The organism is Mycobacterium sp. E787, from assembly GCF_001668725.1.
Taxonomy (GTDB): Bacteria; Actinomycetota; Actinomycetes; order Mycobacteriales; family Mycobacteriaceae; genus Mycobacterium.
The window spans coordinates 1-57,671 of sequence record NZ_LZKL01000016.1; the positions used below are offsets into that span (position 1 = coordinate 1).

Genomic DNA, 57,671 nt, shown 5'->3' on the forward strand with positions numbered 1-57,671 from the left:
CATCCTCCGGCAGGTGCGCCGCGCCGATCTCGATCACGCAGTCCTCGGGGGTTTCGAACAACCCGCGACCAGCAGCGTCAGCGCGGCGACGGCGGCGACGGCGAGTCGCTTCATCGAGCCTCCTCGTGCCCGGTGACGAACGCGTGCGCCGCGGACGTGGGCGCGTTATGGACCGGCATCGTTGTTCACCCCGGAGCAGCCAGTGCCACGAGGATCGTGTCGGCTCTGGACAGGTGCCGTTCCGCCGTTTTCAGGGCGGACACGAAATCGTCCAGTTTGGTCATGCTGTGGGTCGCAACGGCCTCGATGCAGGACTGCGCAGCCGTGTCGAAGTTGTCGATGGCCTGCTGAACCTCGACGGTCAATCTCGGGTCCGGAGTGGGCATTCCGTTCCGCAACCCTTCATTGGCATCGTGGAGTCCGGTGCAATCCGCTTGCAACTGATCGGCATCGATCGGCCCCTCCGCCTGCAGGACGCCGAAGGCGTCGTTCTCCGCCCGGTGGATGCCTTCGACCGGCACCGCCGAGCGGGAAAGCCAGTCGGCGAGCGGAACCTGTGCGTTGGCGGTCGGTGGCGGGGCGGTTGTCAGCAGCGCGAGGCACAGCAGGCCGGCCGCACCGACCGGCAGGCGGCGCACCCGCGGATGTGGTTGGGGCGCAGCGTCGTTCGCGTGATGCACCGCCGCACGGCCCGGGTTGGTCTTGCAACCGGAGGGCCGACGCGGCGCCGAGGAACTGCTCTTCGGGAAAGTCACCATCATCGGGCTTTCGCATATCCGGTGTGGGCGGCCGCCCGCACGGGGCGTCGTCCAGGACGAACGTAGGGTAGCCCGCCGCGTTGCAACGCGCACTGGTTTTTCCGATCCGACTCGCTACCGACACGGGGCGCGGGCCCGGCGCCCTCGCTGTGCCCGGCTGTAGACGCGAACGCGTTGCTCGCTTCCGCCCGGTGACGCGCCGATCAACGGTTCGGCTGACCTCGTCGATGACCCGCCCGCGGGCGGGATCTCGCCGTTCGGGCGCACCGCCTAGTCCAGGCGGGCCATCCAGCCGTGCGTGTCAGCGAAGGTGCCCCGCTGGATCCCGGTCAGCGTGTCACGCAGCGCCATCGTCACCTCGCCCGGTTGCCCGTCGGCGATCGTGAACTCGTGGTCGCCGTACTTCACCCGGGAAACCGGCGTGATCACGGCGGCGGTGCCGCAGGCGAACACCTCGGTGATCTCGCCGGCGGCGGCCTTCTTCTGCCACTCGTCGATGTCGATCCTGCGCTCCTCGACCGAGAATCCGGCATCAATGGCCAACTGCAGCAACGAGTCCCGGGTGATGCCGGGCAGCAGCGAGCCGGACAGCTCCGGGGTGACCAGCCGCGCCGATCCGCCGCTGCCGAAGACGAAGAACAGGTTCATCCCGCCCATCTCTTCGATGAAGCGGCGCTCGACCGCATCCAGCCATACCACTTGGTCGCAACCGTTTTCGGCGGCCTGGGCCTGGGCCAGCAGCGAGGCGGCGTAGTTCCCGCCGAACTTGGCCGCGCCGGTGCCGCCGGGGCTGGCCCGCACGTATTCCGTCGACACCCACACGGTGACGGGGCTGATGCCGCCCTTGAAGTAGGCGCCGGCCGGCGAGGCGATCAGCAGGTAGCGGTACTGCTTGGCCGGCCGCACACCCAGTCCCGGCTCGGTCGCGAAGATGAACGGCCGCAGGTACAGCGCCTCCTCGCCGCCGCTGCGGGGCACCCACGCCTTGTCGACAGCGACGAGCTGGCAGAGGGATTCGACGAAGAGGCCCTCCGGCAGCTCGGGAATCGCCAGCCGCCGCGCCGACGAACGCATCCTCACCGCGTTGGCCTCCGCGCGGAACGACACGATCGAGCCGTCCGCCCAGCGGTATGCCTTGAGCCCCTCGAAGACTTCCTGCGCGTAGTGCAGCACGATCGCCGACGGGTCCAATTCGATCGGGCCGTAGGGGATGACGCGCGCGTTGTGCCAACCCTGGCCCTCGTCGTAGTCGATCGACACCATGTGGTCGGTGAAGTACTTGCCGAAACCCGGCTCCGCCAGAATGGATTCACGTTCTGCGTCGGTCGCCGGATTAGACGCGCGTAGAACCGTGAACTCGAGTGAGCCGCTGGTCATGGGGCCGATTCTATATCCGTGCGGCAACGGGTTTTCCTCACGTGAACCCCTGGCGGCTAACGCGTTTTGAGGTCGACGAACGGCGGGCGCACCACCTCGCACTCGACGGCGCGGCCGCGGACGTCGACGGTGACGTGCGCGCCGTCGTCGATTCCGGCGTCGGTGTCGATCAGCGCCAGCCCGATGCCGGCCTGCAGCGTCGGCGAGAACGTCCCCGACGTGGTGAACCCGACCGGAGCGTCCCCGGCCAGCACCGTCAGCCCGGGGCGCAACACCCCGCGGCCGACCATCCGCAGCCCCCGCAACAGCCGTCGCGGTCCCGCCGCCTTCTCGGCCAGCAGCGCGTCGCGGCCGAAGAAGGCGTCCTTCTTCCAGCCCACCGCCCACCCGCAGCGCGCCTGCAGCGGCGAGATGTCGAGCGAAAGCTCGTGCCCGTGCAGCGGATAGCCCATCTCGGTGCGCAGCGTGTCGCGGGCGCCCAGGCCGGCCGGGGCTCCCCCGGCGGCCGTCACCGCCGCGATCAGCGCGTCGAACACCGCTCCCGCGGAGTCCCAGGGCGGCAGCAGCTCGTAGCCGTGCTCGCCGGTGTAGCCGGTCCGGCAGACCCGCACCGGCACTCCCGAAAACGAGGCATCGGCGTAGCCCATGTAATCCATGTCGGCCGGCAGGCCCAGCTCGGCGAGCACGCCCGCCGATCGCGGGCCCTGCACCGCCAGCACCGCATACGAGCGGTGCTCGTTGGTGATGGTCAGCCCGGGTCCCGAACCGGACTCGGCCGCCGCCCGCAGCGCCTCGACCACCGCGGCGGTGTTGGCGGCGTTGGGCACCAGGAAGATCTCGTCGTCGGCGACGTAGTAGGCGATGAGATCGTCGATGACACCGCCGGATTCGGTGCAGCACAACGTGTATTGCGCCCTGCCCGGGCCGATGCGGCCCAGGTCGTTGGTGAGCGCGGAGTTGACGAACTGCGCGGCGCCCGGGCCGCGCACCAGGGCCTTGCCGAGGTGGCTGACGTCGAACAGACCGACCGCGTCGCGGGTGGCGTTGTGTTCGCTGACCGTGCCCGCGTAGGACACCGGCATCGACCAGCCGCTGAACTCCGCGAAACTGGCGCCCAGGGCGCGGTGGCGGTCTTCCAGCGGTCCGTGCTGCAGCTCGGTCACGACGACCCACCCTAATGGCCTCCGCAGCTGGCACACTTGGGCAGGTGTCCGGTCCGCTCGACTCCTTGGACTTCGAAGAGTTGGAGGCCGCGGGTATCGCCGACGCCCGCGAGCGGGCCGACCTGATCAGGTACCTGCACGGGCTCGGCTTCACCCTCGACGACATGGTCGAGGCCGAACGGCGCGGGCGGCTGTTCGGGCTGGCCGGCGACGTCGTGGCCTGGTCGGGCCGCCCGATCTACACGGTGCAGTCCGCGGCCGAGCGGCTCGGCCTGTCCGCCGACGAGGTGGCGCACGCGTGGGCCTTGCTCGGCCTGACCGTCGCCGGCCCCGATGTGCCCGCGCTGAGCCAGGCCGACGTCGACGCGCTGGCGACGTGGGTCGCGCTCAAGTCGGTGGTCGGCGAGGAAGGCGCGCTCGGGATGCTGCGGGTGCTCGGCGCCACCATGGCCCGGCTGGCGGAGGCCGAGTCGACGGTGATCCGCGCCGGGACGCCGGACATCCAGATGAACCACACCCACGACGAGCTGGCCACGGCGCAGGCGTACCGGTCGGTCGCCGAGTTCGTGCCCCGCATCGGAGCCCTGATCGACGTGGTGCACCGCCATCACCTGACCAGCGCCCGAACCCACTTCGAGGGCGTCCTGCGCGACACGTCGCCGAGCGTGGTGTGCGGCATCGGTTTTGCCGATCTGTCCAGCTTCACCGCGTTGACCCAGTCCTTGACGCCCGCGCAGCTGTCGGAACTGCTCACCGAGTTCGGCGGCACCGTCGCGGACGTGGTGCACGCCGACGGCGGCCGGGTGGTGAAGTTCATCGGCGACGCCGTGATGTGGGTGTGCTCGGCGCCCGAGCGGCTCGCGCAGGCGGCGGTGGATCTGGTCGACCATCCGCGGGCGCTCGAGGCGGGCCTGGACGTGCGCGCCGGTCTCGCGTACGGCGAGGTGCTCGCCATCAACGGCGACTACTTCGGCCTCCCGGTGAACCTGGCCGCCCGGCTGGTGGCCGTCGCCGCGCCGAGACAGATCCTGGCCGCGGCCGAGCTGCACCGGCAGTTGCCGGGCTGGCCCGCGGTGCCCCACGGCCCGCTGACGCTCAAGGGTTTCGAGGCCCCCGTGACCGCGTTCGACCTGCATAGGCGGGAAAGCAGCGGCGCGGGTGACTAGGGTGGTTTGCCGTGACCACCACCGAACCGGGCTATCACGCCCCCACCGTCAACGTCGCCACCGCGCTGCCCAAACGCGGCGCGACTTCCGCGGTATTGCTGGTGCCGGTCGTCTCGACCGGCGACGACGACAGGCCGGGCGCGGTCGTCTCGGCGGCCGGGCCGTTCCTGTCCGCGGACGCCGTCGCCGAGATCGAGTCCGGCCTGCGGGCGCTGGAGGCCACCGGCGCCGCCGAGCAGGTGCACCGGCTGGTGGTGCCGGCGCTGCCGGTGGCCAGTGTCCTGACGATCGGGTTGGGCAAACCGCGCTCCGAATGGCCGGCCGAGGTGATCCGTCGTGCCGCCGGCGTGGCGGCCCGCTCCCTGGGCGGGGCCGAGGCGGTGCTCACCACGCTGGGGCAGCTGCCCGGCGACGACGTCTGCGCGGCCGCCGTCGAGGGGCTGATCCTGGGCAGCTACCGGTTCACCGAGTTCCGCAGCGACAAGACCGCCCCCAAGGACAACGGGCTGCGCAGGATCACGGTGCTGTCCACCGCCAAGGACGCCAAGAAGGACAGCGCGCACGGCGCGGCCGTCGCGACCGCGGTCGCCACCGCCCGCGACCTGGTCAACACCCCGCCGAACCTACTCTACCCGGCCGAATTCGCCAAGCGCGCAAAGGCTTTGGGCGAAGCCGTCGGCCTCGAGGTGGAGGTGCTCGACGACAAGGCGCTGCAGAAGGCCGGGTACGGCGGGGTGATCGGCGTCGGGCAGGGCTCGTCGCGCCCGCCACGGCTGGTGCGGCTCATTCATCGGGGCTCCAAGCTGGCCAAGGGCAAGAAGGGCAAGGCTGGAAAGCGAGTCGCTTTGGTCGGCAAGGGCATCACGTTCGACACCGGCGGCATCTCGATCAAGCCGGCCGCGTCGATGCACTACATGACATCCGACATGGGCGGCGCGGCGGCGGTCATCGCGACCGTCGCGCTGGCCGCGCAGCAGCAGCTGCCCATCGACGTCATCGCCACGGTGCCGATGGCCGAGAACATGCCGTCGGCGACGGCGCAGCGCCCGGGCGACGTGCTGACCCAGTACGGCGGAATCACGGTCGAGGTGCAGAACACCGACGCCGAAGGCCGGCTGATCCTGGCCGACGCCATCGTCCGGGCCTGCGAGGACAACCCCGACTACCTGATCGAGACGTCCACGCTGACCGGCGCGCAGACGGTGGCGCTGGGCGCCCGGATCCCCGGGGTGATGGGCAGCGACGAGTTCCGGGACCGTGTTGCGGCGATCTCGCAGCGGGTGGGCGAGAACGGCTGGCCGATGCCGCTGCCCGACGAGCTCAAGGACGACCTGAAGTCCACGGTCGCCGACCTGTCCAACATCAGCGGGCAACGCTTCGCCGGCATGCTGGTGGCCGGGGTGTTCCTGCGGGAGTTCGTCGCCGACGGAGTGGCGTGGGCGCACCTCGACGTGGCCGGCCCGGCCTACAACACCGGCAGCCCGTGGGGCTATTCGCCCAAGGGCGCCACCGGGGTGCCGACCCGCACCATGTTCGCGGTGCTGGAGGACATCTGCGAAAACGGCTGACCGCCCGGCTCGGCGCCGATGTCTAGTTCGTGAGCAGCGCGGTCACGGCTCGCCGGATCCGGCGGCGCGGCCAGCCCGTCACGCCCGCCGCGGCCAGCGCGGCGTTAGCCGCGTTGCGCCCGCACGCGCCGTGCACCGATCCGCCGGGGGTGGCCGACGCGCTGCCCAGATACAGGCCCTCGACCGGGGTTTCGGCGCGGCCCATCCCCGGCGCGGGACGAAAAATCAGCATCTGCTGCAACTGCGCGGTGCCGCCGTTCAGCGCGCCCAGGTGCAGGTTGGCGTCGCTGGCCTCCAGGTCCGACGGGCGCTGCACGAACCGGTCGATCACGGCCGCGCCGAAGCCGGGAGCGTGCTCCTCGATGACGTGGTCCATCGACTTGGCGAGGCGCTCGGCCGCGACGTCGTCTGCCACGTTGCGCGGCAAATGCGTGTAAGCCCAAACACTTTCGGTGCCCTGCGGCGATCGGCTGGGGTCCGCCGTGGTGGTCTGCCCCAGCAGCATGAACGGATGCTCGGGCACCACCCGGGTGTTCAGGTCGGCCATCCAGCGCACCAGCCCGTCGGCGTCGGCCCCCAGGTGGACGGTGCCGACGCCCCGCAGGCTCTTCGCCCGCCACGGAATGGGGCCGTCGAGCGCGTAGTTGACCTTCACCACCGGCGGGTCCCAGACGTAGTGCTCGAGTTCGCGGCGCAGCGCGGCCGGGACGGCGTCCTCGGGCAGCATGTCGCAGAACAGCCGCGGCGCGGTCACGTCGGCCACGATGGCCCGGCGCGCGCGGACCGTGAGACCGGCCGCGGTGGTCACCCCGACCGCCCGGCCGCCGCGCACCTGGATGCGGGACACGTTCTGATTGCATTCGATTCGCGCGCCGGCCGATTCGGCGCGGCGCACCAGCGCCGCCGTCAGCTGGCCCGAACCGCCGACTGGCACCGGCCAGCCGCCGTCCTGGGCCAGCATCGTCATCAGGAAGCCCATCGCACCGCTGACGGGCGCGTCCGGCGGGACGTCGGCGTGCATCGCGTTGCCCAGCAACAGCATTCGCGGCGCCTCGCCGTCGAACAACTGCTGCGCCATGGTGTTGGCGGGCTGGATCAACAGGCTGGCGAGCCGCACCGCGTCGCCGGTGCCCAGCTTCAGCAGCAGCCGCAGCATCGGGCGCACGGGCGGAAACGGCGCCAGCATGGCGTCCAGCAGTGGCGCCTTGATTTTCTGCCACAGTTCCACGGCGCGCCACCAGTTGTCGCCGTCGGTGGGCTCCCGGCGGGCGAATTCCGTTGCGGTGCGGGCCGGGTCGGGGTAGACGATGGGCGGGTCGTCGTCGGTGGCGCCTCCCGGGTGGCCCACCACCGCCGGCGCTCGCGACCATCGCAGCCCGTGCTCTTCGAGCCGCAGCGCCGACATCGCCGGCGAGGCGACCGTCATGGGGTAGAACGAGCTGAACAGGTCTGTGATGTACCCCGGTGTCAGTTCGGCGCTGCGCACCGCGCCGCCCGGCTCCGGCTGGGCCTCCAGCACCAGCACGTCCCACCCGGCGTCGGCCAGCACCGACGCCGCCACCAGCCCGTGGTGCCCGGCGCCGATGACGACGGCGTCGGCGGTCTCGTCCGTCATGCCCTACTTGACCTGGCTGGGCTCGAGGCGTTCGGCGAGCGCCGCCAACCGCCACAGGCACTCCCGGTTGCGCGGATAGACGGCGGCCAGCACCAGGCGGTCGGGAAGGATCCGCAGCGGCCCGGAAGCCGGCGTCTCGATCATCTCGATGCGGCAGCCGTCCGGGATGTCCTTGAGGCGCAGCGTTATCCGTGCCGAGCCCAGCGCCCCGAGCCCGGCGCGCAGCACGAGTTCCTCGCCGGGCGTGCAACTTTCGACCACCGTCGCGTCGCTGATCACCAGCGGCCACACCCCTACCGAGTGCTTGATGGCGGAGCCGGGTCGCGGCCAGTTCGGGTCGACCGCGCGGGTCCGGCTGTTGCCCACCACCCACTGCGCATACGTCCATCCATCGCTCATCGCATCCCAGATCTGCTGGCGGGGAGCCCGCACTTCGCGGGTGGTCGCCATCTGTCGAGTCGCAGTCATTGCCCCCGAGTACCCCACCCGGCGGGAACCATGCGCCGCATCGGCCGCCGGCGACCGGTTTAGGGGCGGCGGCCAGTGGTTACTACGCCGTTACGACACTCGCGTTTGACGGGAGGCTAATAGTGACTGTGCGACGGATCATCATCGCAGTGGGCGCCGTGCTTTTGCTGGCCGGGATCATCGGTCTGTTGGTGCCGGTGTCCGTATCGGACGGCAACGGCAATTCCGTCTCGTGCGGGAACGGAATCGCCATGGACCTGAACAGCGCCAGGAACGCCAACGACAAGAACGGCGCCAACATCCCCATCCTCAACCAGGTCCTGCCCCACACCGACTACGTGGCGCAGTGCCAGTCGTCGGTGAACGGCCGGCGGAGCTGGACCATCCCGTTGGCCGTCATCGGGGTCGTCGCGATCGGCGGCGCGCTGTTGGTGCGACGACCAGCGGGGTCCCGAACGGTCTAGATCACGCGCACTCGCGCGGCGTTGCGCAACGCCTGCGGGGCCACGCGCGAAAGACCGTAGACCGCATAGGCTTCCGGCGCGACGGGACGGATCGGTTTCTGCTTCCTGACCGACGACAGGATCGCGTTGGCGACCTTGTCCGGCCCGTAGCGGCGCAGCGCGAACAGCCTGCCGATCTGGCCCCGACGGTCATCGACGCGTTGATCCTTGCCGGCCGGCGCGCTGAACCGGGTGGTGCTGATGATGTTGGTGTTGATCACGCCGGGGCAGATCGTGGTCAACCCGACCCCGGCGGCGTCGAGCTCGGCGCGCAGGCAGTCGGAGAACATGTAGGTGGCCGCCTTGGAGGTGCAGTAGGCGCTCAATGACCCCAGCGGCGAAAAGGCGGCCATCGACGCCACATTGACGATGTAGCCGCCGGTGCCGCGCTCGACCAGGCGCCGGCCGAAGGCCCGGCAGCAGTTGACGACGCCGCCCAGGTTGATGTCGAGCACCCGGTCGAAGTCCTCGGCCGGGGTGTCCAGGAAGCCGCCCGCCGCACCGATGCCGGCGTTGTTGACCACGATGTCCGGGACGCCGTGCTCGGCGCTGACGCGCTCGGCGAACGCCTCGACGGCGCCGGCGTCGGACACGTCGAGCACGTACGGATGCGCGACGCCGCCGCGCGCGGCGATCTCGGCGGCGGTCTCCTTGACGGTGGCCTCGTCGATGTCGCTGACCACCAGCTCGGCGCCCGCGCGGGCGAAGGCGAACGCCGTCTCCCGGCCGATGCCGCTGCCCGCGCCGGTGACCGACACCAGGGTGTCGCCGAAGTCGCCGCGCGGGCGCCCGACTTGGGCGCGCAGCATCGCGCGGCTCGGCTGTTTGCCGTCGGCCAGGTCGGCGAAGTCGTGCACCGCCGCCGCCATCACCTGCGGATGCGACATCGGCGAGAAGTGGCCCGCCCTGATGTCGCGGCGCCACAACCGCGGCACCCAGCGCGCCGCGTCGTCGAACCCGTAGGGCCGCACGTACTTGTCCCGGGTGTTGACGATCAGTTGCACCGGCACGTCCACGACGTGCAGCTCGCGCTTCCGGGAGAACGACCGAAAGTAGTTGGCGGGATACGTTTTCACCGAGTGGGCGGCGTCGCTGGGCAACTTGGCGGAGTGGTGGATCTTGTCGTCGGGGATGTTGTCGACCGCGTTTCGCCGCAGGGCAGGGATCGACAGCGCCAGGCGCAGGAACAGCGGCGCCAGCACCGGGATCGAGAAGAACACCATGTATGTCAGCCGCAGCGCCTGGCTGACCGCCCGCACGAACCTGCGCGGGCGCCAGGGCCGTCGCAGCCCGCCGAAGATGTATTCGACCAGCTGGTCCCGGCTCGGGCCGGACACCGACGTGAACGAGGCGACCCGGTCGCCGGCGCCGGGGCGCTTCAGGTACTCCCAGATGCCGACCGAGCCCCAGTCGTGGGCCAGCACGTGCACCGGGCCGCCGGGGCTCAGCTCGCCGATCACCGCGGCGAAGTCGTCGGCGAACCGGGCCATGGTGTAGCCGGACACCGGCTTGGGCGCCGACGACATGCCGACGCCGCGGTTGTCGTAGCGGACGACGCGGAACCGCTCGGCCAGCAGCGGGACGACGCCGTCCCACAGCACGTGGGAGTCGGGGAAGCCGTGCACCAGCACGACGGTCGGGCCCGCGCGGTTGCCCTCCTCGTAGACGGCGATACGCGCGCCGTCCGCGCTGTCGACGAACCGCTGGGGCACCTGTTGAATTGCCGGCATCGGACCTCCCGCTCTGGCTACGTCGCCACACCGTAGCAAGGGTGTTCGGGGTGCCCGGGCAACCGCGCGCCGTCCGCCCTGGATGTGTGCCGGCGCGGGCGCAATGACAGGATAGTTTTGGTTAGCGACATCGACCCGCCCCCGACCCACGAGCGATCGAGGAGTCAACACAAATGGTCTTCTCCGTCCAGATGCCGGCACTCGGTGAAAGCGTCACCGAGGGGACGGTCACGCGCTGGCTCAAGCAGGAAGGCGACACGGTCGAACTCGACGAGCCCCTCGTCGAGGTGTCGACCGACAAGGTCGACACCGAAATCCCGTCGCCGGCCGCGGGCGTGCTGACCAAGATCGTCGCCCAGGAGGACGACACCGTCGAGGTGGGCGGCGAACTCGCCGTCATCGGCGACGCGGGCGAGCAGCCGCAGGCCCAGCCCGCGGCGCCCAGCGAGCCGGAACCGGAGCCCGAGCCGGAACCCGAGCCTCAGCCGCAACCCCAGGCCGCGGCCGAGCCCGAGCCCGAGCCCGCGGCGCCGCCCGCGACCGGGGGCGATGCTTCCGGCGACTCCAAGCCGGTGCTGATGCCCGAGCTCGGCGAGTCGGTCGCCGAGGGCACCGTGACGCGCTGGTTGAAGAAGGTCGGCGACTCGGTTCAGGTCGACGAGCCGCTGGTGGAGGTGTCCACCGACAAGGTGGACACCGAAATCCCCTCCCCGGTGGCCGGCGTCCTGGTCAGCATCACCGCCGAGGAGGACGCCACCGTGCCGGTGGGCGGCGAGCTGGCCCGCATCGGCTCGGGCGCGGAGGCATCCGGCGCGAGCGCCCCGTCCGCCCCGGCAGCCCCGCCCGCGCCCAAGCCGGAGCCGAAACCCGAACCCAGGCCGGAGCCGAAACCCGCGCCGCAGCCGGTTTCCGAGGCCAAACCGCCCGCACCGGCCCCCGCGCCGAAACCGCAACCGGCCCAGGCCCCGCCCGCCACGGAGGCCGGCGGCCCGGCCGCCGACGGCGCGCCGTACGTGACCCCGCTGGTGCGAAAGCTGGCCAACGAAAACAACATCGACCTTTCGGAGGTCACGGGCACCGGCGTGGGCGGTCGCATCCGCAAACAGGACGTGCTCGCCGCGGCGCAGAAGAAGCAGGAAGCCAAGGCCGCGCCCGCGCAGGCCCCCGCCGCCGCGCCGGCCGCGGCCACCCCCGCGCCCGCCCTGGCACACCTGCGCGGCACCACGCAGAAGGCCAGCAGGATCCGTCAGATCACCGCGGCCAAGACCCGCGAATCCCTGCAGGCCACGGCCCAGCTCACCCAGACCCACGAGGTCGACATGACCAAGATCGTGGGCCTGCGGGCCAGGGCCAAGTCCGCGTTCGCCGAGCGCGAGGGCGTCAACCTCACCTACCTGCCGTTCATCGCGCGGGCCGTGATCGATGCCCTCAAGATCCACCCCAACATCAACGCCAGCTACAACGAGGACACCAAGGAGATCACCTACTACGACGCCGAGCACCTCGGCTTCGCGGTCGACACCGACCAGGGTCTGCTCTCCCCCGTCGTGCACAACGCCGGCGACCTGTCGCTGGCGGGTCTGGCCAGGGCCATCGCCGACATCGCCGAGCGCGCCCGGTCGGGCAATCTGAAGCCCGACGAGTTGGCCGGCGGCACCTTCACGATCACCAACATCGGCAGCCAGGGCGCGTTGTTCGACACCCCGATCCTGGTCCCGCCGCAGGCCGCGATGCTGGGCACCGGCGCGATCGTCAAGCGGCCGCGGGTGATCGTCGACGAGTTCGGCAACGAGTCGATCGGCGTGCGCTCGGTGTGCTACCTCCCGCTGACCTACGACCACCGGCTGATCGACGGCGCCGATGCCGGACGTTTCCTCACCACCATCAAGCACCGGCTCGAAGAGGCAGCGTTCGAGGCTGACCTGGGTCTTTAGGAGGCTTGGACAACTGTGGCCAAGCCGGTCATCGCGATTGCGGGTTCGTCCGGTCTGATCGGCTCGGCCTTGGCCGCGGCGTTGCGCGCCGCCGACCACCCGGTGGTGCGCATCGTGCGCCGGACGCCGGCGAATTCCGAGGAACTGCACTGGAATCCCGCGAGCGGCGATTTCGACGCCGACGCGCTGGTCGACGTCGACGCCGTCGTCAACCTGTGTGGCGTCAACATCGGCCAGCGCCGCTGGTCGGGCGCCTTCAAGCAGAGCCTGCGCGACAGCCGCATCGCCCCCACCGAGGTGCTGGCCAACGCCGTCGCCGACGCCGGCGTCGAAACCCTGATCAACGCCAGCGCGGTGGGCTACTACGGGAACACCAAAGACCGGGTGGTCGACGAAAATGCCAGGGCGGGAAGCGGTTTCCTGGCCCAGCTGTGCGAGGACTGGGAGGCCGCCACGCTGCCGGCCCAATACGCCGGCACCCGGGTGGTGCTCGCCCGCACCGGCGTGGTGCTGGCCCGGTCGGGCGGCGCGCTGCGGCGGTTGCGGCCGCTGTTCGCGGCGGGCCTGGGTGCCCGGCTGGGCAGCGGCCGCCAGTACATGTCGTGGATCAGCCTCGAGGACGTGGTGCGCGCGCTGCTGTTCGCCATCTCACACCCGTCGCTGTCGGGTCCGGTGAACGTGACCGGGCCGGCGCCGGTGACCAACGCCGAGTTCACCACCGCCTTCGGGCGGGCGGTCAACCGCCCCACGCCGCTGATCCTGCCGGGTTTCGCGGTGCGGGCCGCGCTCGGCGAGTTCGCCGACGAGGGGCTGCTCATCGGGCAGCGCGCGATCCCGTCGGCGCTCGAGCGCGCCGGTTTCCAGTTCCACCACAACACCATTGGCGAGGCGCTCGACTACGCCACCGCCCGGCGCGACCACGATTGACTTTTGCCGCGAGGGTGCGCAGTTGTACGCCCGCCGCGGCGTGTCGCCGTACAAACACGCCCCCTCGCGGGGGGAGTACCGTCACCAACGTGAGTCCCTCCATCCGGTCGAGCGCGGCCGCGGTCGACGTCCGCCAGCTGGGGACGGTCGACTACGGCACGGCCTGGCGGCTGCAGCGCGACCTGGTCGACGCCCGGGTCGCCGGCGGTCCGGACACGCTGCTGCTCCTCGAGCACCCGCCGGTCTACACGGCCGGACGGCGCACCGAGCCGCACGAACGGCCGGTGGACGGCACCCCCGTGATCGATACGGATCGGGGCGGCAAAATCACCTGGCACGGTCCCGGACAGCTGGTCGGCTACCCGGTCATCGGATTGGCCGAACCGCTCGACGTGGTCAAATACGTTCGGTGCCTTGAGGAAGCGCTGATGAGGGTGTGCGCCGACCTGGGCCTGGACACCGTTCGGGTCGACGGCCGGTCCGGGGTTTGGGTGCCGGCCGGCGGCGGCCGCCCGGCGCGCAAGGTGGCCGCCATCGGCGTTCGGGTGTCACGCGCGACGACGATGCACGGCTTCGCGCTCAACTGCGACTGCGATCTGGGCGCCTACAGCGCGATCGTTCCGTGCGGCATCACCGACGCCGGCGTGACGTCCCTGTCGGCCGAATTGGGGCGGACGGTCGCGGTCGACGAGGTGCGGGCGGCCGTCGCGGCCGCCGTGTGCGACGCCCTGGACGGCGCGCTGCCGGTCCGTGAAAGGCCCGCCGCCCGCGTAGCATCAACCACGTGACTGTCGCTCCGGAAGGCCGCAAACTGCTGCGCCTGGAGGTGCGCAACGCGCAGACCCCGATCGAGCGCAAGCCGCCGTGGATCAAGGTGCGGGCGCGGATGGGCCCGGAGTACACCCAGCTGAAGGGCCTCGTCCAGCGGGAGGGCCTGCACACGGTCTGTGAAGAAGCCGGCTGCCCCAACATCTTCGAATGCTGGGAGGACCGGGAAGCCACCTTCCTGATCGGCGGCGACCAGTGCACCCGCCGCTGCGACTTCTGCCAGATCGACACCGGCAAGCCCGCCGAACTCGACCGCGACGAGCCCCGGCGGGTCGCCGACAGCGTGCGGGCGATGGGCCTGCGCTATGCGACGGTCACCGGCGTCGCCCGCGACGACCTGCCCGACGGCGGGGCCTGGCTGTACGCGGAGACCGTGCGCGCCATCAAGGAGCTCAACCCGTCGACCGGCGTCGAGTTGTTGATCCCCGACTTCAACGCGGAGCCGCGGCGGCTTGCGGAGGTCTTCGGGTCGCGCCCGGAAGTGTTGGCGCACAACGTCGAAACGGTGCCGCGCATCTTCAAGCGGATCCGGCCGGCGTTCACCTATCGGCGCAGCCTGGCCGTGCTCACCGCGGCCCGCGACTCCGGCCTGGTCACCAAGAGCAACCTGATTCTGGGCCTGGGCGAGACCGCCGACGAGGTGCGCGGCGCGCTGGCCGACCTGCGCGCCGCCGGCTGCGACATCGTGACGATCACCCAATACCTGCGCCCGACGGCGCGCCACCACCCGGTCGAGCGCTGGGTGACGCCCGAGGAGTTCGACGAATTCGCCCGCGACGCCCAGGCGCTGGGCTTTTCGGGGGTGCTGGCCGGCCCGCTGGTGCGGTCGTCCTACCGGGCCGGGCGGCTGTACGCGCAGGCCGTCGGCGGCCGCGCCTCGTAATTCCGCGCGAACGTATCCTTGGTGACTATGGCTAAACCCCGCACCGCCGCCGAGAACAAGGCCGCCAGCGCTCAGGCGGCCGCCGCCCGCAAGGCCGCCGCCAAGGAGCGCCGCGGTCAGTTCTGGCAGGCGTTCAACATGCAGCGCAAGGAGGACAAGCGCCTGCTGCCGTACATGATCGGCGCCTTCGTGCTGATCGTCGGTGTCTCGGTGGCCGCCGGTGTGTGGGCCGGCGGGCTCACCATGCTCACGCTCATCCCGCTCGGGGTGCTGGTGGGCGCGCTGGTCGCGTTCATCATCTTCAGCCGCCGGGCGCAGCGCTCGATGTTCGGCAAGGCCGAAGGCCAGGCCGGCGCCGCGGGGTGGGTGCTGGACAACCTGCGCGGCAAGTGGCGGGTGACCCCGGGCGTCGCCGCGACCGGCCACTTCGACGCGGTGCACCGGGTGCTCGGCCGGCCGGGCGTGATCCTGGTCGGCGAGGGATCGGCGGCCCGGGTCAAGCCGCTGCTGGCCCAGGAGAAGAAGCGGACCGCCCGGGTCGTCGGGGAGGTGCCGATCTACGACATAGTCGTGGGCAGGGGCGAGGGCGAGGTTCCGCTGCGCAAGCTGGAGCGGCACCTCACCCGGCTGCCGCACAACATCACCGCCAAGCAGATGGACACGTTGGAGTCGCGGTTGGCCGCGCTGGGATCGCGCGCCGGCGCCGGCGTCATGCCCAAGGGGCCGCTGCCGAACGCCGGCAAGATGCGCGGCGTGCAGCGCACCGTGCGCCGGAGGTAGTCGCTCCCGAACTCAGCGGCGCAGCACCGCGGTGCCGCTCAGCCGATCGTGCATACCCCGGCCGTCGGCGTCGGTGAACAGCGCCGGGATGACCAGCGCGACGAGCAGCCCGCGCACGGCCAACCGGCCCACCCCGACCGGCACCCGCCCGTCCACCGACGCCACCTGCAGACCGAGCACCAACTGCCCCGGGGTGAAGGTGAACAGGCGCACCGACACGAGGCCGAGGACGAGCCAGACGATCAACACGGCGGTCGACAGCATGCGTCCGGAGAAGAGGCCGAACGCCATCGCCAGCGCCGCCAGGCCGTAGGCGATCAGCCAGTCGATCATCAGCGCCGCGAGCCGGCGGCCCATCGGCGCCAGCGATCCCGCCCCGCGCTCCGGCAGGCCCAGCCGCTCCCCGGGGTAGGTCGATCGGGCGCCCGGCGAACCCTCGGTCACAGCACGCCGCCCGAGGCTCGGCCCGGCCGCCGAGAACTAGTGCGCCCGTGCGGTCGACCAGATACGATCTTGCGGGTCATGGCCCCACAATAGAACCCGCCGGGCGACCCGGATTCTGCTGCGGGGAGCATGGTCACGTAACCTCTGCGCAACATCGAGTTGACTGACGGGCAACATGCGCTCCATAGCGTCAGGCCGCGGATCACCAAGTAAAGGAGCATTCTGTGACGGAAATGACGCCCGACGACGTCTTCAAACTCGCCAAGGACGAGAACGTCGAGTTTGTCGATGTCCGGTTCTGTGACTTGCCGGGCATCATGCAGCACTTCACGATTCCGGTTTCGTTCTTCGACGAGAGCGTGTTCGAGGACGGCCTGGCCTTCGACGGTTCGTCGATTCGCGGGTTCCAGTCGATCCACGAGTCCGACATGCTGCTGCTGCCCGACCCGCAAACCGCGCGCATCGACCTGTTCACCGAAGCCAAGACGCTGAACCTGAACTTCTTCGTGCACGACCCGTTCACCCTCGAGCCCTACTCGCGCGACCCGCGCAACATCGCCCGCAAGGCGGAGAACTATCTGATCAGCACCGGCGTCGCCGACACCGCGTACTTCGGCGCCGAGGCCGAGTTCTACATCTTCGACTCCGTCAGCTTCGACTCGCGCACCAACGGCTCGTTCTACGAGGTCGACGCGATCTCGGGGTGGTGGAACACCGGTGAGCCCAACGAGAACGACGGCAGCCCCAACCGCGGTTACAAGGTCCGCCCCAAGGGCGGCTACTTCCCGGTGGCCCCCGTCGACCACTACGTCGACCTGCGCAGCAGGATGCTGCACAACCTGATCCTGTCGGGCTTCAGCCTGGAGAAGGGCCACCACGAGGTGGGCAGCGGCGGCCAGGCCGAGATCAACTACAAGTTCAACACCTTGCTGCACGCCGCCGACGACATGCAGCTCTACAAGTACATCGTCAAGAACACCGCGTGGCAGGCCGGCAAGACCGTGACGTTCATGCCCAAGCCGCTGTTCGGCGACAACGGATCCGGGATGCACACCCACCAGTCGCTGTGGAAGGACGGCGCCCCGCTGATGTACGACGAGACCGGCTACGCCGGCCTGTCGGACACCGCGCGGCACTACATCGGCGGCCTGCTGCACCACGCCCCGTCGCTGCTGGCCTTCACCAACCCGACGGTGAACTCCTACAAGCGGCTGGTTCCCGGCTTCGAGGCCCCGATCAACCTGGTGTACAGCCAGCGCAACCGCTCGGCGTGCGTGCGCATCCCGATCACCGGCAGCAACCCCAAGGCCAAGCGGCTGGAGTTCCGTTGCCCCGACTCGTCGGGCAACCCGTATCTGGCGTTCTCGGCCATGCTGATGGCCGGCCTGGACGGCATCAAGAACAAGATCGAGCCGCAGGCGCCGGTCGACAAGGACCTCTACGAGCTGCCGCCCGAGGAGGCCGCCAACATCCCGCAGGCGCCCACCCAGCTGTCCGCGGTAATCGACCGGCTGGAGGCCGACCACGAATACCTCACCGAGGGAGGCGTTTTCACGCCCGACCTGATCGAGACGTGGATCAGCTTCAAGCGGGAGAACGAGATCCTGCCGGTCCAGATCCGGCCGCACCCGTACGAGTTCGCGCTGTACTACGACGTTTAAGGCGTCGCGGCGCTAGACGACGCCGCCCGCGCGGGTTTGCTTGCCGCGCGGGCGGTTTCGTCTGTGCCGGGCGGCCCGTCCGCCGCTCCGAACTCACCCCTGGCGATTCGGGTGGCCCTGCCGCTGGACGACCGGCCGTACCGTCATGCGGGCGGGGCCCCGATGTCCTCGTGCGCCGGCGGCGCATGCCTGTCTGCTGGTTTTGCTTTGCTGCGGCCCCGAGCCAACTACCATGCCCGTTGTCGGTGAGTCCGGTGGCGCCCAGGATGGGCCGGGTCGGAGGCAAGGGATAACGGGTCGATGGCTGGGTTGGCTCGGGTAACGGGTGCCGGGTGGTGTGTCGCTTCCCGCATCGATGCCAGCGCGGTTCGGTAAGTCATGGCGCGCATATTCCTGAGCCACTCGAGCGTCAACAACGCCCAGGCCGTCGGCCTGAGCGACTGGCTGGCGGCCGAGGGCTGGGACGATGTATTTCTCGACCTCGCCGCCGATCGGGGCATCGCGGCGGGGGAACGATGGGAGCGCGCGCTCAACGAGGCGGCGTCGCGCTGCGAAGCCGTGCTATTCCTTGTTTCGCGTGCGTGGCTTGGATCGAGCTGGTGTCACACAGAGCTTTCGCTCGCGCACAAACTCGGCAAGCGGCTCTTCGGCGTGCTGATCGAAAGCTTCGAACCCGCCGACCTGCCTGCTGAGCTGAGCGACACCTGGCAGGTCGTCGACCTGGCCTCGGGCCGCGACCACCGGCAATTCCGGGTCACGCTGCCGCGCACCCACGAGGAATGCCACGTCACCTTCTCCCAGGAGGGCCTCAAGCGGCTGCGCGCCGGCCTGGTCAAGGCGGGTTTGGACCCGCGGTTTTTCGAATGGCCGCCGGAAGACGACCCGGATCGCCCGCCCTATCGGGGCCTGCGGCCGCTGGAGGCCGACGACGCCGGCATCTTCTTCGGACGCGATGCGCCGACCTTCGAGGCGCTCGACCAGCTGCGGGGCTTGCGCGAAGACCCGCCACCACGGCTTCTGGTGATATTGGGCGCTTCCGGCGCCGGCAAGTCATCGTTCCTTCGCGCCGGGCTGTTTGCCCGGATGACGCGTTACGACCGTGATTTCTTGCCGTTGCCGATTGTCAGGCCGGAACGTGCGGCCATCACCGGCGACAACGGCCTGCTGCGGGCGCTCGAGTCCGCGCGGACCGCCGCGGGAATAAAGCTGGCGCGCAGCAAGATTCGAGCGGCCATCGACGGGGGCGCATCGACTCTGCGTCCGATCTTGCAGGCCCTCGTCGACGCGGCGGCACCCGAAGCGAGCGAAGCCGACGCCCCGACGAAGCCACCGGCTGTGGTCGTCTCAATCGACCAGGGCGAAGAACTTTTCCGTGCTGAAGGCCAGGAGGAGGCCCAACGACTGCTGACCCTGCTGCGCGAACTGCTCGACGAAGACGAACCCGCGGTGATCGTGGTGATCGCGATCCGGTCGGACTCGTATACCCAGCTGCAGGAAGTCAAGGCTCTCGAGGGTGTGCGCAAGGTCCCGTTCGACCTGGGGCCCATGCCACACGGGTCCTACGCCGAGGTGATCAAGGGTCCGGCAACGAGATTGGCGGAAACGACGCGCCAGCTGAAGATCGACGACGGGTTGGTCGGCGTGCTACTCGAGGACATCGAGGTCGGCGGCGCCAAGGATGCGCTTCCCCTGCTCAGCTTCACGATGGAACGCCTCTACCTCGAGAACGGGGTTAACGGCCGCCTCACTCTCAGCGACTACCGCAACCTCGGGGGTATCAAGGGCTCGATCGAAGAAGCGGTCGAGCAGGCACTCACGGCGGAGACCCAGCCGCCGGTACCGGCAGATCGCGCCCACCGGCTGGCGCTGCTGCGGCAGGGATTGATCCCGTGGCTGGCCGACATCGATCCCGACACCGGCGCACCGCGGCGGCGTGTCGCGCGCCTTTCGGAGATCCCCGCCGACAGCCGACCGCTCCTGCACAACTTGGTCGAACAGCGTCTCCTGACGATCGACCGGCTCGCCCGGACCGGCGAGACCACCATCGAGCCGGCGCACGAGGCGCTACTGCGGCAGTGGAGTCTCCTCGGCGGATGGCTGACCGAGGATTCGGCACTGTTGGCGGTGCTGGAGGGCGTGAAGCGCGCCTCGCGCGACTGGGCCAAGTCGGGCAAGAGCATCGCCTGGCTCATTCACGCGGTGGATCGGCTCGCGGCCGCCGAGCGACTGGGCCAGCGACCTGACCTGGCAGCGAATTTGGACGAGACCGACCGCGAATACCTCGCAGCGTGCCGTACGGCCGAGAACGACAGATTGGACGCCGAACAGCGACAGCGCGAAGCCGAGCTCGAAGCGGCCAAGAAATTGGCGGCCGCGGAAAGCAAGCGTGCGGCCGATGCGCAAGCTCACGCAGCGGCCCTGCGCAAGGGCTCCCGCGTGCTGCGTGCCGTGCTCGCATGCACGGTCGTCGTCGCTCTGGTGGCGGTGGGCCTGCTGATCTGGGCGCGCCATCAGCAACTTCTGGCCCAGCGGAACGCCCAGGACGACGTCGCTCAGAAGCTGGTCTCCGACGCACAGGCGATCCTGGCCCGGGCGGGCAACGCCACCACAGCGACCACTGCGAACACCGGTGACGATGTGCGAGCGTTCCAGGAGTTGTTGGCGGCCAACAAGATAGCAACAAAACCGAACGACGAACCCCTGCTGGATGCTCTGGTCAAGAGATGGAGCACCGATCTGATCGCGAACGTCGGCGCTCCGGTGGTCGGCGTGGCGTTCGCCGAGGTCGGCCACCGTTTGGCGGTGGCCGACAGCGATGGCTTGCGCATATGGGACACCAATTCGCCGAATTGGCTGGAAAAGCTGCGCAACAGCGCGTGTGCGGCGGGCCCAGTCCAGGCCAAATCCGATTCGGGCTGCCTGTCATTCCCCATGAGGCCAACCCATCTCACCAATGTGGCGATCAGTGCCGACGGTCAAGTGGTCGCCGCGGGCAGCGAAGAAGGGACCGTGCAGGTCTGGAACCTCAACGACCAACCGCCCGTTGCGAAGACCCTCCCGCGACCCCATCAGGGTCGGGTGACCTCCGTTGCATTGAGCCGCGACGGCCAGCGCCTCGTCTCGGCCGGTGTCGACGGGTTCATCGACCTTTCGCGGCCGGACGGAAACGACCTGCGCACGATCGCCAACAACCCCGCCGGAGCGATCTTCACGGTGGCCTTCAATCATGCGGGGGACAGGTTGGCGGCCGGCGGAGCCGACGGGGCCATCCGGATCTGGAATCTCAACACTTTGCCGGCCGGTGACAACCCGCCGGCGGACCCCGTCCAACCGGACGCCCACCGCGGCGGCGTCATGAGCGTGACTTTCAGCCCGCACGACGACCTTGTCGCATCCGGCGGCGCGGACAACCTGGTGCGGTTCTGGGACAGCGGAAAGCTGAGCACGGCGGGGCAATTGCCGACGCCGGGAGGTCGGGGCCACACGGCACCGGTGACCAGCGTCGCCTTCAGCGCGGGCGGCACCCGCCTGGTGTCTGGAAGCAATGACAAGACCGTTCAACTGTGGGACGTTGCGCAGCGGCAGCGCATCGGTGACCCCTTGATCGGACACCAGGGCTTGGTACTCAGCGTCGCTATCGTCGATAACGAAATCATCAGTGGCGGAAACGAACACGCGTTGCGATTCTGGAATGCTGTGGTAGGGCAACCTCTTAAAGAGCCCCTGGGTGGCCATCAAGGTCCCGTGACGAGCGTGGCAACGGGTCCGGTGGGGCACCAGATCGCGTCGGGGGGCGTGGACGGGACGGTACGGCTATGGGACTCCTACACCGGAGCACAGACCAGGAGCATGCCCGAACCCGCGGGCGTCGTCACCCGGGTTGCGTTCAACTGGACGGGAGAGGAGGTCGCCTCCGCGAGCACGGACGGCAACGTCCGATTGTGGAACCTGACCACCAATACGGTCAGGAAGATCCCGACGGAACGGCCGGTGACGGCGATCGCGATGAGTCCCGTCGCCGACATCCTGGCCTCAGCGGGCATCGACGGGCAGATCACCCTCTGGGACGTGTCGTCGTCGACCCCACGAGCGACGACGCTGGAAAACAAGGATCACGCGATCGTTTTCGATCTGTCGTTCAACCCGCACGGTGATCGATTGGCATCGGGCGGCGTGGCCGGGATCGTGCGCTTGTGGGACCTCACCGGCCGGGAGGTGTGGGAGGCCGACGCTGCCGCCAGGCTGCCTAAATCGTTCAGCGGACAGTCGCACCTGGCGGCCGGTCGCCCGGCCGAGGTTCTTGGCATCGCCTTCAGCCCCGACGGCCGCCGGCTGGCGTCCGGCAGCACCGACTGGGGCACCGCCAGGCTGAAGTCGGCCGTCGGCGTGATCCAGCGCTGGGATGTCAACACCGGCAACCCTTTAGGGGATCCGGCGGAAATCGGTGACGCAGTGATGGGCCTGGCCTTCAGTTCCCAGTCGACCGACCCATCACAGGATCGCATCGTTGCGGGAAGCTTCGACCCCTACACCGTGCAGCTGTGGAGCGCAGCCAATGGGCGCCAGTACACCTTCACCGGTCACCAAGCCCAAGTCGTCAGCGTCGCGGTCAGCCCCGACCCCACCCTCTTCGTCTCCGGTAGCGTCGATGGAACGATCCGGATCTGGCCGAACCCGCACCCACGTGGGGTTGCCCCCGCGGATGCGGTGTGCGCCAAACTGACTACAACGATGAGCCGCAACAACTGGGCCGCGTGGGTTTCACCACAGATCCGTGCCCGGGAACTGTGCCCGGGGCTACCCCCCACCCCCGACGAGCCGCAGAGTTGACGGCGGGCTTTGGCTGTCACGCACCGGGTTTGTTGTACAGGTAAACGACGGCCGCCGCCCCGCCTGTGCACGTGACATAGTCGCCCGAGTTGAAGCAGGCAACTCTGTACCACCTGAAAGTTGCGGGACTGACCACGTCCAATTCGGACGGACCGGAGCTGGGTGTGCTGTGAATCGCATACTCCTTGCGCACTTGCTCGACGAACCCGCAACTGGTCGCCGGCGTGCCACGCGCGCCCGAGTTGAAAGGCTTTTGAACGTCCGTCTGTACCCGTTTGCAAGCCGCCGCGCCCGGCGGCAGGCCGGGGACCTGATCGGGACCGGCCGCGGTGGACAGCGATGTGTTCGGCGATGGATGCGACAGCAGTGCGTCAACACCGAAGTAGCCGCCCACTGCGATAGCGGCGAGAACGAGGACCGCGCCGACCCTCCCTATCGGCCGTTTCCACCAGGGCTGCTTGCCGGGGGCGGGTGGCGCCGAATCCCGCCCCGAGGGACCGTCCGCCATGCCTGGGGAATCAGTCACCGTGCATCCCGGTACATCCGGTCAGTATCACCCGGATGGCGGGCCAACCGGTTCGTTTTCACCGGGCTGCGGCCCCCGCCCGTGCGGACAGCGAGCGCTCGGCAACATCACGAGGTGCTCCGATACCCATTCAGCGATCTGGTCGAGCGCTCGGATGCCGTCGGCGAATGTGCCCGAATCCGGCTGCGCGGCGACCGCGACCGCGCTCGTGCCGGCCAGGGTGCTGATCAGCCCCAACTGCCGCACCAGGTATGCCCGGGCGGGTGACGGGCCCCACCCTCCCTTGAACCGCGTGCCGGCGATGGTGCCCAGGCCCCAGCGCTGGCCGCGCTCGATCTGGCCCATCAGCATCAGAACCGGGGTGTTTCTGCGGTCGCACGCTGCCACGGAGAGGAACCGCACCTGCTCGACCAGGGGCCAGTCCGTCTGCCCGAACGCGCTGAACTCCGGGCGTATTTTTCGGTACTGCACGCGGGTGGGGTCACCCGTTTCCGCCAGCACGGAGTCGACCTTGGCAGCGGCGGTCACCGGATCCCCCAGGCCGGACCAAATCGCTTCGGCCGCAGTATTATCCGATTCGGTGATCGCCGCGGTCATCTGGTCGCTGATGCGGGACGCTTGCGCTTCGCGGAGCGCTGCAATGACCAACGGCACCTTCATCGTTGACCAGGCCGGACCGTTGTGCCACCCGCCCAGGCTGAGCGGTGTTGCCGAGTCACCCACGGGAGCCAGCGCGATTCCGATCGTTGCCTTCACCCTGCGTTGCAGCTGGGCGAAGTCCTTGATGAGCCACGCCGTGTTGCCGGGGCGGAGCTGGATATCGGTCACGATCGTCGCGCACACGACGCAAACCCCGAACACTGCCGACACAAATCGAACGATGCGCGGCCGCTTGCTGGACCCTCGGGATGCCGTCAGCGGCTGGAGGCAGTCGCCGCGTTCGCGCGACGTGTCGGATCGCGGCGCGTCTTCCCCATCGGCTATATGTCGCGACATCGGCGGCACGCGCGGAAACTGCTGTGCTGCAACATCAACCGGGCCGGCGGCCCAGTATCGCGCGGGTCATCCTGACGGGTTGTCCCTCGGCCATCTCGACGACCTCCAACCAGCCCCCGGGAGCGACGTAGTGCCGCTCGACGTCCTCGCGGTGCATGTTGATGATCAGCACCCCCGCGTCGGTGACCTCGTAGCTGTCGAAGGCACCGTAGTCGCGCGGTTCGCCGTTGCTGAACACCACCGTGAAGGCCACGGGCAAAGTTTAGCCGTCGAGCGCCAGGTCCTTGCGGAAGCGCTGCATGCCGTCGATCTTGTCGGCCGACGTGGCGTCGGGCCCCTGCGTAGAACATCCACGGCATCGTGATGATGCCGGTGATGCCGGCATCGGCGGCGCGCCGGTAGTCGGCGGTGGTGAAGGCGTCGGTCAGCGGCGTCAGGACGGTGAAATCCTCCATGGAGAGCGCGTTTTCGCTCGCAGTTCGCCCAGCCGGCCCACCGCCTCGATGGCGCGGTCGGTCTTGATCAGGTCGCCGATCCAGCGGTCGGTGCGTTTGCCGCACGCGCAGGACTGCTCGCCCATCAGCGCGAATTCCTCGCGGCACCGGCCCGACGCCAGAACCGCAGCGGTGTCTGGTCGGCCATCAGCAGGAACCGCTTTCGGTCACTTCTCACGTGCGGCATCAACCGTGTGTCGCCACAGGTGCGATGCGCCAGGATCGCACCGTCGAAGGCTACCCTCGATGATTCGGTGAAACCCTCTTCCGCCGAAGGGAGTTGGCAATCCGGTTCGAAAAGCATGTCGATACCACCAAGGACGCTGGTAGCCGGGCCACCACGAGTGGCTCGCGGATTTGTCGCCGATCTTCGCCACCGAGGTGTGTCCGGGATGTGACCTTTCCGCGACAGCGGCAAAGGACGCTCATCTCATGGCAGCGCTTGCCGTTATCTCGGCGCTCGGGACAGCCCTGTGTCTCGGCTATTACCTGGGGCGGCGCGCCGGCCCGAGGCCGTCGACCTGGAGGCGGCGAACGAGCCGCGTCGCGCTGGGCCGGCTCGCGTTCAACCTGGTCGTATTGATGGCCGCACGCCGCGTCCTGGCGCTCAGAGTCGTTGAACCGCTTGGGCTTTTGCGCGGCGGCGTCGCGCGGCTGCGGTAGGTCAACCCGGCCGGCGGCCCAGGATCCCGCGGGTCATCCTGGCGGGTTGTCCTCGGCCATCTCGACGACCTCCAGCCACCCTCCGGAGCGACCCCCCGGAGCGACGTAGCGCCGCTCGACATTCTCAACGGTGCATTCGGATGATCGGCATGTGGTGTAGCTGTCACCTGCTGAAGGGTCCTCGCCGTGGTGATGCCGGGCGATCGCTGCCGACGTGATTGCTTGCTCTTTGGACTCGATCCTGAATTCGCTCAAACTTCGGGATCTTCGAGTGCCGCGTCCGACGTCATTTACACCGAGCTTGAACCGCGAGGTTCTATTCTCCGAGAGTGGATCATGCAAGTGCGCGCGGCGCCGGGGCCGGTGCGCGCCGACCCGGAGGACCGGGGCTTTCTCGGATCCTGCGGCAAAACACGGCGCAAGCACACCGGGCCGCCGAGGCGGCAATGCGTCTCGACTTCCGCCGCCCCGATGCGTCGGAATACCTGGCCGTGCTCAACGGCTTGCTGATCTTCCACACCGTCGTGGCGGAGTTCAGCCGGGAAACGGTCGCCAGGGAACTCGGGCCGGACGTCACCCTGCTGAACCGGGAGCAGGCGCTGCGCGCAGATATCAGGTCGATGTCGGAGCGCCTGCCGACCGCGGCTGATGACGGCTGCGCTGTTCAGAGCAAGCCCGTCGCGACTCGGCTCCGCGGAGGCCGCGAGGAGCGGATCGGGGCGGCATACGTCGCGGCCGGATCCGTCCTCGGCGGCCGCGTGATCGCCGCCCAGCTCGCCGCTTCCGGGTGCGGTGATTTTCCGCGATCCTTCTTCGCCTCCGACACGCTCGACCTCGGCCGGCTCTGGCGTCATTTCAAGGCTGCGTTGGATGCCTTCGGCGAATCCGGAGCGGACTCCGCCCGGGTCGTTGCGGGTGCGCTGACGGCGTTCGCGCTGATCCGCGACATCCTGAGCGGGCCGGACAACTCGCGGGAAGCGATCCGATGACTGCCGGCCCACACCCGAGCGCGCAGGCTCTGACCGATTGCGCGAGTGAACAGCTGCACCTGTCCGGCCGAATCCAAGCCCATGGCGCCCTGGTCGCCGCCGATCTGCACGATCGCCGCATCACGTACGCCAGCGCCAACACTTCCGAGTTCGTCGGGGCAACGCCGGATCAGCTTTTCGATTCTGCGGTGATGAGCATCTTCTCCCCCGATGAACACGAGCGGCTTGAGCATGCGATCGAGCAGACCGGCTACCGGCCTTCGTCGCCCGATCTGTATGGGATGCGCCTGTCAGCTCCGTTCGACGGCAAGGTCGATGTGATTCTGCACCAAGCCGACGGGCAGATCGTCATTGAGCTCGAGCGGGCCCAGGGGGACGATCAGGCCAACCTCGTCCCGGTTCTCTATGCCTCACAGGCGATCGGCGAGGCGACGAGCGCACCCGATGTTGAGGCCGCCATCGCGAGCGCAACGCGCGCGCTGACCGGGTTCGACCGCGCGATGGTCTACCGATTCCATGACGACGAGCACGGAGAGATCGTCGCCGAGGATCGCCTTCCAGGACTGGTCCGCTACCTCGGGCACCATTTCCCGGCGAGCGACGTTCCGCCCCAAGCCCGCCAGATCTACACGCGCAAAGCCTCGCGCTACATACCCGACGTCGACGAAGGCGACGTCGCCTTGATCGCCTCCCCGCGCATGGCCGGCGCGAGCCTCGACCTGAGCCGCGCCGCGTTGCGCAGCGTTTCCCCCTTCCACCTCGAATACATGCGCAATATGAAGACGGCGGCGAGCGTTTCGTTCTCCATGGCCGAGGGAGGACGGCTGACCAGGCTCGTCTCGTGCATTTCCGGAAGCCCTCGATGGCTGTCGCGCTCGATGCGCAGGTCGTGTGAACTGCTCGTCCTGCAGGCGAAACTTCAAGTCTCTGCGGCCGAACAGATCTCCCGACTGAACGATGCGGCGGGCCGTGAATCCATCCGGGCGCGGCTCAGGGCAGCGATGCGGGACGCGCCCGCCATTGCCGAGGGACTGACGTCGGCTTCCGGTGACCTGCTGGAGCTCTGCGGGGCAGACGGCGCGGCCGCATGCGCGGACGGGCAATATCGGTCGGTTGGCGCAGCGGCGTCGGAGGACGTCGTGCGCGGAATCGCTGGCGAAATCCGCGCCGCCCGGTCCGCGGACGCTCCCTGGGCCACCGACCGCTTGCCGGAACCGACTGCTCATGCCCTCGGGGCGGCCGGCTGCTTGTTCGTCTCGCTCGGCGGACCGGATGACTTCGTGATCTGGTTCCGGCAAGACCGCCCGAAGCAGCTCCGCTGGCTGGGGGATCCGCACGTCCCCTCCACCGGATTGATCAATCCGAGGAAGTCGTTCGACACCTGGCTGGAGCAAGTCAGCGGCTCGAGCGCGCCCTGGACAGCTGCCGACCTGCACGCGGCGCAAGTGCTGGCATACGACGTCGAATCCGCCCAGCTCAGCCGAGCCCAGGCCGAACTTGCGTACCTCGGCCTGCACGACTCGCTGACTGGGCTACGAAACCGCCACAATCTGACCAGCCTCATGGCCACGATGCTGGCGCAAGCAACACCCGATGATCCGGTGGCCGCCATCTTCATCGATCTCGACCGCATCAAGGAAGTCAACGATCAGTACGGGCACGAAGCGGGCGACCGCGTGCTGCGCGAGGCCGCCCGGCGCGTCGTCGAGGTAACCCGCGCTCGTCATGACGTGATGGGGCGGGCCGTAGCGGAGCCGCTCGCGGCCAGGCTCGGCGGTGACGAGTTCGTCGTGCTGCTGCCGGGGACGGATGCGCAGGGCGCCGCGCTGGTGGTCGACCGGATCCGTCAGTCTCTGCTCGAGCCGATGGCACTCAGCCCCGACCTCCAGCTGACCATAAGCGCGGCAATGGGAGTGGCGCTGGCGACGGAGCCCGAAGAACCGCACCACTTGCTGAAACGGGCCGACGCGGCCATGTACGAGGACAAGCGGCGGCGCGCGTTGCCCGCCACCGAATTCGAATGACCGGCCAGCTCTTTATCGATCAGCCGTCGAGCGCCAGGTCCTTGCGGAAGCGCTGCATGCCGTCGATCTTGTCGTCCAGCGTGGCGTCGGGCCCCGCGTAGAACATCCACGGCATCGTGATGATGCCGGTGATGCCGGCGTCGGCGGCGCGCCGGTAGTCGGCGGTGGTGAAGGCGTCGGTCAGCGGCGTCAGGATGGTGAAATCGTCCATAGAAAGCCCGTTTTCGGACTCGCAGTTCGCGCAGCCGGCCCACCGCCTCGATGGCGCGGTCGGTCTTGATCAGGTCGCCGATCCAGCCGTCGTTGCGGGCGGCGCGTCGCAGCGCGACGTCGCTGAGCCCGCCGACGTACACCGGTATCGGCGGCGGCGTCGGCTCCATCTCGAGCCGCGGCGCGCGGTAGAACTCGCCTTCGAATTCCGTCCAGCCCGGCCGCCACAGCGCGCGCATCAGGTCGATGATCTCGTCGGTGCGTTTGCCGCGCGCGCCGAACTGCTCGCCCATCAGCGCGAATTCCTCGCGGCACCAGCCGACGCCGATGCCGAGCTCCACCCGGCCCGACGCCAAAACCGCAGCGGTCCCAATGGCTTTCGCCGCCGAGTAGGGGTTGCGCATCGCCGGGATGTAAACGGTGGTGACGAACCGCAGCCGCGTCGTGACCTGGGCGAGCGCGCCGACCAGGACCCACGGGTCGGGCCAGTCGGTGAACGGCTGCCAGCGGCGCTGCCCGTCCTTGGTGTACGGGTACGGGGTCTGCAGGGTCTCCAGGTTGACGACGTGGTCGGGGATGCCGATGCCGTCGTAGCCGAGTTCGTCGGCGGCCTTGGCGATCTCGATGATCTCCCGGGTGTTGAGGAAGGCGCTGCTGACGTAGAACCTCATTGCGCTTCCCGCACCCAGGACGGCTCGATGAAGACGCCGTCGGCCTCGACGGTGACCCCGGAGGCGTCCGAAATGGTGCCGCGCGCAAAGACTTTCACACCCTCTTTGCCCTCGATCCAGGCCTCGGACCGAAGCGGGCCCAGGGGGGTGCCGCGCAGGTACTTCACCGTGATGGTTCCGGTGAACCGCGGCTTGGACAACCCCTCGCTGGCCGCCTCTCCAAGCATGTGGTCGAGCACCAGGGCGCTCACCCCGCCGTGTACGAGCTTGGGTGGACCCTCGTAGGCCAACCCGAGGACGAACTCGCTCCAGCACCGGCCGCCGCCGTCATGGTGGATGATGAGAGGCGGGGCGATCGGATTGCCCAGGCCGATCGCGGCATTTCCCAACGTCAGCGGGCGGCCGCCGTCGACGCGGTAGCTCACCCCGATCGGCCGGGTCCGTTGCCGCAACGACTGGGTGACGGCCTCGATCGCGGACCGCGCGTCGGCGACGACGTCGTCGTCGGCGCCGGTGCGGATGGTGGCGTCGATGAGTTCCCGGACCGCGTCGGCCAGCGGGGTATACCTGGCCGTCGCCCGTTGCGCCTCCTCCGCGCTGAGCACCTCGAAAATGGCATCCAACGCGCCGGCCTCCTGACTCAACTCCCGAACACCTTCCGCACGACCGCCTTCGCGCGTCGCGTCACCCGAAGATAGTTGTCCAGGAATTCGCCGCCGTCGTCGGTGGGCCAGCCCGCGGCGACGGCGACCGCGTTGAGCTGGCGCCCGGGCCCCGGCAGCTGGTCGGTGGGCTTGCCGCGGACCAGCACCAGCGCGTTGCGCGCCCGGGTGGCGGTCAGCCACGCCTGCCGCAGCAGGTCGACCTCCTCGGCGGGCACCAGGTTCGCCGCGGCGATCGCGTCCAGGGATTGCAACGTCGAGGTGTTGTGCAGCGCCGGGACCTCGTGCGCGTGCCGCAGCTGCATCAGTTGCACCGTCCACTCGACGTCGGCCAGCCCCCCGCGGCCCAGCTTTGTGTGGGTGTTGGGGTCTGCGCCGCGCGGCAACCGCTCGGCCTCCACGCGGGCCTTGATGCGGCGGATCTCCCGCACGGCCTCGGCGGACACGCCGTCGGGCGGATAGCGGGTCCGGTCGGCCATCAGCAGAAAACGCTGGCCCAGCTCAGCGTCGCCCGCGACCGCGTGCGCCCGCAGCAGCGCCTGGATCTCCCAGGGCTGCGCCCACTGGTCGTAGTAGGCGGTGTACGAACTCAGCGTGCGGACCAGCGGGCCCTGCCGGCCCTCCGGCCGCAGGTTGGCGTCGACCTCCAGCGGCGGGTCGACACTGGGGGTGCCCAGCAGTGCCCGTATCTGCTCGGCGATCGTCGTCGACCACCGCACCGCCCGGGAATCCTCCACCCCGGGGGCCGGCTCGCAGACGAACATCACGTCGGCGTCGGACCCGTAGCCCAGCTCCGAGCCGCCCAGCCTGCCCATGCCGATGACGGCGATGGCCGCCGGCGCCCGGCCGTCCTCGGGCAGGTTGGCCCTGATCATCGCCTCCAGGGCGGCCTGCAGCACGGCCACCCACACCGACGTCAGCGCCCGGCACACGTCGGTCACCTCGAGGAAGCCGAGAAGGTCGGCGGAACCGACGCGGGCCAGTTCCCGGCGCCGCAGCGTGCGCGCCGCGGCGATCGCGCGCACCGGGTCGGCGTGGCGGCACGCCGACGCGACCAGCGCGCGGGCCACCGTCGCGGGCTCGGTCTCGAGCAGTTTGGGGCCGGCGGTGCCGTCGCTGTAGTCCTGGATCACCCTGGGCGCGCGCAACAACAGGTCCGGCACGTAGGCGGAGGTGCCCAGCACGTGCATGAGCCGCCGGGCCACCGCGGGCTTGTCCCGCAGCGTCGACAGGTACCAGTTCTCCCCCGCCAGCGCCTCGGACAGCCGCCGGTAGGCCAGCAGCCCGCCGTCGGGGTCGGGCGCGTAGGACATCCAGTTGAGCAGCCGGGGCAGCAGCACCGACTGCACCCGCCCGCGGCGGCCGCTCTGGTTGACCAGCGCCGACATGTGCTTCAGCGCGGTCTGCGGCCCCTCGTAGCCCAGCGCGGCCAGCTGGCGCTCGGCGCCCTCCGAGGTCATGCCGTGCGCGATCTCCAGGCCGGCCGGCCCGATCGACTCCAGCAGCGGCTGGTAGAAGAGCTTGGCGTGCAGCTCGGACACCCGCACGTTCTGGTGCCGTAGCTCCTCGCGCAGCACCCCCGCCGCGTCGTGCCGGCCGTCGGGCCGGATGTGCGCCGCCCGCGCCAGCCAGCGCACCGCCTCCTCGTCGTCGGCCTCCGGCAGCAGGTGCGTGCGCTTGAGCCGCTGCAGCTGCAGCCGGTGCTCGAGCAGCCGGAGGAACTCGTAGGAGGCGGTCAGGTTCGCCGCGTCCTCGCGCCCGATGTAGCCGCCCTGACCCAGCGCATCCAGCGCGTCCACCGTGGAGGCCACGTGCAGCGAGTCGTCGCTGCGGCCGTGCACCAGCTGCAGCAGCTGCACCGCGAACTCCACGTCCCGCAGGCCGCCGCTGCCGAGTTTGAGCTCGCGGCCGCGGACCTCGGCGGGCACCAGCTGCTCCACCCGGCGCCGCATCGCCTGCACCTCGACGACGAAATCCTCGCGCTCGCAGGCGATCCAGACCATCGGCATCAGCGCGGCCAGGTAGCGTTCGCCGAGTTCGGCGTCGCCCACGGCCGCGCGGGCCTTCAGCAGCGCCTGGAATTCCCACGTCTTGGCCCAGCGCTGGTAGTAGGCGACGTGCGACTCGAGGGTGCGCACCAGCTCACCGCTGCGGCCCTCCGGCCGAAGCCCGGCGTCCACCTGAAAGAAGGCCTCTGAGGCCACCTTCATCATTTCGCCGGCCACCCGTGCGCTCTGCGCGTCGGCGCGCTCGGCGACGAAGATGACGTCGACGTCGCTGACGTAGTTCAGTTCGCGGGCACCGCATTTGCCCATCGCGATCACCGCCAGCCGGGGCGGCGTCCGTTCGCCGCACACACTGACCTGGGCCACCCGCAACGCCGCCGCCAGGGCGGCGTCGGCCAAATCCGACAGCTGGGCGGCGACCAGCTTGAACGGCAGCACCGGCTCGTCCTCGACGGTCGCGGCCAGGTCCAGCGCCGCCAGCACCAGCAGCTGGTCGCGGTACAGCACCCGCAGGCGCGACAGCGCCGAGCCCGGGCCGGCCAGCGCCTCGTCGACACACTCGAGGAACGTCGCGAGCAGCTCATCGCGCGACGGCAGGTGCGCCTTGCCCCGCAACAGCTTCCAGGACTTCGGGTTGGCGGCCAGGTGATCGCCGAGCGCCAGCGACGAGCCGAGCACCGCGAACAGCCGCCCGCGCAGCCCGCGCTCGGTCAGCAGCGCGGCGTTCAGCTCATCCCAGTCGCTGTCGGGGTTCTCCGCCAGCCGGATCAGGACCCGCAGGGCGGCGTCGGGATCCGGCGCGCGCGACAGCGACCACAACCGGTCGACGTAGTCCTGGTCGTCGCGCTCGTACCAACCGAGCTGCGCCAGGCGGTCGCCCGCCGGGGGGTCGACCAACCCGAGCCGGCCCACGCTGGGCAGCCTGGGGCGCTCCGTCGCGGGTTTGGTCACGACCACGACCGTAGCGCAACCGGCCGATCTCTCAGACCGATCGGCGGCCGACGTGAGCTACAGCGACAGGTAGGTGCTCAACTCGTACGGGGTGACGTGGCTGCGGTAGTTGGCCCACTCCGTGCGCTTGTTGCGCAGGAAGAAGTCAAAGACGTGCTCCCCCAACGTTTCCGCGACGAGCTCGGAGGCCTCCATCGCCTTGAGCGCGGCGTCGAGGCTGGTGGGCAGCTCGCGATAGCCCATCGTGAGCCGTTCCTCGGGCGTGAGGTCCCAGACGTTGTCCTCGGCCTGCGGTCCCAGCACGTAGCCCTTCTCCACCCCGCGCAGCCCGGCGGCCAGCAGCACGGCGAACGCCAGGTACGGGTTGCACGCCGAGTCGGGGCTGCGCACCTCGATGCGCCGCGACGAGGTTTTGTGCGGCGTGTACATCGGCACCCGCACCAATGCCGACCGGTTGGCCGCCCCCCAGGAGGCGGCCGTGGGCGCCTCGCCGCCCTGCACCAGCCGCTTGTAGGAGTTGACCCATTGATTGGTGACCGCGCTGATCTCCGAGGCGTGCTCGAGGATCCCGGCGATGAAGGACTTGCCCACGTCGGACAGCTGCAGCGGGTCGTCGGTGCTGTGGAAGGCGTTGACGTCGCCCTCGAACAGGCTCATGTGGGTGTGCATGGCCGAGCCGGGATGCTCGGCGAACGGCTTGGGCATGAACGACGCCCGCGCGCCGTTCTCGATCGCGACTTCCTTGATGACGTAGCGGAACGTCATCACGTTGTCGGCCATCGACAGCGCGTCGGCGAAGCGCAGGTCGATCTCCTGCTGTCCGGGCGCGCCCTCGTGATGGCTGAACTCGACCGAGATGCCCATGAACTCGAGCGACTCGATCGCCATCCGGCGGAAGTTGGACGCCGAGTCGTGCACGGCCTGGTCGAAGTAGCCGGCGCTGTCGATGGGCACGGGCCGCGACCCGTCATCGGCACCGGGCTCCAACAGGAAGAATTCGATTTCGGGGTGCACGTAGCAGGAAAAACCGAGGTCGTTGGCCTTCTGCAGCTGGCGCCGCAACACGTGCCGGGGGTCGGCCCACGACGGCGAGCCGTCGGGCATGGTGATGTCGCAGAACATCCGGGCGGAGTGGTGGTGTCCCGACGAGGTGGCCCAGGGCAGCACCTGGAACGTCGACGGGTCGGGGTTGGCGACCGTGTCGGATTCCGAGACGCGAGCGAAGCCCTCGATCGACGATCCGTCGAAACCGATGCCCTCCTCGAAGGCGCCCTCGAGTTCGGCCGGGGCGATCGCGACCGACTTGAGGTAGCCGAGCACGTCGGTGAACCAGAGCCGAACGAAGCGGATGTCCCGCTCCTCGAGCGTGCGCAGGACGAATTCCTTCTGTCGATCCATGACCCGACAGTATGCGTCCGCTGTTAAATCGGTGTTACCACCGCAGTTCAAAAGGCCGCTCAGGGCCGGCACTGCAGCGACGCGGGTGGCACGGTCCCGGCGACGAAGTAGCGGACCACCGCGGTGTCCACGCACTGGTCGCCGTTGAACACCGCGGTGTGCTGGGTTCCGTCGTAGGTGATCAGCGGGGCGCCCAGTTGGCGGGCCAGGTTCACGCCGGCCTGATACGGGGTGGCCGGGTCGTGCGTCGTGGAGACGACGACGACCTTGCCCGGCGGGGCGGGCGGCGCGGCGTGCGGCCGCGACGTGGCGGGCACCGGCCACAGCGCGCACAGGTCGCGCGGCGCGTTGCCGGTGAACTGCCCGTAGCTCAGGAACGGGGCGAGCTGGCGCATCTTCTGGTCGGCGGCCGCCCACGTCGCCGAATCCGTCGGCGTCGGCGCGTCGACGCAACGCACGCCGTTGAACGCGTCCTGGTCGTTGGTGTAGTGCCCGTTTTGGTCGCGGCCTTCGTAGTCGTCGGCCAGCAACAGCAGGTCCCCGGCGTCGGTGCCGCGGGCCAGCCCGAGCAGGCCACTGGTCAGGTACTTCCAATGCTGCGGCGTGTACAGCGCGTTGATGGTGCCGGTGGTCGCGTCGGCGTAGCTCAGGCCGCGCGGATCCTTCGTCCGGCCCGGCTTGGCGACCAGCGGGTCGATCAGGGCGTGGTAGCGGTTGACGAACTGGGCCGGATCGGTGCCCAGCGGGCAGCCCGCCGAGCGGGCGCAGTCGGTGGCGTAGTCGTTGAAAGCCGTTTGGAATCCGGCCATTTGGTTGATGTTTTCGGTCACCGGGTCCACGGTCGGGTCGATGGCACCGTCGAGCACCATCGTCCGCACGTGGCTGCCGAACCCCTCGAGGTAGGCGGTGCCGATCTCGGTGCCGTAGCTGTAGCCGAGGTAGTTGATCTGGTCGTCGCCCAGCGCCTGGCGGACCACGTCCATGTCGCGCGCGACGGACGCCGTGCCGACGTTGGCGAGGAACCCGTTGCCCATCCGGCTCGCGCACTCCTGGGCAAGCTGGCGGTAGACCTGCTCGATGTGCGCCACGCCGGCCGGGCTGTAGTCGACCATCGGGTCGCGCCGGAACGCGTCGAATTCGGCGTCGCTGCGGCACCGCAACTGCGGGGTGGAGTGGCCCACCCCGCGCGGGTCGAACCCGATCAGGTCGAAATTGCGGGTGATGTCGCTGTTCGCCAGGTCCGAGGCCATGCCGGCGACCATCTCGACCGCGGACGCGCCGGGGCCGCCCGGGTTGATGAACAGCGCTCCCGCCCGCCGGCCGGTCGCGGGAACCCGGATGACCGCCAGCTTGGCTTGTGCCCCACCCGGATTGGCGTAGTCGATCGGGACCGACACGGTGGTGCACTGGGCGGTGGGAAGGTCGCTGGTGTCGGTCAGGAATTGGCTGCAGCTGCCCCAGTTCTGCGGGCGCACCGCGGCGGCCGGCGGGGCCGGGCTCGGCGTCTGGCCGGCGCCGGGCTCGGGCGTCGCGGCGGCCACCGGCAATGGCAGCTGCGAACCCGCAACCAACAATCCGAACGACAGCAGCGCCGAGCTCAACGGTCTCCGGCGCGACATGGCTGTAGATATTCGCAGCCTCGGATACCCGTCACAGCGCGAAAAGGTCACGCCTTGGTCTCGCCTCCGCGTGTCGCCGCCAGTCCGTCGAGACTGCGCTCAGCGCCAAGAATCCGCCGGGTTCTCGCGCTGGGCGCAGTCTCGGCGAAGCCTCACCGCACTAGCACTTGGCGCCGCTCGGCGGCGTGTCGCCACCGATCAGATACTCCGTCACGTAGTTGTCGATGCAACTGTCGCCCTGGAAGACGACCGTGTGCTGGGTTCCGTTGAAGGTCAGCAGGGACCCGCGCAGCTCGTTCGCCAGGTCGACCCCGGCCTTGTAGGGCGTCGCGGGGTCGTGCGTGGTCGACACCACCACCGTCGGCGCCAGGCCGGGCGCCGAGATCTCGTGCGGCTTGCTCGTCGGCGGCACCGGCCAGAACGCGCACGTGCCCAGCGGCGCGTCGCCGGTGAACTGCCCGTAGCTCATGAAGGGGGCGATCTCCCGCGACCGGCGGTCTTCGTCGATCACCTTCGTGCGGTCCGTAATCGGCGGCTGGTCAACGCAATTGATGGCGACCCGCGCGTCGGTGGCGTTGGTGTAGTGACCGTGCGGATCGCGCCGCATGTACATGTCGGCCAGCGCAAGCATGGTGTCCCCGCGGTGGTTCACCAACTCGGACAGGCCGTCGGTCAGGTGGTGCCACAGCGACGGCGAGTACAACGCCATGATGGTGCCCACGATCGCGTCGGCGTAGCTCAGCCCGCGCGGGTCCTTCGTCGGGATCGGCCTGCCCACCATCGTGTTGTTCGGGTCGACCATCGGGTCGACGAGGCTGTGGTAGACGTCGACGGCCTTGGCCGGGTCGGTGCCCAGCGGGCAGGTCGGCTGCTTGGCGCAGTCGGCGGCGTAGTCGTTGAACGCGTCCTGAAAACCCTTGGCCTGCCGCAGGTCTGCCTCGATCTGGTCGGCGTTGGGGTCGACGGCGCCGTCGAGGATCATCGCCCGCACCTTGGTCGGGTAGGCCTCGGCGTAGGCGGAGCCGATCCGGGTGCCGTACGAGTAGCCGAGATAGGTCAGCTTGTCGTCGCCCAGCGCCGCGCGGATCGCGTCGAGGTCGCGGGCGACGTTGACCGTGCCCGCGTTGGCCAGGAAGTTCTTGCCCATCTTGTCGACGCAGCGGGCGACGAACTGCTTGGTCTCGTCCTCCATGTGGGCCACCCCGGCGGGGCTGTAGTCGACGTTCGGCTCGGTGCGCAGGCGGTCGTTGTCGGCGTCCGAGTTGCACCAGATCGCCGGCCGCGAGTTGCCCACCCCGCGCGGGTCGAAGCCGACCAGGTCGAACCGTTCCCGGATGCGTTTGGGCAGCGACTGAACGACGCTCAACGCGGCCTCGATGCCGGACTCCCCGGGGCCGCCGGGATTGACCACCAGCGAGCCGATCTTGTCGCCCGTCGCGGGAAAGCGGATCATGGCCAGAGTCGCGACGTCGCCGTCGAGGTGGTCGTAGTCGACCGGCACAGCCAGCCGGCCGCACATCGCGCCGCTGGGAATCTTGGCCTTGGGGTTGGACGAGCGGCAGGGTGTCCATTCGATCGGCTGGCCGAGCTTGGGCCCCTTCATGAGGGCGCGGCCGTTGACCACGCGGAGGCAGCCAGCCACCGTAAGCGCCACGGCAGCAATCACCGTCCAGATCAGCAGCGTGCGCGCGATCCTGTCGCGGCGAAACACTCTCATGCCCACCTATGCTGCCAGAGCCAACCTGAGATTCAGATGAGCGCCTCGGGCCCCGCCTACCCGGCGGACGCGAGCAGTTCTTCCATCGCGACCGCGAAGTCGTCGGCCATCTCCCAGAGGTCCGGCAGCAAATCCGGGCACGAGATGAGCCCGACGTTCAACGTGCCGCTCAGCGACATCACCGTGACGTTGAGCCCCGAGCCGTGAAAGATCGGCCCCAGCGGATACATCGCCTTGACCTCACACCCCAGCAGGTACAGGGGATCCTGCGGACCCGGGACGTTGGAGACCACCAGGTTGTGCACCGGCATGCTCTCGGTCAACCGCGTCCTGGCGTAGAGCCGCATCGCGACGCCGAACACGGCGGGCCCGGCGAACTGGGACCAGTCCTGCAGCAGGGAGGCCCCGATCGCCGAACTATTTTGCTTGGCAACAGAATTCGCCTCGGCGATGGCCTTGAGGCGTTCGACCGGGTCCGCGATGTCGGTGTGCAGGCTGGAGAACATGGCCGAAACCTGATTGCGGCCGGGGCGATCGGACTTGCCGTGCACCGACACCGGCACCGAAGCCACCAGCGGCGCTTCGGGCAAGGAATTGCGCTCGGCCAGGTACTGCCGCAGCACCCCCGACACCAGGGCCATCACCACGTCGTTGACCTTGACGCCGAAGTGGTTCTTCACCGTCTTGACGTCCTCGAGGTCCAACTGTGCGTAGGCGATGTTGCGGCGACCGGTGATGCTGGCGTTGAAGGCGGTCCGCGGCGCGGCGAACGGGCGCGCCATCGCCCGGCCCTCGACGGCCTTGCGCATCGTCGCGACCACCGAGGACACGGTTTGGGGCACGACGTTGGCCAATCGCAGCGGGCGGCCGGCGAAGCGGATCAGGCCGCCCGCGGCGATCTGCCACCCGCTGCCGCCGCCGACGCCGTCCACCGGCTCGGGGGCGGGCGCGTCGGGTTCGGTGGCGCACAGCTGCGACATCAAGTTGGCGCCGGTGACGCCGTCGACGCCGGAGTGGTGCACCTTGGTCATCACCGCCAGCCGATCGGAATTGGCGCCGGCCACCCCTTCGATGACCCACATCTCCCACAGCGGCCGGCCCCGGTCCAGCGGCAGCGACGCGATGTGGCCGCAGATTTCCGACAGCTCGGTGCGCCCGCCGGGCGGCGGCAACCCGATGCGGTGCAGGTGGCGGTCGACGTCGAAGTGCTCGTCGTCCACCCACACCGGGTGATCGAGGTTCAGCGGGCTGTTGGCGAGCTTCTCGCGGAACTGCGGCATCGCCTTCAGGCGCAGCGACAACGCGTCGCGCAGCCGATCGAAGGTGTAGCCGCCCGGCATCGTCGAGGTGTCCAACTCCATGATCGAGCAAACATGCATGGGCTGGGAGGCGGTCTCGAGGTACAGGAAGCTGGCGTCGAGCCCACTGAGCCGCTGCATGCGGAGAATGGTATGTCTCACATCACACGGGCGGTGCAACCGCGCACCAGAGATGGCAGAATGGCGGAAGTCAGCGAACCCGGGGACCTGAATGGCCACGAGGATCGATCCGACCACTACCAGGGACAATGATGTCTGCGATGCCTGACCAGAACCCTTATGGTGCCAATCCGTCGGCGCAAGCCAAGCCACTGACGCGCATCCGCACCCACCACTTGCAGAAAATGAAGGCCGAGGGCCACAAGTGGGCCATGCTGACGGCCTACGACTATTCGACCGCGCGGGTCTTCGACGAGGCCGGCATCCCGGTGCTGCTGGTCGGCGATTCGGCCGCCAACGTCGTGTACGGCTACGACACCACGGTGCCCGTCTCGATCGACGAACTCATCCCGCTGGTCCGCGGCGTGGTCCGCGGCGCGCAGCACGCGATGGTCGTCGCCGACCTGCCGTTCGGCAGCTACGAGGCAGGCCCGGCAGAGGCGCTGGCCGCCGCCACCCGCTTCATGAAGGAGGGCGGCGCGCACGCCGTGAAGCTCGAGGGCGGTGAGCGGGTGGCCGAGCAGATCGCCTGCCTGACCGCGGCCGGCATCCCGGTGATGGCACACATCGGCTTCACACCGCAAAGCGTGAACAGCCTCGGCGGCTTCCGGGTGCAGGGCCGCGGCGACGCCGCCGAGCAGACGGTCCACGACGCCATCGCCGTCGCCGAAGCGGGGGCGTTCTCGGTCGTGATGGAAATGGTGCCGGCCGAATTGGCCACCCAGATCACCGGCAAGCTCACCATCCCGACCATCGGGATCGGCGCCGGTCCCAACTGCGACGCCCAGGTGCTGGTCTGGCAGGACATGGCCGGCCTGAGCGGCGGCAGGCCCGCCCGCTTCGTCAAGCGGTTCGCCGACATCGGCGGCGAGTTGCGCCGGGCCGCAGTGCAATACGCGGAGGAAGTGGCCGCCGGCGCCTTCCCCGCCGACGAGCACTGCTTCTGACCCCCGCCGCGGCGCCGCCACTACCACTCCCCCGCCGGAGCTTCGCCAACGGCTAGCGGTCGCGGGCTTCTGCGCGCTTGCAAAGTCGATCCGGTCCAGACTGGGTTTTGCTGAAATCCCTTGCGTGGCAGGGCGTGTACGATTTCTTCTGTACACAATGGCGACTCCGCGGGCGGGGGGTTGAACACATAGTCGGCACTTTCGGTGGCTTCGTGCACCGCCGGACGGTCTTGAAGTTGCCGCTGCTTTTGGCAGGAGGCGCCGCCCTGGCCCGCGCACCGCGCGCCGCCGCGCAACCGCCCGTCGGCTCACCCGACTCAAGTCGATGGTCGCCCGATCGCGCCGACCGCTGGTACCAGGCGCAAGGCTGGCTCCTCGGCGCGAACTTCGTGACGTCGAACGCCATCAACCAGCTGGAGATGTTTCAGGCCGACACCTTCGACCCGCGGCGCATCGACACCGAGCTGGGCTGGGCCCAGCAGCACGGGTTCAACACGGTGCGGGTTTTCCTGCACGATCAGCTCTGGACCCAGGATTCCCGGGGATTCCAGGGCCGCCTCGCCCAGTTCGTCGACATCGCGGCGGCGCACGACATCAAACCGCTGTTCGTCTTTTTCGACTCCTGCTGGGATCCGTTCCCCCGCGCGGGCAAGCAGCGCGATCCCAGGCCCGGTGTGCACAACTCCGGCTGGGTGCAGAGCCCGGGCGCAGACCGCCTGGGCGACGGGGCTTACGGCCGCGTCCTGCGCGGCTACGTCACGGCGGTGCTGACCCAATTCCGCAACGACGACCGCGTTTTGGGCTGGGACCTGTGGAACGAGCCCGACAATCCCTCCCGCTACTACCGCTCTGTCGAGAGGGCCGACAAGCTGAACCTGGTCGCCGAGCTGCTTCCGCAGGTATTCGCCTGGGCTCGCTCGGTCGATCCGCGGCAACCGTTGACGAGCGGCGTGTGGGACGGTGAACCCGAAGAGGACTCCGATCTGCGCAGCACCATCAGGGGCATTCAGCTCGACAACTCCGACGTCATCACGTTCCACAGCTACGGCGGCCCCGCCGACTTCGAGGCCCGCATCGCGGAGCTTGCCCCGCAGGGACGCCCGATCCTGTGCACCGAGTACCTGGCCCGATCGCTCGGCAGCACCGTGGAGGGCGTTTTGCCAATTGCCAAGTCGCACAACGTCGGTGCGATCAACTGGGGCCTGGTCGCCGGGAAGACCCAAACCTACTTCCCCTGGGACTCGTGGGAGCACCCGTACGCGGCGCCGCCCGACGTCTGGTTCCACGATCTGCTCCTCCCGGACGGGCGTCCGTACCGCGACAGCGAAAGCCAGACGATTCGTCGGCTGGCGGGCCTGGCGATGCACCTCAGCCCCTAGGGAGGGGAACGGCCGCGTGACCGCACCCGGCGATGTGGCACCCTATGGGTGCCCGTCCTGCCGCCTCAATGGAGTCGAAAATGCCGGTAAAAGCGCCCAAAACCTCGCGACATCTCGAGGTGGAGCGCAAGTTCGACGTCGTGGAGTCCACGGTGTCGCCGTCGTTCGAAGGCATCGCCGCGGTCGACCACGTCGACAGGTCGCCGACCGAATCGCTGGACGCGACGTACTTCGACACCCCGGCCCATGACCTGGCGCGCAACAAGATCGCCCTCCGGCGCCGCACCGGCGGCCACGACGCGGGTTGGCATCTGAAGCTACCGGCCGGCCCCGAAGCCCGCACCGAGGTGCGCGCACCACTGGACGCTGGGGAATCCGGGGACAAAGACACCGTGCCCGACGAGTTGCGCGACATCGTGCTGGCGATCGTGCGCGAAAAGCCGCTCGAACCCGTCGCCCGCATCAGCACCGAACGCGAAACGCAGGTGCTCTACGGCGCCGACGGGGCGGCGTTGGCGGAATTCAGCAACGACCACGTCACCGCGTGGGCGGCCGGGAACTCCGACGCACCACCCGCCGAACAGGAGTGGCGGGAGTGGGAACTCGAGTTGGTCGAGGGCAACGGCGCGGCCGACGCCGAACTGTTGGGCCGGCTGAGCAATCGGCTGCTCGACGCTGGCGCCGCACCCGCCGGTCACGCCTCCAAACTGGCGCGGGTGCTGGGCGCGACGGCCCAGCCGGACGAGACGCGGGAGCCCGCCGACCCGGTGCACCGGGCGGTGGCGGAGCAGGTGGCCGAGCTGCTCGTGTGGGATCGCGCCGTGCGGGCCGACGCCTACGACGCCGTGCACCAGATGCGGGTGACCATCCGGAAGATCCGCAGCCTGCTGGCCGATTCCCAGGACGCGTCCGAATCGTCCGACATCGCCTTCATCCAGGACGAGCTGCGCGAGCTCGGCAATGTGCTGGGCGTGGCCCGCGACGCCGAGGTGCTGGCCGAGCGCTACCAGCAGGCGCTGGACAGGCTGCCGCCGGAGCTGGTGCGCGGGCGCGTCCGCGAACGCCTCGTCGACGGGGCCCGACGCCGCTACCAGACGGGGCTGCGGCGGTCCCTGATCGCGATGCGCTCGCAACGCTACTTTCGCCTGCTCGACGCCCTCGACGCGTGGGTCGCCGAAGTCCCCGCCGCCGCTGCGGGCCACGAGCCGGAGCCGGTAACCCTCGAAGCCGCCTACCAGAAGGTCCGCAAGGCCGCGAAGGCCGCCGCCGAGGTGCAGCCGGGGGCAGAACACGACCTGGACCTCGCTCTGCATCGAATTCGCAAGCGCGCCAAGCGGCTTCGGTACACCGCCGCGGCCACCGGCGCCACGCGGGTGTCCGAGCAGGCGAAGGTCATCCAGACGCTGCTGGGCGACCACCAGGACAGCGTGGTCAGCCGCGAGCACCTGAGTCACCAGGCCGAGGCCGCGCACACCGCCGGCGAGGACACCTTCAGCTACGGCCTGCTCTACCAGCAGGAGGCCGACCTGGCCGAGCGGTGCCGTCAGCAGCTCGACGAGGCGCTGCGCAAGCTGGCCAAGGCGGTGCGCTGAGCGCGGGCCGTTCCACCCGGGGCGGGGCGGACGAGTTGGCCTGTAAGCCGGATTCTGTTCCCCGCCGCCGCGGCATGGCAACGGCGGCGGGGCGGCGACCATCCATCTGGACACACCGTCACCGGGTGCCTCGAGCGGCCTACCCGCAGGCTCGGGCGAGCAGCCCTCGAACGCCTGCGCGGCCGCACCGGGTGCGGCCTTCTTGGCCTTGCTTCGGGTGGGGTTTGCCTAGCCACTCCGGTCACCCGGAATGCTGGTGCGCTCTTACCGCACCGTTTCACCCTTACCACCGCGAGGGTGGCGGTCTGATTTCTGTGGCACTTTCCCGCGAGTCACCTCGGATTGCTGTTAGCAATCACCCTGCTCTGTGAAGTCCGGACTTTCCTCGAACCGCCTCGCGACGGTCCGCGGCCGCCCGGCCAACTCGTCCGCGACGATCCACGGTACTCGCTCCGCAATCCGCTGACCAGCACCTCGCTAGCGACTTTGACGATTGAGCAACTTACCAATCATTGCTAAATAAGTGTAATGGTGCCACGCTGACCGCATGACAGATACCGAAGGATTTGTCGATCAGTCGGTGACGGGTCTCGCTGAGCCGCAACCGATGTACAAGGCGCTGCGCGAAACGACCCCGGTGTTCCGTTCCCCGCAGGCGGTGGTCCTCACCCGCCTCGCCGACATCGAGATGGCGCTCAAGCGCACCGAACTGTTCTCGTCGAACATGGACGCCGTCGACCTGGGCAACATTCGGCCGATGATCCCTTTGCAGATCGACCCGCCCGAGCACGCGAAGTACCGCCGCATCCTGGACCCGCTGTTCACCCCCCGCGAGATGGCCCGGCGCGAACCCGGCGTCACCGAGCTGGTGAACCGGGCGGTCGACCGCTTCGCCGGCCGGGGCGAGTGTGACTTCCACGAGGAGTTCGCGGTGCCCCTGCCCTGCACCGTCTTTCTGCAGTTGCTCGGCCTGCCGCTCGAAGACCTCGAACAGTTCCTGGTGTGGAAGGACCACATCATCCGCCCGGAGGGCGACTCGGGCTTCGACCGCCGCCACGAGACCGGCGCTCCCACAGCGGAACAGATCTACGACTACTTCGACCGCGCCATCGACGACCACATCGCCAGCCCGCGCGATGACGTGCTGTCGGCGATGATCGCGGCCACCATCGAGGGCCAGCCGCTGTCGCGCGAGGAGCTGCTCGACATCTGCTTCCTGTTCCTGATCGCCGGCCTCGACACGGTCACCGACTCGCTGGACTGCTTCTTCGTGTACCTGGCCCGCCATCCCGACCACCGCCACCAGCTCGTCGAGCAGCCCGACATCCTGCCCAGCGCCATCGAGGAGTTGTTGCGCTGGGAGACACCGGTTCCCGGGGTCGCCCGGGTCGCGATGCAGGACACCGAGGTGGGCGGATGCCCCATCAGCAAGGGCGAGCGGGTCAGCCCGCTGCTCGGCGCGGCCAACACCGATCCCGCCGAGTTCCCCGACCCGGAGCTCGTCGACTTCCGCCGAAACCCCAACCGGCACCGCGCGTTCGGTGGCGGCCCGCACCGCTGCCTGGGTTCGCACCTGGCGCGGATGGAGTTGCGGGTGGCGCTGCGCGAATTCCACCGGCGCATCCCTGATTACGAGATCAAGCCCGGTACGCAGCTCACCTACACCGCGGCGCTGCGTTCGGTGGAGTCGCTGCCGCTGGTGTTCCCGGTGTCGTGATGCGCATCTCGATCGACGCCGAACGCTGCACCGGCCACGGGCGCTGCTACACCCTGGCGCCCGACGTGTTCGACGCCGACGAGGTCGGTCACTGCGTCGTGCTCGTCGAGGACGTCCCGGGCGACCTCGAGGCGCAGGCCGTCGCCGGCGAGCAGAACTGCCCGGAGCAGGCAATCACGCTGTCACGCTGAGGGTTACGCGAAGCACACCACGCTGCGCGCCCCGCGGCCCGCCTTCATATCCGCGAACGCCGCCTCGACGTCGTCGATGCCGATCCGCCGCGTCACCAGCGCTTCCAGGTCGAGCTTGCCGCGTTGGGCGAGCTCGGCGAGTACCGGGATGTCGCGCGCGGGGTCGCTGGCGCCGTACACGCTGCCCTGGACCGTCTTGCCGTCGGCCATCAGCGACAGCGCCGGGAACGTCACCTCCTCCGCGATTCCGGCGGCCCCCACCAGGGTGACCTTGCCGCCGCGGCGGGTGGCCTCGTAAGCCAGCCGCATCGTGGCGGGCTTGCCGACCACCTCGATCCCGTGATCGACGCCGGCGCCGCCGGTGAGGTCGCGCACCGCGGCGACGAGGTCGACCTCGCCGGCGTCGACGGTGTCGGTCGCCCCGTTGGCCGCCGCGGCCGGAAGTTGGCCGGCCACCCGGTCGGCGGCGATGATCCGCGCCGCGCCTGCCAGCCGCGCCCCCTGGATGGCGGCCAAACCGACGCCGCCGCAGCCGATCACGAGCACGCTGTCCCCCGGCCGCACGGCCGCGGTGCGCATCACCGCACCGACGCCGGTGGTGACGCCGCAACCCAGCAGGGCGGCGTGGTCGAGCGGCAGCGACTCGTCGACCGGCACCACGGCCGCGGCCGGCAGCAGCGTCTCCTCGGCCAGCGACCCGACACCCATGCCCGGCCACACCGGGCCGGCGCCGCTCTCGGCGTAAGGACCGCCGTAGGCATGGTCGTAGCCGTGCACGCACAGCTGGGCCTCGCCGCGCAGGCAATGCGGGCAGGACCGGCAGGGCACGTTCCACGTCAGCACGACGTGATCACCCGGGGCAACCGTGGTGACGCCGGCGCCCACCTCGGCGACGATCCCGGCGCCCTCGTGCCCCAGCGTCGACGGCAGCAGGGTCGGGATGGAGCCGTCGCGCAGCGACAGGTCGCTGTGGCACACGCCGCTGGCGCGCAGCCGCACCCGTACCTCGGTGTTGCCGAGGGGCCGCAGCGCGAGCTCCTCCACCGCCGTGGGCTGCCCGACCTCGCGCAGCACGATGGCTTTCATCGGACCAAAAATGTGATCGGCGTCATAGCGACCTACGATGGCTGGACAACCGGACCGGGTCAAGGGAGACGGTGATGACGGGGTCAACGACGATCACGCAGAACAGCCAAACTGCCGATGACGAGCCGATGCTCACGATCGGCGGCAAGCAGCAGGTCGGCGCGGCCGGAAGCTACGCCGTGCACAATCCCGCGCGGCCGGCCGAGGTCGTGGGCCACGCCCCGGCCGCCGACCGCCCCCAGCTCGACGCCGCGGTGTCGGCCGCGAGGCGGGCCGCAGCCGGATGGCGGGCGCTGGGCGTCGCCGAGCGGGTCGCCGCCCTCATGGCCGCGGCGGCGACCGCCGCGGAGGGGCTGGCCGCCCGCGACGGCGCGCGGCTGTACACCCGCGAGCACGGAAAGGTGTTGAGCGAGGCCAACTTCGAGATCAGCACCGGCCCGGGCCTGGCCGCGCTCATCGGGTCGATGGCCGAGGCCGCGGTGGCGCCCGAGCAGGTCGACCCGAATGCGCCCTACCCACGCCTGCATCGGGAGCCGTTCGGCGTGGCCGCGCTGGTGTTGCCGTTCAACTGGCCGCTCGCGCTGACGATGACCAAGCTCGCGTCGGCGCTGAGCGCGGGCAACACCGCCGTCGTCAAGGTGCCGCCCACGTGCCCGCTGGCGGCGCTGCGGCTCGCCGGCGCTTTCGCGGAGGCGCTGCCGACGGGCGTGGTCAACGTGCTCTCGGGCCCCAGCAGCGAGCTCGCCCAGGCGCTGGTCACCCACCCGGGCGTCGACCTGATTTCGCTGACTGGCGGCGTCGCCACCGGGCGCTCCGTCATGGCGGCCGCGGCCGCGCGCCTGACGCCGGTGCTCCTCGAGCTCGGCGGCAACGACGCCGCGATCATCGCCCCCGACATCGAGGTCACCGACGAGCTGGTCGAGCGGCTGGTGACGGCGACCTACACCACCGGCGGCCAGGTCTGCATGGCGATCAAGCGGCTGTACGCGCCCGCGGCGCAGGTCGGCGAGCTGGCCGAGGCGGTGCTCGCGCGCTGCGAGAAGGAGGTGGTCGGCGACGGCCTCGCCGCCGAGACCACGCTCGGCCCGCTGCACACCGCCGCCGGCCGCGACCGGGTCGCCGCGCTGGTCGGCGAGGCCGAGGCCCGGGGCGCGACCGTGCGCACCGGCGGACGCATCCGCGACGAGGACGCCGACTCGGGTGGCTACTTCGCTTTGCCGACCGTCGTCACCGACCTGGCCGCGGACTCGCGGCTGGCCACCGAGGAGCAGTTCGGCCCGGTGCTGCCGATCTTCGGCTACGACGACATCGACGACGCCGTGACCGCCGCCAACGCAACGGAATTCGGCCTCACGGCCTCGGTCTGGACGGGCGACGACGCCCTGGCCGACCGGATCACCGGCGAGCTCGTCGCGGGCACGGTCAGCGTCAACTGCCACGGCCTGGCCGCCCAGGACCCGCGCCTGCCGTTCGGCGGGTGCGGCCAGTCCGGCCTTGGCCGCGAGCTCGGCGTCGACGGCATCCGCGCGTTCACCCAGCCGCGCACGTTCGTCCGGCACCCCGTGCCGAGTTAGCGAACCTTCGAGTGTGCACTGAAGGCTTTGAATGTGCACTCCGGGCCGAAAGCCCAGAACGCTCACTCGTGACGAAACCCCAGACGGAGTAAGCGTTGCGAAGGCGGCCGCATCCGAACATCTTGGGCCGCACAGCTTTTAAGGGCCGGCGAAATCCCCGACGGCGGTCATTTTGCCGCCGTTCCAGGCGGTGGCGAAGCCGGCCGTGGTGAAGGCACAGTTCAGGATGATCGAGCGGTGTGGGGGACTCCCCATCCACGCGTCGAGCGCGGCGCCCGGGGTTGCGGCGGACCCGGTGCCCCAGTAGACGATCTCACCGGTGTAGCCGGTCCGGGTGTAGCCCGCGTCCGCGATGCGCGCCTGTGGCGACGAGCCGTCCGATCCGATGTGCCCGTTCACACCGTGCGTGAGCATGTCGTCGGCGTGCCGCTGCGCGGCCGAGGTCAGGCGCGGGTCGTCGCCGATCCCGCACGTCGGGCGAAGCCGGTTGACGCCGCTGTACACGGCGGTCGCCGAATCGTCCGGGCCGGCAACAGCGCCGCTGGCCGTGCCGAGAATCGTGATGAGCACAGCGCAGCTCGAGAAGAAGGCGACGATCTTCGCTTTCCTCGTCATAGTGCCTCTTGCCCACCGCTCACTTCGCTGTTGCCAGCAAACAAAGCCTAATCAGCTTGGCTCGTGACGGGTTGAGAATCGCGATTCCGGTTGCGAGGTCGACACCGTGCGTTCGGCGCCCCTTGACGCTGCCGGATGGCGGTGGGAGAACTGGCGGTATGGCTCGCATCGTCGACTCCGACCAGCACCTCTACGAGAGCCGTTCGCTGTGGACCGACCACATCGACCCCGCCGCCCGCGCCGACGCGCTGAACCTGGTCGACGACGAGTTGGGCTACACCTGGCTGAGCTGGCGCGGCGCTCCGCTCGCGCTCGCCGACGTCCACCTGCCCGGCAACACCGCATCCTGCGGCGAGCACCGCAACCGTCGCCGGGCCGCCGAGCCGGCCGCCTATCGGTACGACGAAGCGTTGCCCGCCGCCTACTGGGAGCCGGGGTCGCGGCTTCGCTGGCTCGACGATGCGGGACTCGACGAGGCGGTCCTGTTTCCCAATTTCGGCCTGCTCTGGGAGCGCCACCTGTCGCCGTCCCTTCCGGCGATGACCGCGAACATGGCGGCGTGGAACCGGTGGTGTGCCAACGTGCGAACGGACGGCGGTGGGCGGCTGCATCCGGTGGCACATCTGACACTGCGCGATCCGGAGTGGCTCGAGGCCGAGCTGGATGTGTTGGCGCGCTCCGGCATCACGCTGGCCATGGTCGCCGCGGGGCCGGTCGACGGGCGGGAACTTTCCCATCCCGAGCACGACCGGATCTGGTCGACATTCGTCGACCACGCCGTCACGCCGGTGTTCCACGTCGCGGATCAGGTACGGGTCTTGGACGATTGCTGGTACCACGACGATCCGGCGCAGGACCTGGTGCCCGCCACCGAAGCCGTATTTCTCTGGGTCCCACCGGCATTGGCGTTGTCCGACCTCATCCTGCACGGGGTCTTCGACCGTCATCCCGGTCTGCGCTTCGGGGTGGTCGAGCTCAGCTCCGCCTGGGTCCCGCAATTTCTGCTGATGTTGGACGGTGCGTTCGACTTCACCACCAAGCTCAACGGCAGGCCCACAACGAACCTGGCGCGGCGACCGAGCCAATACTTCCTCGACCACGTTCGGGTGTCCTCCTTCTCCTACGAGAACCCCAAGCAGCTGGCCGAGCTGACCGGCGACGTGTTCATGTTCTGCAGCGACTATCCGCACTCCGAGGGCACGGCGACGCCGCTGAACGACTACGGGAAGATGGGCTGCCGGGAGCCGGAAATGCCCGGCCTCTTTCACGCCAACGTCGACTCGCTGCTGAACCGATGACGCCCCTATTCCGCCATTCACCTGGGCAGACATTGGTTAAACCGCGGCGACCTGGTTACTCTCACTTCTGTCATGTCAGGCGATGGTGCGGCGGGTTCGCCGACGGGCGGGCCCCGGCATCGCTCGCGCGGCAGGCACCGCATTCCGGGTGGAGTGAAGGTGCTCGCCGCGCTGATATCGACGGCCGTGATTGCCGTCACCGCCATCGGGTGGATCACCTACCGCGCCGCGACGGCCGGCATCACCACGTCCGAGGCGCTGTCCGGTGAACCCGCCTCGGCCGGAAGCGATCAGAACATCCTGATCATGGGGCTGGACAGCCGCCGCGACCAGCACGGCCGGCCGCTGGCGCCCGAACTTTACGATGCGCTGCACGCGGGCAACGAGGACTCCGCCGACGGCGATGCCGACGCGCTGATCGTCGTGCACCTGCCCGCCGGCGGCGCCCCCGCGACGGCGATCTCGATCCCCCGCGACGACTACGTGGATCTGGCCGGATGCCAGGGCTCGGATTGCCGCGGCAAGGTCAAGCAGGCCTACAGCTTCGCGTATCAACGCGTGATGCAATCCGGTTCGTCCTCCACGGCAGGCCAGGACCCCGCGGCGAAGGAACAGGCCGCGAGGGAGGCCGGGCGCAAGGCCGAGATCGGCACGGTCCGGCGCCTGCTGCAGATCCCGATCGACCACTTCATCGAGGTCACCCTGGTCGGGTTTTTTCAGCTCGCCCGCGTCGTCGAACCCATCACGGTGTGCCTGAACGAGGACACCTCGGACCGCTACTACTCGGGCGCGGACTTTCACAAGGGCACCCAGCAGATCAGTGCGTCCCAGGCGATGGCATTCGTGCGCCAACGCCGCGACGCCAACGACGCGGCGTTCACCGACCTCGACCGCAGCCGCCGCCAGCAGGCCTTCCTCGTTTCGGTGGTCAGCGCTCTCCGCCATGGCGGGGTGTTGTCATCCCCTGGCCGGCTGCGCGCCCTGCTCGACGTCGCCAAGCAAAACGTCGCCGTGGACGCCGGTTTCGACCTGGACGAGTTGGTGCGTGACGCTTCGGCATTCCCCGACCGGCCGGTCGCGCTCTACACGCTGCCGGTCACCGAGTTCGGCAAAATCTCCGACGGAGAAGACGTCAACTTCATCGACGTGTCCACCATCCGCTCCATCGTGCACAGCCTGGTGGCCGCCGATTCGCCGGCGACGAGCCCCCTCAACACGGCCGCCGAGACGGCCGAAGCCGGGCAGCCGGCGGTGGGCGGCGTCGTGCTCGACGTGGTCAACGCGTCGGGCCAGCAGGGCGAGGCGGTGCACCTCGAAAAGCTCTTGGCGACAGGGCGATTCGACAAGGGCAACGTCAGCACCGCCGACTCCACGAGCCGAACGAGCAGCATCGCCTACGGGCCCGGTGCGCAGGCGGCCGCCGACGAACTCGGCGACGACTTCGGCATCACCGCGACCCCATCGGACAGCGTCGCCCGCAACACGGTGCAGTTGACCGTCGGCACCGACTACTCCCGGTTCGACAGCCCCAATCGGACGTCGGAATCACCGACCACGACGTCCGCGGTCCCCGTCACCACCGTGCCGGCCACCGGCACCGGCACGCAGGAACCGGCACCCACCAACCTCACGCGCATGGCCGCCGACGGCATTCCGTGCGTCAAATGACAACGCGCTGAAGCATTGAGAGTCCGGAACCCGGAGCTCATGAGCCAGTGACCCGCAGCGTGGGCGACTACACGAACGACAGACCCAGAAGGAGCAGTGCGAGCGCGACTTCGGGCCCGTTGGCCTGTACGTCGGGAATGATGCCGCCGACCTCGAACCCCGTCGGGACGCTGAGCGGCGGGTTCCCACCGGCCGTCACGGTGACCGTGAGGGGCTGAAGGGGAGCCAGCAACCCACCAAAGGGAATGTTGAGCGCCACCGACTGCACGCCCGGAATCGACCCCGGCAACGGTATGGATACCGGGGCCTGGCCATAGAGGATCGCGCTCCCGACGCCGGGGCCGACGTCGGCGAGCGCCGCCATGGCCGCCGCCTGGTCCCCAGCCTGCACGGCATTGACGAACACCGTCGCGCTCTGGCCTAGCGCCCCGGTCGCGGCGACCACCGGGCCCGCCAAATCGAGGGGCAGTTCGATCTCCTGAAGACCGCTGCCCTCGAATGCGGACAGGAATTCGCCGCCGATGGACTGGACGACGCCGCCGGACGCGGCGACAGCCGTGTTGGTGATCTCGGTGCCGAGATACGAAGCCGCGCCGGTTCTCAGCAAGTTCGTGAACTCGGTGTGGAACGCCGCAGCCTGGGCATTGAACGCCTGATACTCCCGGGCGTGGCTGGAAAACAGCGAGGCGATCCCCGCCGACACCTCGTCGCCCGCGGCAGCCACCAGGTTGGTCGTCGGACGCACCGACGCGGCGTGGGCGGCGGTCAAGGCCGAGCCGATGTTCTCCAGCTGCCCGGCCGCCTGCCCAACAAATTCCGGCACGACCGTCACAAAGGACATAGCCATCTCCTAGCCCGACAGCGATCTCGAGGAAAAGCCTACCGCGGGGCGGGCTTTCGGTCCCGGGTTCCGCGAAAAGGGACCGCCCACATGAGGGTCGACGGCAGCGTGCCCATATCGGCGGTTCGCCTGCGGTGCAAGGCGTTTGCGGTCCCCATGCAAATGGGGAAACCCGGGTACAGTGGTCCGGGTGGCCGTCGCCCCGTCCAATGAGCGGATGATCGCCGGGGTCGCGGCCGCGTCCGTCTCGCTCGGGGTGGCCCAGTTGGTGGGCATCACGTTCGGTGCGCGGGCCGATGCGCGTGCCGCCATCGGCGCGGTCGCGGTCGACCTGACACCGGGACCCGTCAAGGAGTGGGGGATTCAGACCCTCGGTTCCCTGGACAAGCTTTTCGTGGCCGTCGTGGTGCTGGTGGCGATCGCCGCGATCGCCGCGATCGGCGGGACCCTCGAGACCCGCCGCCGACCGCTTGGCAGCGCCGTGATCGCCGCGGCGGGCGTCCTCGGGTGCATTGCGGTGCTGTCGCGGCACGGTGCGACGGCACTCGACACGATCCCCACCGTCGCGGGCGCCGCCTGCGGTGTGGCGACGCTGCGCTGGCTCACCCGCCGGTTCTGGCCCGGCACGGAAGACGAGGGCGAGCCGGATGCCGGCAGGCGCAGGTTGGTCATCTACGGACTGCTCGGGTTCGGAGTGGTGAGTGGCGTCGCGGGCGCGGTCATCACGCGGATGGTGCATTCGGTGGCCGCCGACCGCACCGGCGTCGCGCTTCCCCGGCCGCGCACGCCGGCGCAACCGATACCCGCCGGCGTGCAACCGAACGGCGTTGCGCTGCCACGGTTTATCACCCCCAGCGCCGACTTCTACCGGGTGGACACCGCGCTGGTCGTTCCCCAACTCAGCCACCGCGACTGGCGGCTGCGCATTCACGGCATGGTGGACCACGAAGCCACCTACACCTTCGACGACCTCGGCCGCTTCGACGCCGTCGAAACGGTGACGACGTTGACGTGCGTGTCGAATCCCGTTGGTGGGGACCTGGTTTCGACCGGTGTGTGGACGGGCTACCGGCTGACCGATCTGCTGGCGGCGGCCGGCGTGCACGCGGACGCCGACATGGTGCTCTCGACGTCGATCGACGGGTTCACCGCCGGGACGCCGGTGCAGGCGCTCACCGACGGCCGGGAAGCGGTCCTGGCCGTCGGTCTCAACGGTCAGCCGCTGCCGGTCGAGCACGGCTACCCGGCCCGATTGGTGGTGCCCGGGCTGTACGGGTATGTGTCGGCCACCAAATGGGTCGTCGATTTGGAGCTGACCCGCTTCGACAGGGCCCAGGCGTACTGGACGCGGCAGGGCTGGGCAGCGCGTGCACCCATAAAGACCGAGTCGCGGATCGATGTGCCGAAAGACGGCCAGCAGGTTCCGGTGGGGCCCGTGGTGTTCGGCGGTGTCGCATGGGCGCAGAATCGCGGCGTGCGCGCGGTGGAGGTCCGCATCGACGACGGCGGGTGGCAGCCGGCGCAACCGGGCGCGGCCTATTCCAACGAGACGTGGCGGTTGTGGAGCTTTCCCTGGCAAGCGAAAAGCATTGGGAAACACACCATTACGGTGCGCGCCATCGACAACACCGGAGCCACGCAGACGGCGGATCGGGTTGGTCCCGTGCCCGACGGCGCCACCGGTTGGCACACGGTGCAGTTCACCGTGCAGGCGTGAGGCACTACCGCAGGGTTATTTCGCCGAGAGCTTCCGCCAGCTGAATGCCGCGATCCCGATGCCGATCAGCGCCGTGATCGGGCCGATGATGGACCAGGTCGTGGTGTTGCTCATCGGGCTACCCCCGAGGACGCCGAATCCCTGCAGCGCCCAGATCAGGCCGAACAGCGCGATGATCAACCCGAACGCGAGCGTGACGACGAATGTCCTTTTCATGAGGCGATGCTAGGCGCCCTGACTATCGCGCGGTACGGATGACAAAGGAGTCGGTGTTCTCGTCGTATTCGACGGTTTCGTCCACGAACAGCTCGCCGACGGTGTGGCCGTCTTCGGCGACCGCGAGGAAGGTCGCCTCCTCCGCGTCGTAGGTCACCGATCCCTGCACGAACATCGCCGCGACCTGGTGCCCGTCGGCCCCGAAGACGACCAGCTTCAGGCCGCCGGCGTCCTTGACGTACTGCGCCGCCTCGGCACGTGTGATGACCATCGCTGGAATTCCTTTCTGATGCTTTCGTTGCAGCGCAGTATTCCGGAGGGGCGAAGCCAGTGCGCTCGGGACGGGCCCAAAGCGGTCGTCGGCTATGCCTGCCGGCGTCACGCCACCGGTCGCATTCGATCTGGAGCATCAGGGCATCTCCTGGGCGCATTTGATGTGGCCCGCGAAGCCCAGGCAGATAGCCATGGCCCGGTAGCGGTCTCGGTGGTCGCGGTAGACCGCCTCGTCGTCGCGGGCACGCGCGACCAGTGCCCGCATGCGCAGCAATGACAATTCGTTGAGGACGAAACCCGGCTCAACTGACACGGCTGCCAGCCGGTCGATTGCCGCCTGCGCCTCGTCGACGTCGGTGTCGCTGCCGCGCAAGCACAGAGCGGCCACAAGCGCGGCAACGGCGGCACCGCGGAGAAGCATCTCACCGGATTCGGTCAGTTCGTTCGCGGTGGCGCGCGCGATCTCGATGGCCTCGTCAACGTCTCCGGTCTCGGCCTTCAATTGGGCCAGTCGGATGTCGGCGGTCGCCGCGTCGAGCAAGTTGCGCTGTCGGAGCAGAGCCGCGCGCGCTTCGGAAATCATCTTCAACCCGGCCTTACACCCCTCGGGGCCCGCCTCGGTCAACAGAAGCCCGTGCGCTACCTGCGCGAGCGCCAAAGCGACATCGTCGCCGGACTTTTCGGCGTCGTCAAGCACTTCGGCCGTCTCGGAAAGAGCGGCCGAATCCGGCAACAGCAAGCCGTTCGTGGCGGCGATGGTGTAGCCGTAGGTCACCACGATCACCACACCCGAGGGCCCGCGCAGGTCTTGCTGGATAGCGATAGCGCGCTTGAAATCGGTGCGCCACGATCGGTCGCCGAGAGCCGCGCGGGCGTGTGCGCGGTAAAGGAGGCCGACTGCCAGAGGAGATCCCAGCCCGGAGACGTTGCCTTTCGAGCCGTCGTCGGCCAGTAGTTCCGTCACCTTGTGCGCCACGCGCAGCGCCTCGGCAACCTCCCCGGCATGCAGCTTGGCGAACATCGCCGCGGACATGACCGCGAAGACACTCATCGGATCAACCGAGTCGAACAGGGCTATCTGCTCAGTAGCCAGCCGCGCCGATTCGCGGTGGCGATTAGCCATGCTCAACGACAACATCGCGCCCGATAAGCCAGCCGCCAGTGACACGTGGTCACCGCATGCTGTGCACAGTTCACGCAGATCCTCGAGACCGGTGTCGTCGGCGCTGCCGCCCACCCGCCATGTGGTAAAGCACAACATCGCCCTGGGATGGATGCGCAACGCGGGGCGGTCACGGAATTCGACGGGCAACGCGTCGGCCATCTCGCGGGCGCGTTCCCAGCTTCGGCGGGCGGCAACGATATCCCTTGTCATCAACCAGAAACCGGCCCGCACGTATTGCGCGTATGCACCGGGCAAGTCCCCGGCAGCCTCCAGATGTTGGGCGATCAACGGGGCGTTCTCGTCGGCCGACGCGGGGTCGCGTTGTTCGATCACCGCGGCCAACCGGCGGTGCAACGCGGCGCGGTCCGCCTTCAACTGTGACTCGTAAGCCACAGCGCGGATCAGCGGATGGCGAAACGCATACTCGCCGCGTGGGCTCGCCGCCAGTTGCTCGATGAAGTCGGCCTCGATCAGCGGTGCCACCTGTGCACCGTCCACAACCCGGGCCAAGAGTTCGGCGTCCAGTCGGGATCCGATCACGGCCGCCGCGTTCAGGGTCTGCTTCGCCGCGGCGCTGAGCCGGTCGATGCGGGCGGCCAGCGCCGCGTGCAGGGTGGCCGGCACCGTCACTTCGGCGACGTCGGTAGCGCATCGGTAGCTGCCGCGCTCGCCGGCCAGCGCGCCCCGCTCAGCCAGGTCACGAACCATCTCCTGCGCGAAAAACGGGTTGCCGCCGGCCCGGCCCGTGATGAGCGCCTTGATGCCCCTGAGGGACGGATGGGGTCCCAATAGGTGGTCAAGCAGCGCCGCGATTTCTGCATCACTCAGTCCGTTAAGTGAAATGGTTTGTGCCCCGGCAATATTCGTCAGCGAGCCGATGTACTCGGGTCGGTAAATGATCAAAACCGCGGAATGCGTCGCGGGAATGATCGTCAGGAGTTCACTGAACATCGACTCACTGGCGGAGTCGATCCAGTGTGCATCCTCGATGATGTACAGCGCCGGCGTGGACCGGGCGAGCCACAGCGAGTGGATCAGGGCGGTCAACCGTCGCCGGCGAGCGTCGGGGGCGATATCCGGCAAGACTGCGTCGGGGTGCCGAATGCCCAGCAGGTCATCGAGCAGCAGCAGATCTTCGCGGCCGCCGTGGGGGATGCGAGCACGGACGCGCTCCCGCGCGGCGCCGCCGTCGAGATCGTTGAGTCCGAGCTGGGCCCGCAGCAACCCCGTCACCGCGTGAAACGGCACATCGCTCGTATGGGATTCGCAGTAGGTGGTGAACACCTCCGCACCGCGGTTGCCGGCCAGTTTGGCCGACTCCCGACCGATGCGGCTCTTCCCGATACCCGGCGCGCCAACGACGCCGACCACACCGCCGGCGCCGCCGCAGGCCTGATCGAGGATCCCGGCGATGGCGTTCAACTGGGATGTCCGCCCTACCAGAGTCGGGTCATGGTGCTTGCTGCGCCGACGCGGCGGAATGCTGATCAAGCGGCATGCGGCCACCGGGTCGTTCGCGCCCTTGACCTGCACCATTTCCGGCGCGCTCAGCGCCACGACGTTCTCAACCAGCCGAGCGGTGGACGAGCTCAACATCACACCGCCCGCAGGCGCCACCGATTCCATCCGCTGGGCCATGCCGACCTGCTCACCGATCGCCGTGTAACCGAAGGCGCTCGAACCGATCGCGCCCGCGATGACCTGGCCGGAGTTGAGGCCCACACGCAGCCTCAAATTCACCCGGTCGCGGCGGCTGACCACCACGGCGAGTTGTGCGGCCGTGTCCTGGATACCCAGTGCGGCCAGACATGCACGAAACGCGTGGTCCTCCAACGCCACTGGGGCACCGAACACCGCCATGATGCCGTCGCCGGTGAACTTGTCCACTGTGCCGCCGTAGCGCCGCACCACTGCTGCTGCACGGGCCACCAGCTCGGTCATGATCTCTCGCAGCCGCTCTGGACCGACGGTCGCCGCGATGTCCATCGAATGGACCACGTCGGCGAAGAGGACGGTTACCTGCTTGTACTCCGGGCGGGTAGCCGGGTCGTTCACCGGTGAGCCGCAACTGTGGCAAAACCGCGCATCCTGCAGAGGTTCGGTGCCGCACCTGCTGCAGGCCGTTACGGCCGTCATCCGACTCCCCGCTTATCCCGGCTTCCAGCATTGCTGTGGTCCCCAAAGGATAGGCCTCGACCCGCTGCGGACATACAAGTTGTCGCGCGTAGGTGAACAAAAAGTCGGGTGCCTCCGGCGCCGCGGCCGATGTTGCCCGTGCGACACCAGATAAAGCTGGGGCGTCGCATCCCGATCTTTGCATTGATTGCATAGATAGCATTGACACGGCAGGAAA

The 57,671-nt window shown here is 69.2% G+C and carries 44 protein-coding genes, 1 other RNA gene and 2 pseudogenes; 22 read left to right on the forward strand and 25 right to left on the reverse strand.

Features of this window, described 5'->3' with window-relative positions; genetic code table 11:
• Nucleotides 1–185 precede the first annotated feature (185 nt).
• The 3 genes from A5705_RS02170 to gcvT form a co-directional block, all read right to left on the reverse strand.
• On the reverse strand, nt 186–761 hold the full coding sequence (locus A5705_RS02170) for a hypothetical protein (protein ID WP_156738252.1): 576 nt from the start codon (nt 759–761) through the stop codon (nt 186–188).
• A gap of 267 nt (nt 762–1,028) precedes the next feature.
• Nucleotides 1,029–2,135 (reverse strand): branched-chain amino acid aminotransferase, encoded by a 1,107-nt coding sequence (locus tag A5705_RS02175; RefSeq protein WP_067874407.1) that lies wholly within the window; start codon nt 2,133–2,135, stop codon nt 1,029–1,031.
• A 56-nt stretch (nt 2,136–2,191) separates the two neighbouring features.
• The gene (gcvT, locus tag A5705_RS02180) at nt 2,192–3,298 is read right to left on the reverse strand and encodes a glycine cleavage system aminomethyltransferase GcvT (RefSeq protein ID WP_197516888.1); all 1,107 of its coding nucleotides are present in this window, start codon (nt 3,296–3,298) and stop codon (nt 2,192–2,194) included.
• 14 nt (nt 3,299–3,312) lie between these two features.
• Here gcvT and A5705_RS02185 point away from each other — a divergent pair, with 14 nt between their 5' ends.
• On the forward strand, nt 3,313–4,464 hold the full coding sequence (locus A5705_RS02185) for an adenylate/guanylate cyclase domain-containing protein (protein ID WP_068275398.1): 1,152 nt from the start codon (nt 3,313–3,315) through the stop codon (nt 4,462–4,464).
• Between the two features lie 11 nt (nt 4,465–4,475).
• Nucleotides 4,476–6,032, forward strand: a complete 1,557-nt coding sequence (locus A5705_RS02190; RefSeq protein ID WP_068275016.1) for a leucyl aminopeptidase — start codon at nt 4,476–4,478, stop codon at nt 6,030–6,032.
• Nucleotides 6,033–6,054: 22 nt separating this feature from the next.
• Here the strand turns inward: A5705_RS02190 and A5705_RS02195 are convergent, their stop codons facing one another.
• Both A5705_RS02195 and A5705_RS02200 read right to left on the reverse strand, forming a co-directional pair.
• On the reverse strand, nt 6,055–7,647 hold the full coding sequence (locus tag A5705_RS02195; RefSeq protein WP_068275019.1) for an NAD(P)/FAD-dependent oxidoreductase: 1,593 nt from the start codon (nt 7,645–7,647) through the stop codon (nt 6,055–6,057).
• 3 nt (nt 7,648–7,650) lie between these two features.
• On the reverse strand, nt 7,651–8,115 hold the full coding sequence (locus A5705_RS02200; RefSeq protein ID WP_231964232.1) for an SRPBCC family protein: 465 nt from the start codon (nt 8,113–8,115) through the stop codon (nt 7,651–7,653).
• Between the two features lie 122 nt (nt 8,116–8,237).
• Here A5705_RS02200 and A5705_RS02205 point away from each other — a divergent pair, with 122 nt between their 5' ends.
• Entirely contained in the window at nt 8,238–8,579 is a 342-nt protein-coding gene (locus A5705_RS02205; RefSeq protein WP_067874383.1) for an aminopeptidase, read from the forward strand.
• On the opposite strand, the gene A5705_RS02210 is transcribed toward A5705_RS02205, so the two are convergent.
• Nucleotides 8,576–10,348: an SDR family oxidoreductase gene (locus tag A5705_RS02210; protein WP_068275022.1), complete on the reverse strand. Its 1,773-nt coding sequence runs from the start codon at nt 10,346–10,348 to the stop codon at nt 8,576–8,578. The genes A5705_RS02205 and A5705_RS02210 overlap by 4 nt on opposite strands.
• Nucleotides 10,349–10,521: 173 nt before the next feature.
• On the opposite strand from A5705_RS02210, the gene sucB reads away from it, so the two are divergent.
• The 5 genes from sucB (at nt 10,522) to A5705_RS02235 (ending at nt 15,700) form a co-directional block, all read left to right on the forward strand.
• Entirely contained in the window at nt 10,522–12,282 is a 1,761-nt protein-coding gene (gene sucB, locus A5705_RS02215; protein ID WP_068275025.1) for a 2-oxoglutarate dehydrogenase, E2 component, dihydrolipoamide succinyltransferase, read from the forward strand.
• Nucleotides 12,283–12,297: 15 nt separating this feature from the next.
• Nucleotides 12,298–13,209 carry a TIGR01777 family oxidoreductase gene (locus A5705_RS02220; RefSeq protein ID WP_068275028.1) on the forward strand — a complete coding sequence of 304 codons (912 nt, stop codon included), beginning with the start codon at nt 12,298–12,300 and terminating at the stop codon, nt 13,207–13,209.
• A gap of 89 nt (nt 13,210–13,298) precedes the next feature.
• Entirely contained in the window at nt 13,299–13,997 is a 699-nt protein-coding gene (gene lipB / locus A5705_RS02225; protein ID WP_068275031.1) for a lipoyl(octanoyl) transferase LipB, read from the forward strand.
• Nucleotides 13,994–14,920, forward strand: coding sequence for a lipoyl synthase (gene lipA / locus A5705_RS02230; RefSeq protein ID WP_068275034.1), 927 nt, complete (start codon nt 13,994–13,996; stop codon nt 14,918–14,920). The genes lipB and lipA overlap by 4 nt, the downstream gene beginning before the upstream one ends.
• A gap of 27 nt (nt 14,921–14,947) precedes the next feature.
• Nucleotides 14,948–15,700 carry a DUF4191 domain-containing protein gene (locus tag A5705_RS02235; RefSeq protein WP_068275037.1) on the forward strand — a complete coding sequence of 251 codons (753 nt, stop codon included), beginning with the start codon at nt 14,948–14,950 and terminating at the stop codon, nt 15,698–15,700.
• Nucleotides 15,701–15,712: 12 nt separating this feature from the next.
• Here the strand turns inward: A5705_RS02235 and A5705_RS02240 are convergent, their stop codons facing one another.
• A complete protein-coding gene (locus A5705_RS02240) occupies nt 15,713–16,144 on the reverse strand; it encodes an RDD family protein (protein WP_067874370.1) in 432 nt (143 codons plus the stop codon).
• A gap of 224 nt (nt 16,145–16,368) precedes the next feature.
• Between A5705_RS02240 and glnA (A5705_RS02245) the strand changes: the two genes are divergently transcribed.
• A complete protein-coding gene (gene glnA, locus A5705_RS02245) occupies nt 16,369–17,805 on the forward strand; it encodes a type I glutamate--ammonia ligase (protein ID WP_067874361.1) in 1,437 nt (478 codons plus the stop codon).
• Between the two features lie 378 nt (nt 17,806–18,183).
• Nucleotides 18,184–22,635, forward strand: a complete 4,452-nt coding sequence (locus tag A5705_RS02250) for a TIR domain-containing protein (RefSeq protein WP_068275039.1) — start codon at nt 18,184–18,186, stop codon at nt 22,633–22,635.
• Nucleotides 22,636–22,651: 16 nt separating this feature from the next.
• On the opposite strand, the gene A5705_RS02255 is transcribed toward A5705_RS02250, so the two are convergent.
• The 4 genes and pseudogenes from A5705_RS02255 to A5705_RS26885 all read right to left on the reverse strand — a co-directional run.
• Complete coding sequence (locus A5705_RS02255) at nt 22,652–23,029, reverse strand: hypothetical protein (RefSeq protein WP_068275042.1); 378 nt, start codon at nt 23,027–23,029, stop codon at nt 22,652–22,654.
• A gap of 159 nt (nt 23,030–23,188) precedes the next feature.
• Complete coding sequence (locus A5705_RS02260) at nt 23,189–24,157, reverse strand: hypothetical protein (protein WP_231982355.1); 969 nt, start codon at nt 24,155–24,157, stop codon at nt 23,189–23,191.
• 34 nt (nt 24,158–24,191) lie between these two features.
• On the reverse strand, nt 24,192–24,410 hold the full coding sequence (locus A5705_RS02265; RefSeq protein WP_067874353.1) for a hypothetical protein: 219 nt from the start codon (nt 24,408–24,410) through the stop codon (nt 24,192–24,194).
• Between the two features lie 9 nt (nt 24,411–24,419).
• Nucleotides 24,420–24,785, reverse strand: a pseudogene (locus A5705_RS26885) (hypothetical protein); the annotation flags it as partial.
• A gap of 298 nt (nt 24,786–25,083) precedes the next feature.
• Between A5705_RS26885 and A5705_RS02275 the strand changes: the two are divergent.
• The 3 genes from A5705_RS02275 (at nt 25,084) to A5705_RS02285 (ending at nt 28,327) form a co-directional block, all read left to right on the forward strand.
• On the forward strand, nt 25,084–25,314 hold the full coding sequence (locus A5705_RS02275; protein WP_068275048.1) for a hypothetical protein: 231 nt from the start codon (nt 25,084–25,086) through the stop codon (nt 25,312–25,314).
• Nucleotides 25,315–25,643: 329 nt separating this feature from the next.
• Nucleotides 25,644–26,303 (forward strand): biliverdin-producing heme oxygenase, encoded by a 660-nt coding sequence (locus A5705_RS02280; protein ID WP_082956246.1) that lies wholly within the window; start codon nt 25,644–25,646, stop codon nt 26,301–26,303.
• Nucleotides 26,300–28,327 (forward strand): sensor domain-containing diguanylate cyclase, encoded by a 2,028-nt coding sequence (locus A5705_RS02285; protein WP_068275054.1) that lies wholly within the window; start codon nt 26,300–26,302, stop codon nt 28,325–28,327. Before A5705_RS02280 ends, A5705_RS02285 begins: the two co-directional genes overlap by 4 nt.
• 19 nt (nt 28,328–28,346) lie before the next feature.
• Here the strand turns inward: A5705_RS02285 and A5705_RS02290 are convergent.
• From A5705_RS02290 to A5705_RS02320, 7 genes and pseudogenes are all read right to left on the reverse strand, one after another.
• A pseudogene (locus A5705_RS02290) lies at nt 28,347–29,208 on the reverse strand (TIGR03619 family F420-dependent LLM class oxidoreductase).
• Nucleotides 29,205–29,852 (reverse strand): PaaI family thioesterase, encoded by a 648-nt coding sequence (locus tag A5705_RS02295; protein WP_082956247.1) that lies wholly within the window; start codon nt 29,850–29,852, stop codon nt 29,205–29,207. Before A5705_RS02295 ends, A5705_RS02290 begins: the two are co-directional and overlap by 4 nt.
• Nucleotides 29,849–32,833 (reverse strand): bifunctional [glutamine synthetase] adenylyltransferase/[glutamine synthetase]-adenylyl-L-tyrosine phosphorylase, encoded by a 2,985-nt coding sequence (locus A5705_RS02300; protein WP_068275057.1) that lies wholly within the window; start codon nt 32,831–32,833, stop codon nt 29,849–29,851. The genes A5705_RS02295 and A5705_RS02300 overlap by 4 nt, the downstream gene beginning before the upstream one ends.
• Before the next feature lie 51 nt (nt 32,834–32,884).
• A complete protein-coding gene (gene glnA / locus A5705_RS02305) occupies nt 32,885–34,225 on the reverse strand; it encodes a type I glutamate--ammonia ligase (protein WP_067874341.1) in 1,341 nt (446 codons plus the stop codon).
• A gap of 59 nt (nt 34,226–34,284) precedes the next feature.
• Nucleotides 34,285–35,844 carry an alpha/beta hydrolase gene (locus A5705_RS02310; RefSeq protein ID WP_068275061.1) on the reverse strand — a complete coding sequence of 520 codons (1,560 nt, stop codon included), beginning with the start codon at nt 35,842–35,844 and terminating at the stop codon, nt 34,285–34,287.
• Between the two features lie 160 nt (nt 35,845–36,004).
• On the reverse strand, nt 36,005–37,567 hold the full coding sequence (locus A5705_RS02315) for an alpha/beta hydrolase (protein WP_156738250.1): 1,563 nt from the start codon (nt 37,565–37,567) through the stop codon (nt 36,005–36,007).
• A 50-nt stretch (nt 37,568–37,617) separates the two neighbouring features.
• On the reverse strand, nt 37,618–39,000 hold the full coding sequence (locus A5705_RS02320; RefSeq protein WP_068275064.1) for a wax ester/triacylglycerol synthase family O-acyltransferase: 1,383 nt from the start codon (nt 38,998–39,000) through the stop codon (nt 37,618–37,620).
• A 140-nt stretch (nt 39,001–39,140) separates the two neighbouring features.
• Between A5705_RS02320 and panB the strand changes: the two genes are divergently transcribed.
• The 3 genes from panB (at nt 39,141) to A5705_RS02335 (ending at nt 42,957) form a co-directional block, all read left to right on the forward strand.
• Nucleotides 39,141–39,986 carry a 3-methyl-2-oxobutanoate hydroxymethyltransferase gene (gene panB / locus A5705_RS02325; RefSeq protein WP_068275068.1) on the forward strand — a complete coding sequence of 282 codons (846 nt, stop codon included), beginning with the start codon at nt 39,141–39,143 and terminating at the stop codon, nt 39,984–39,986.
• Nucleotides 39,987–40,198: 212 nt separating this feature from the next.
• Nucleotides 40,199–41,365 carry a cellulase family glycosylhydrolase gene (locus tag A5705_RS02330; RefSeq protein ID WP_067874327.1) on the forward strand — a complete coding sequence of 389 codons (1,167 nt, stop codon included), beginning with the start codon at nt 40,199–40,201 and terminating at the stop codon, nt 41,363–41,365.
• Nucleotides 41,366–41,445: 80 nt separating this feature from the next.
• Nucleotides 41,446–42,957: a CYTH and CHAD domain-containing protein gene (locus A5705_RS02335; RefSeq protein ID WP_068275071.1), complete on the forward strand. Its 1,512-nt coding sequence runs from the start codon at nt 41,446–41,448 to the stop codon at nt 42,955–42,957.
• Nucleotides 42,958–42,984: 27 nt separating this feature from the next.
• On the opposite strand, the gene rnpB is transcribed toward A5705_RS02335, so the two are convergent.
• An RNA gene (gene rnpB, locus A5705_RS02340) (RNase P RNA component class A) lies at nt 42,985–43,384 on the reverse strand.
• A 120-nt stretch (nt 43,385–43,504) separates the two neighbouring features.
• On the opposite strand from rnpB, the gene A5705_RS02345 reads away from it, so the two are divergent.
• Both A5705_RS02345 and A5705_RS02350 read left to right on the forward strand, forming a co-directional pair.
• Nucleotides 43,505–44,674: a cytochrome P450 gene (locus tag A5705_RS02345; RefSeq protein WP_068275073.1), complete on the forward strand. Its 1,170-nt coding sequence runs from the start codon at nt 43,505–43,507 to the stop codon at nt 44,672–44,674.
• Nucleotides 44,674–44,865 carry a ferredoxin gene (locus tag A5705_RS02350; RefSeq protein WP_231964231.1) on the forward strand — a complete coding sequence of 64 codons (192 nt, stop codon included), beginning with the start codon at nt 44,674–44,676 and terminating at the stop codon, nt 44,863–44,865. Before A5705_RS02345 ends, A5705_RS02350 begins: the two co-directional genes overlap by 1 nt.
• A 3-nt stretch (nt 44,866–44,868) precedes the next feature.
• Here the strand turns inward: A5705_RS02350 and A5705_RS02355 are convergent, their stop codons facing one another.
• Entirely contained in the window at nt 44,869–45,951 is a 1,083-nt protein-coding gene (locus A5705_RS02355) for a Zn-dependent alcohol dehydrogenase (RefSeq protein WP_068275076.1), read from the reverse strand.
• 74 nt (nt 45,952–46,025) lie between these two features.
• Here A5705_RS02355 and A5705_RS02360 point away from each other — a divergent pair, with 74 nt between their 5' ends.
• Nucleotides 46,026–47,525 carry an aldehyde dehydrogenase family protein gene (locus A5705_RS02360; protein WP_068275406.1) on the forward strand — a complete coding sequence of 500 codons (1,500 nt, stop codon included), beginning with the start codon at nt 46,026–46,028 and terminating at the stop codon, nt 47,523–47,525.
• Nucleotides 47,526–47,663: 138 nt separating this feature from the next.
• On the opposite strand, the gene A5705_RS02365 is transcribed toward A5705_RS02360, so the two are convergent.
• Nucleotides 47,664–48,140 (reverse strand): CAP domain-containing protein, encoded by a 477-nt coding sequence (locus A5705_RS02365; RefSeq protein WP_197521228.1) that lies wholly within the window; start codon nt 48,138–48,140, stop codon nt 47,664–47,666.
• Between the two features lie 158 nt (nt 48,141–48,298).
• On the opposite strand from A5705_RS02365, the gene A5705_RS02370 reads away from it, so the two are divergent.
• A complete protein-coding gene (locus A5705_RS02370) occupies nt 48,299–49,438 on the forward strand; it encodes an amidohydrolase family protein (RefSeq protein WP_068275079.1) in 1,140 nt (379 codons plus the stop codon).
• A 72-nt stretch (nt 49,439–49,510) separates the two neighbouring features.
• On the forward strand, nt 49,511–51,106 hold the full coding sequence (locus A5705_RS02375; RefSeq protein ID WP_067874309.1) for an LCP family protein: 1,596 nt from the start codon (nt 49,511–49,513) through the stop codon (nt 51,104–51,106).
• Between the two features lie 67 nt (nt 51,107–51,173).
• Here A5705_RS02375 and A5705_RS02380 read toward each other — a convergent pair whose 3' ends face one another.
• Complete coding sequence (locus tag A5705_RS02380) at nt 51,174–51,947, reverse strand: PE family protein (RefSeq protein ID WP_068275082.1); 774 nt, start codon at nt 51,945–51,947, stop codon at nt 51,174–51,176.
• Nucleotides 51,948–52,164: 217 nt separating this feature from the next.
• Here A5705_RS02380 and A5705_RS02385 point away from each other — a divergent pair, with 217 nt between their 5' ends.
• Nucleotides 52,165–53,664, forward strand: a complete 1,500-nt coding sequence (locus A5705_RS02385) for a molybdopterin-dependent oxidoreductase (protein WP_068275412.1) — start codon at nt 52,165–52,167, stop codon at nt 53,662–53,664.
• 15 nt (nt 53,665–53,679) lie between these two features.
• On the opposite strand, the gene A5705_RS02390 is transcribed toward A5705_RS02385, so the two are convergent.
• From A5705_RS02390 to A5705_RS02400, 3 genes are all read right to left on the reverse strand, one after another.
• Nucleotides 53,680–53,880 (reverse strand): hypothetical protein, encoded by a 201-nt coding sequence (locus A5705_RS02390; protein ID WP_067874303.1) that lies wholly within the window; start codon nt 53,878–53,880, stop codon nt 53,680–53,682.
• 22 nt (nt 53,881–53,902) lie between these two features.
• Nucleotides 53,903–54,151 (reverse strand): hypothetical protein, encoded by a 249-nt coding sequence (locus tag A5705_RS02395; RefSeq protein ID WP_067874295.1) that lies wholly within the window; start codon nt 54,149–54,151, stop codon nt 53,903–53,905.
• Between the two features lie 138 nt (nt 54,152–54,289).
• Nucleotides 54,290–57,373 (reverse strand): adenylate/guanylate cyclase domain-containing protein, encoded by a 3,084-nt coding sequence (locus A5705_RS02400; protein WP_369829588.1) that lies wholly within the window; start codon nt 57,371–57,373, stop codon nt 54,290–54,292.
• Nucleotides 57,374–57,671 lie beyond the last annotated feature (298 nt).

Coding starts and splice junctions, on each gene's coding strand:
- A5705_RS02170 (WP_156738252.1), bottom strand. CDS start 761: ATGATGGTGACTTTCCCGAAGAGCAGTTCCTCGGCGCCGCGTCGGCCC.
- A5705_RS02175 (WP_067874407.1), bottom strand. CDS start 2,135: ATGACCAGCGGCTCACTCGAGTTCACGGTTCTACGCGCGTCTAATCCG.
- A5705_RS02185 (WP_068275398.1), top strand. CDS start 3,313: ATGGCCTCCGCAGCTGGCACACTTGGGCAGGTGTCCGGTCCGCTCGAC.
- A5705_RS02195 (WP_068275019.1), bottom strand. CDS start 7,647: ATGACGGACGAGACCGCCGACGCCGTCGTCATCGGCGCCGGGCACCAC.
- A5705_RS02200 (WP_231964232.1), bottom strand. CDS start 8,115: ATGACTGCGACTCGACAGATGGCGACCACCCGCGAAGTGCGGGCTCCC.
- A5705_RS02210 (WP_068275022.1), bottom strand. CDS start 10,348: ATGCCGGCAATTCAACAGGTGCCCCAGCGGTTCGTCGACAGCGCGGAC.
- sucB (WP_068275025.1), top strand. CDS start 10,522: ATGGTCTTCTCCGTCCAGATGCCGGCACTCGGTGAAAGCGTCACCGAG.
- A5705_RS02235 (WP_068275037.1), top strand. CDS start 14,948: ATGGCTAAACCCCGCACCGCCGCCGAGAACAAGGCCGCCAGCGCTCAG.
- A5705_RS02250 (WP_068275039.1), top strand. CDS start 18,184: ATGGCGCGCATATTCCTGAGCCACTCGAGCGTCAACAACGCCCAGGCC.
- A5705_RS02260 (WP_231982355.1), bottom strand. CDS start 24,157: ATGTCGCGACATATAGCCGATGGGGAAGACGCGCCGCGATCCGACACG.
- A5705_RS02275 (WP_068275048.1), top strand. CDS start 25,084: ATGGCAGCGCTTGCCGTTATCTCGGCGCTCGGGACAGCCCTGTGTCTC.
- A5705_RS02285 (WP_068275054.1), top strand. CDS start 26,300: ATGACTGCCGGCCCACACCCGAGCGCGCAGGCTCTGACCGATTGCGCG.
- glnA (WP_067874341.1), bottom strand. CDS start 34,225: ATGGATCGACAGAAGGAATTCGTCCTGCGCACGCTCGAGGAGCGGGAC.
- A5705_RS02310 (WP_068275061.1), bottom strand. CDS start 35,844: ATGTCGCGCCGGAGACCGTTGAGCTCGGCGCTGCTGTCGTTCGGATTG.
- A5705_RS02320 (WP_068275064.1), bottom strand. CDS start 39,000: ATGCAGCGGCTCAGTGGGCTCGACGCCAGCTTCCTGTACCTCGAGACC.
- panB (WP_068275068.1), top strand. CDS start 39,141: ATGCCTGACCAGAACCCTTATGGTGCCAATCCGTCGGCGCAAGCCAAG.
- A5705_RS02335 (WP_068275071.1), top strand. CDS start 41,446: ATGCCGGTAAAAGCGCCCAAAACCTCGCGACATCTCGAGGTGGAGCGC.
- A5705_RS02345 (WP_068275073.1), top strand. CDS start 43,505: ATGACAGATACCGAAGGATTTGTCGATCAGTCGGTGACGGGTCTCGCT.
- A5705_RS02350 (WP_231964231.1), top strand. CDS start 44,674: ATGCGCATCTCGATCGACGCCGAACGCTGCACCGGCCACGGGCGCTGC.
- A5705_RS02355 (WP_068275076.1), bottom strand. CDS start 45,951: ATGAAAGCCATCGTGCTGCGCGAGGTCGGGCAGCCCACGGCGGTGGAG.
- A5705_RS02360 (WP_068275406.1), top strand. CDS start 46,026: ATGACGGGGTCAACGACGATCACGCAGAACAGCCAAACTGCCGATGAC.
- A5705_RS02365 (WP_197521228.1), bottom strand. CDS start 48,140: ATGACGAGGAAAGCGAAGATCGTCGCCTTCTTCTCGAGCTGCGCTGTG.
- A5705_RS02370 (WP_068275079.1), top strand. CDS start 48,299: ATGGCTCGCATCGTCGACTCCGACCAGCACCTCTACGAGAGCCGTTCG.
- A5705_RS02375 (WP_067874309.1), top strand. CDS start 49,511: ATGTCAGGCGATGGTGCGGCGGGTTCGCCGACGGGCGGGCCCCGGCAT.
- A5705_RS02380 (WP_068275082.1), bottom strand. CDS start 51,947: ATGTCCTTTGTGACGGTCGTGCCGGAATTTGTTGGGCAGGCGGCCGGG.
- A5705_RS02385 (WP_068275412.1), top strand. CDS start 52,165: ATGATCGCCGGGGTCGCGGCCGCGTCCGTCTCGCTCGGGGTGGCCCAG.
- A5705_RS02390 (WP_067874303.1), bottom strand. CDS start 53,880: ATGAAAAGGACATTCGTCGTCACGCTCGCGTTCGGGTTGATCATCGCG.
- A5705_RS02395 (WP_067874295.1), bottom strand. CDS start 54,151: ATGGTCATCACACGTGCCGAGGCGGCGCAGTACGTCAAGGACGCCGGC.